Origin of the sequence: Streptomyces spirodelae, from assembly GCF_017676385.1 — a bacterium.
GTDB classification, from domain to species: domain Bacteria; phylum Actinomycetota; class Actinomycetes; order Streptomycetales; family Streptomycetaceae; genus Streptomyces; species Streptomyces spirodelae.
The window spans coordinates 285072-341540 of sequence record NZ_JAFFZN010000004.1 but is presented as its reverse complement, the minus strand read 5'-3'; the positions used below and the strand labels follow the sequence as shown (position 1 = coordinate 341540).

The 56469-nt window shown below is 70.2% G+C and carries 50 protein-coding genes and 5 pseudogenes (2 of these 55 running past the window's edge); 28 read left to right on the top strand and 27 right to left on the bottom strand.

Annotation, left to right across the window (positions count from 1 at the left end; translation table 11 throughout):
• The 5 genes in view from JW592_RS07390 to rocD are tightly spaced (at most 38 nt apart) and all read left to right on the top strand, a layout consistent with a single transcriptional unit that may run on beyond the window.
• Positions 1–1263 carry the 3' portion of an APC family permease gene (locus tag JW592_RS07390; RefSeq protein ID WP_307805316.1) on the top strand. It extends 222 nt beyond the left edge of the window, so the window shows 1263 of its 1485 coding nt (coding positions 223–1485); the start codon falls outside the window, past its left edge; the stop codon is at positions 1261–1263.
• A complete protein-coding gene (locus JW592_RS07385) occupies positions 1260–2567 on the top strand; it encodes a glutamine synthetase family protein (RefSeq protein WP_209264093.1) in 1308 nt (435 codons plus the stop codon). The genes JW592_RS07390 and JW592_RS07385 overlap by 4 nt, the downstream gene beginning before the upstream one ends.
• On the top strand, positions 2557–3705 hold the full coding sequence (locus JW592_RS07380) for an amidohydrolase family protein (RefSeq protein WP_209264092.1): 1149 nt from the start codon (positions 2557–2559) through the stop codon (positions 3703–3705). The genes JW592_RS07385 and JW592_RS07380 overlap by 11 nt, the downstream gene beginning before the upstream one ends.
• Positions 3702–4862 carry a M20 metallopeptidase family protein gene (locus tag JW592_RS07375; RefSeq protein WP_209264091.1) on the top strand — a complete coding sequence of 387 codons (1161 nt, stop codon included), beginning with the start codon at positions 3702–3704 and terminating at the stop codon, positions 4860–4862. Before JW592_RS07380 ends, JW592_RS07375 begins: the two co-directional genes overlap by 4 nt.
• 38 nt (positions 4863–4900) lie before the next feature.
• The gene (gene rocD / locus JW592_RS07370; protein ID WP_209264090.1) at positions 4901–6169 is read left to right on the top strand and encodes an ornithine--oxo-acid transaminase; all 1269 of its coding nucleotides are present in this window, start codon (positions 4901–4903) and stop codon (positions 6167–6169) included.
• 38 nt (positions 6170–6207) lie between these two features.
• Here rocD and JW592_RS07365 read toward each other — a convergent pair whose 3' ends face one another.
• The gene (locus JW592_RS07365) at positions 6208–6474 is read right to left on the bottom strand and encodes a YbhB/YbcL family Raf kinase inhibitor-like protein (protein WP_209264089.1); all 267 of its coding nucleotides are present in this window, start codon (positions 6472–6474) and stop codon (positions 6208–6210) included.
• A gap of 172 nt (positions 6475–6646) precedes the next feature.
• Here JW592_RS07365 and JW592_RS07360 point away from each other — a divergent pair, with 172 nt between their 5' ends.
• Entirely contained in the window at positions 6647–7300 is a 654-nt protein-coding gene (locus tag JW592_RS07360; protein WP_209264088.1) for a helix-turn-helix transcriptional regulator, read from the top strand.
• Between the two features lie 293 nt (positions 7301–7593).
• Here the strand turns inward: JW592_RS07360 and JW592_RS07355 are convergent, their stop codons facing one another.
• The 4 genes from JW592_RS07355 to JW592_RS07340 are packed head-to-tail and all read right to left on the bottom strand — an operon-like array spanning position 7594 to position 13152.
• Positions 7594–9978 (bottom strand): beta-xylosidase/alpha-l-arabinosidase, encoded by a 2385-nt coding sequence (locus tag JW592_RS07355; RefSeq protein WP_443742754.1) that lies wholly within the window; start codon positions 9976–9978, stop codon positions 7594–7596.
• Between the two features lie 50 nt (positions 9979–10028).
• Positions 10029–10859 carry a carbohydrate ABC transporter permease gene (locus JW592_RS07350; RefSeq protein ID WP_307805315.1) on the bottom strand — a complete coding sequence of 277 codons (831 nt, stop codon included), beginning with the start codon at positions 10857–10859 and terminating at the stop codon, positions 10029–10031.
• The gene (locus JW592_RS07345; protein WP_209264087.1) at positions 10856–11815 is read right to left on the bottom strand and encodes a carbohydrate ABC transporter permease; all 960 of its coding nucleotides are present in this window, start codon (positions 11813–11815) and stop codon (positions 10856–10858) included. Before JW592_RS07345 ends, JW592_RS07350 begins: the two co-directional genes overlap by 4 nt.
• Before the next feature lie 32 nt (positions 11816–11847).
• Positions 11848–13152 (bottom strand): ABC transporter substrate-binding protein, encoded by a 1305-nt coding sequence (locus tag JW592_RS07340; protein ID WP_209264086.1) that lies wholly within the window; start codon positions 13150–13152, stop codon positions 11848–11850.
• 139 nt (positions 13153–13291) lie between these two features.
• Between JW592_RS07340 and JW592_RS07335 the strand changes: the two genes are divergently transcribed.
• Positions 13292–14323 (top strand): LacI family DNA-binding transcriptional regulator, encoded by a 1032-nt coding sequence (locus JW592_RS07335; RefSeq protein WP_209264085.1) that lies wholly within the window; start codon positions 13292–13294, stop codon positions 14321–14323.
• 550 nt (positions 14324–14873) lie between these two features.
• Here JW592_RS07335 and nusG read toward each other — a convergent pair.
• Together nusG and JW592_RS07325 are read right to left on the bottom strand one after the other, a co-directional pair.
• Positions 14874–14999: pseudogene (nusG, locus tag JW592_RS33555) on the bottom strand (transcription termination/antitermination protein NusG); the annotation flags it as partial.
• Between the two features lie 1101 nt (positions 15000–16100).
• Positions 16101–16370: pseudogene (locus JW592_RS07325) on the bottom strand (LUD domain-containing protein); the annotation flags it as partial.
• Between the two features lie 920 nt (positions 16371–17290).
• On the opposite strand from JW592_RS07325, the pseudogene JW592_RS07320 reads away from it, so the two are divergent.
• Positions 17291–17650, top strand: a pseudogene (locus JW592_RS07320) (alcohol dehydrogenase catalytic domain-containing protein); the annotation flags it as partial.
• A 490-nt stretch (positions 17651–18140) separates the two neighbouring features.
• On the opposite strand, the gene JW592_RS07315 reads toward JW592_RS07320, so the two are convergent.
• Entirely contained in the window at positions 18141–18941 is an 801-nt protein-coding gene (locus tag JW592_RS07315) for an AraC family transcriptional regulator (RefSeq protein WP_209264082.1), read from the bottom strand.
• A gap of 170 nt (positions 18942–19111) precedes the next feature.
• On the opposite strand from JW592_RS07315, the gene JW592_RS07310 reads away from it, so the two are divergent.
• From JW592_RS07310 to JW592_RS07290, 5 genes are all read left to right on the top strand, one after another.
• The gene (locus JW592_RS07310; protein ID WP_209264081.1) at positions 19112–20554 is read left to right on the top strand and encodes an MFS transporter; all 1443 of its coding nucleotides are present in this window, start codon (positions 19112–19114) and stop codon (positions 20552–20554) included.
• A gap of 549 nt (positions 20555–21103) precedes the next feature.
• Complete coding sequence (locus JW592_RS32595; protein ID WP_229375296.1) at positions 21104–21619, top strand: hypothetical protein; 516 nt, start codon at positions 21104–21106, stop codon at positions 21617–21619.
• A 763-nt stretch (positions 21620–22382) separates the two neighbouring features.
• On the top strand, positions 22383–22856 hold the full coding sequence (locus tag JW592_RS07300) for a hypothetical protein (protein WP_209264080.1): 474 nt from the start codon (positions 22383–22385) through the stop codon (positions 22854–22856).
• Positions 22856–24187, top strand: coding sequence for a PP2C family protein-serine/threonine phosphatase (locus JW592_RS07295; RefSeq protein WP_209264079.1), 1332 nt, complete (start codon positions 22856–22858; stop codon positions 24185–24187). Before JW592_RS07300 ends, JW592_RS07295 begins: the two co-directional genes overlap by 1 nt.
• 187 nt (positions 24188–24374) lie before the next feature.
• Positions 24375–25373, top strand: a complete 999-nt coding sequence (locus JW592_RS07290; protein WP_209264078.1) for an MASE1 domain-containing protein — start codon at positions 24375–24377, stop codon at positions 25371–25373.
• A gap of 573 nt (positions 25374–25946) precedes the next feature.
• Here the strand turns inward: JW592_RS07290 and JW592_RS07285 are convergent.
• The 3 genes from JW592_RS07285 to JW592_RS07275 all read right to left on the bottom strand — a co-directional run bounded on the left by JW592_RS07285 (position 25947) and on the right by JW592_RS07275 (position 28375).
• A complete protein-coding gene (locus tag JW592_RS07285; protein ID WP_209264077.1) occupies positions 25947–26717 on the bottom strand; it encodes a hypothetical protein in 771 nt (256 codons plus the stop codon).
• 61 nt (positions 26718–26778) lie between these two features.
• A complete protein-coding gene (locus tag JW592_RS07280; RefSeq protein WP_209264076.1) occupies positions 26779–27423 on the bottom strand; it encodes a hypothetical protein in 645 nt (214 codons plus the stop codon).
• 28 nt (positions 27424–27451) lie between these two features.
• Complete coding sequence (locus JW592_RS07275; protein ID WP_209264075.1) at positions 27452–28375, bottom strand: NAD(P)/FAD-dependent oxidoreductase; 924 nt, start codon at positions 28373–28375, stop codon at positions 27452–27454.
• Positions 28376–28471: 96 nt separating this feature from the next.
• Between JW592_RS07275 and JW592_RS33155 the strand changes: the two genes are divergently transcribed.
• From JW592_RS33155 to JW592_RS07260, 3 genes are all read left to right on the top strand, one after another.
• Positions 28472–28822, top strand: coding sequence for an SAM-dependent methyltransferase (locus JW592_RS33155; RefSeq protein ID WP_209264074.1), 351 nt, complete (start codon positions 28472–28474; stop codon positions 28820–28822).
• A 373-nt stretch (positions 28823–29195) separates the two neighbouring features.
• The gene (locus JW592_RS07265) at positions 29196–29804 is read left to right on the top strand and encodes a TetR/AcrR family transcriptional regulator (protein WP_209264073.1); all 609 of its coding nucleotides are present in this window, start codon (positions 29196–29198) and stop codon (positions 29802–29804) included.
• 181 nt (positions 29805–29985) lie between these two features.
• Positions 29986–30183: a hypothetical protein gene (locus JW592_RS07260; protein WP_209264143.1), complete on the top strand. Its 198-nt coding sequence runs from the start codon at positions 29986–29988 to the stop codon at positions 30181–30183.
• 71 nt (positions 30184–30254) lie between these two features.
• On the opposite strand, the gene JW592_RS32585 is transcribed toward JW592_RS07260, so the two are convergent.
• A complete protein-coding gene (locus JW592_RS32585; protein WP_229375294.1) occupies positions 30255–30578 on the bottom strand; it encodes an agmatine deiminase family protein in 324 nt (107 codons plus the stop codon).
• 222 nt (positions 30579–30800) lie between these two features.
• Here JW592_RS32585 and JW592_RS07250 point away from each other — a divergent pair, with 222 nt between their 5' ends.
• Positions 30801–32108: an MFS transporter gene (locus tag JW592_RS07250; RefSeq protein ID WP_209264071.1), complete on the top strand. Its 1308-nt coding sequence runs from the start codon at positions 30801–30803 to the stop codon at positions 32106–32108.
• A gap of 450 nt (positions 32109–32558) precedes the next feature.
• Here JW592_RS07250 and JW592_RS07245 read toward each other — a convergent pair whose 3' ends face one another.
• Complete coding sequence (locus JW592_RS07245) at positions 32559–33989, bottom strand: FG-GAP repeat protein (protein ID WP_209264070.1); 1431 nt, start codon at positions 33987–33989, stop codon at positions 32559–32561.
• Between the two features lie 378 nt (positions 33990–34367).
• Positions 34368–34700: a glyoxalase superfamily protein gene (locus JW592_RS07240; RefSeq protein WP_209264069.1), complete on the bottom strand. Its 333-nt coding sequence runs from the start codon at positions 34698–34700 to the stop codon at positions 34368–34370.
• A 410-nt stretch (positions 34701–35110) separates the two neighbouring features.
• Between JW592_RS07240 and JW592_RS07235 the strand changes: the two genes are divergently transcribed.
• The 7 genes and pseudogenes from JW592_RS07235 (at position 35111) to JW592_RS07210 (ending at position 40642) form a co-directional block, all read left to right on the top strand.
• Entirely contained in the window at positions 35111–35527 is a 417-nt protein-coding gene (locus tag JW592_RS07235) for a hypothetical protein (RefSeq protein WP_209264068.1), read from the top strand.
• Between the two features lie 139 nt (positions 35528–35666).
• Positions 35667–35903, top strand: a pseudogene (locus JW592_RS07230) (winged helix-turn-helix domain-containing protein); the annotation flags it as partial.
• Between the two features lie 68 nt (positions 35904–35971).
• Complete coding sequence (locus tag JW592_RS07225) at positions 35972–37126, top strand: ATP-binding protein (protein WP_307805314.1); 1155 nt, start codon at positions 35972–35974, stop codon at positions 37124–37126.
• 126 nt (positions 37127–37252) lie between these two features.
• Entirely contained in the window at positions 37253–37591 is a 339-nt protein-coding gene (locus JW592_RS32580) for a hypothetical protein (protein WP_229375368.1), read from the top strand.
• Positions 37525–38097 (top strand): LCP family glycopolymer transferase, encoded by a 573-nt coding sequence (locus JW592_RS07220; RefSeq protein WP_229375292.1) that lies wholly within the window; start codon positions 37525–37527, stop codon positions 38095–38097. The genes JW592_RS32580 and JW592_RS07220 overlap by 67 nt, the downstream gene beginning before the upstream one ends.
• Entirely contained in the window at positions 38094–38396 is a 303-nt protein-coding gene (locus tag JW592_RS07215) for a hypothetical protein (protein WP_209264066.1), read from the top strand. Before JW592_RS07220 ends, JW592_RS07215 begins: the two co-directional genes overlap by 4 nt.
• Positions 38396–40642, top strand: coding sequence for a bifunctional polysaccharide deacetylase/glycosyltransferase family 2 protein (locus JW592_RS07210; protein ID WP_209264065.1), 2247 nt, complete (start codon positions 38396–38398; stop codon positions 40640–40642). Before JW592_RS07215 ends, JW592_RS07210 begins: the two co-directional genes overlap by 1 nt.
• Before the next feature lie 168 nt (positions 40643–40810).
• Here JW592_RS07210 and JW592_RS07205 read toward each other — a convergent pair whose 3' ends face one another.
• From JW592_RS07205 to JW592_RS07190, 4 genes are all read right to left on the bottom strand, one after another.
• Positions 40811–41881 carry a PP2C family protein-serine/threonine phosphatase gene (locus JW592_RS07205; RefSeq protein WP_229375352.1) on the bottom strand — a complete coding sequence of 357 codons (1071 nt, stop codon included), beginning with the start codon at positions 41879–41881 and terminating at the stop codon, positions 40811–40813.
• 247 nt (positions 41882–42128) lie between these two features.
• On the bottom strand, positions 42129–43442 hold the full coding sequence (locus JW592_RS07200; protein WP_209264063.1) for a lanthionine synthetase C family protein: 1314 nt from the start codon (positions 43440–43442) through the stop codon (positions 42129–42131).
• Positions 43439–46528: a lantibiotic dehydratase gene (locus tag JW592_RS07195; protein ID WP_209264062.1), complete on the bottom strand. Its 3090-nt coding sequence runs from the start codon at positions 46526–46528 to the stop codon at positions 43439–43441. Before JW592_RS07195 ends, JW592_RS07200 begins: the two co-directional genes overlap by 4 nt.
• Before the next feature lie 89 nt (positions 46529–46617).
• Positions 46618–46779 (bottom strand): class II lantibiotic LanA, encoded by a 162-nt coding sequence (locus JW592_RS07190; protein ID WP_209264061.1) that lies wholly within the window; start codon positions 46777–46779, stop codon positions 46618–46620.
• 874 nt (positions 46780–47653) lie between these two features.
• Here JW592_RS07190 and JW592_RS07185 point away from each other — a divergent pair.
• Positions 47654–48151 carry an SMI1/KNR4 family protein gene (locus JW592_RS07185; protein ID WP_209264060.1) on the top strand — a complete coding sequence of 166 codons (498 nt, stop codon included), beginning with the start codon at positions 47654–47656 and terminating at the stop codon, positions 48149–48151.
• Here the strand turns inward: JW592_RS07185 and JW592_RS07180 are convergent.
• From JW592_RS07180 to JW592_RS07165, 4 genes are all read right to left on the bottom strand, one after another.
• Positions 48114–48521, bottom strand: coding sequence for a hypothetical protein (locus tag JW592_RS07180; RefSeq protein ID WP_209264059.1), 408 nt, complete (start codon positions 48519–48521; stop codon positions 48114–48116). The two genes, JW592_RS07185 and JW592_RS07180, sit on opposite strands and share 38 nt — an antisense overlap.
• Positions 48522–48560: 39 nt before the next feature.
• A complete protein-coding gene (locus JW592_RS07175; RefSeq protein ID WP_307805313.1) occupies positions 48561–48959 on the bottom strand; it encodes a protease inhibitor I42 family protein in 399 nt (132 codons plus the stop codon).
• 82 nt (positions 48960–49041) lie between these two features.
• Entirely contained in the window at positions 49042–49440 is a 399-nt protein-coding gene (locus JW592_RS07170) for a cysteine peptidase family C39 domain-containing protein (protein ID WP_229375291.1), read from the bottom strand.
• Between the two features lie 686 nt (positions 49441–50126).
• Positions 50127–51530: an NAD(P)-binding domain-containing protein gene (locus tag JW592_RS07165; RefSeq protein WP_209264058.1), complete on the bottom strand. Its 1404-nt coding sequence runs from the start codon at positions 51528–51530 to the stop codon at positions 50127–50129.
• Positions 51531–51638: 108 nt separating this feature from the next.
• Here JW592_RS07165 and JW592_RS07160 point away from each other — a divergent pair, with 108 nt between their 5' ends.
• Positions 51639–52703 carry a flavin-containing monooxygenase gene (locus JW592_RS07160; RefSeq protein WP_209264057.1) on the top strand — a complete coding sequence of 355 codons (1065 nt, stop codon included), beginning with the start codon at positions 51639–51641 and terminating at the stop codon, positions 52701–52703.
• A 508-nt stretch (positions 52704–53211) separates the two neighbouring features.
• Here the strand turns inward: JW592_RS07160 and JW592_RS33680 are convergent.
• From JW592_RS33680 to JW592_RS07150, 3 genes and pseudogenes are all read right to left on the bottom strand, one after another.
• Positions 53212–53377 (bottom strand): annotated as a pseudogene (locus tag JW592_RS33680) (tetratricopeptide repeat protein); the annotation flags it as partial.
• A gap of 26 nt (positions 53378–53403) precedes the next feature.
• Complete coding sequence (locus JW592_RS07155; protein WP_209264056.1) at positions 53404–53898, bottom strand: DUF3237 domain-containing protein; 495 nt, start codon at positions 53896–53898, stop codon at positions 53404–53406.
• Complete coding sequence (locus tag JW592_RS07150) at positions 53895–54359, bottom strand: ester cyclase (protein WP_209264055.1); 465 nt, start codon at positions 54357–54359, stop codon at positions 53895–53897. The genes JW592_RS07155 and JW592_RS07150 overlap by 4 nt, the downstream gene beginning before the upstream one ends.
• Before the next feature lie 150 nt (positions 54360–54509).
• Between JW592_RS07150 and JW592_RS07145 the strand changes: the two genes are divergently transcribed.
• The gene (locus JW592_RS07145; protein ID WP_209264054.1) at positions 54510–55106 is read left to right on the top strand and encodes a TetR/AcrR family transcriptional regulator; all 597 of its coding nucleotides are present in this window, start codon (positions 54510–54512) and stop codon (positions 55104–55106) included.
• 99 nt (positions 55107–55205) lie between these two features.
• On the opposite strand, the gene JW592_RS07140 is transcribed toward JW592_RS07145, so the two are convergent.
• A complete protein-coding gene (locus tag JW592_RS07140) occupies positions 55206–55547 on the bottom strand; it encodes an STAS domain-containing protein (protein WP_209264053.1) in 342 nt (113 codons plus the stop codon).
• Positions 55548–55698: 151 nt separating this feature from the next.
• On the opposite strand from JW592_RS07140, the gene JW592_RS07135 reads away from it, so the two are divergent.
• Positions 55699–56004: an Rv3488 family transcriptional regulator gene (locus JW592_RS07135; RefSeq protein ID WP_209264052.1), complete on the top strand. Its 306-nt coding sequence runs from the start codon at positions 55699–55701 to the stop codon at positions 56002–56004.
• A gap of 288 nt (positions 56005–56292) precedes the next feature.
• On the opposite strand, the gene JW592_RS07130 is transcribed toward JW592_RS07135, so the two are convergent.
• Positions 56293–56469, bottom strand: partial view of an APC family permease gene (locus tag JW592_RS07130; protein ID WP_209264051.1) — the end only. Its footprint extends 1095 nt past the window's final position; only the last 177 of its 1272 coding nucleotides appear in the window; its start codon lies beyond the right edge, outside the window — the gene reads right to left on this strand; the stop codon is at positions 56293–56295.

Below are 56469 nucleotides of genomic sequence, written 5' to 3'. Positions count from 1 at the left end.
TCCGTCTACGCACTGGCCGGGGCCACCATCGGCCCCCGGGCCGGATTCTTCGGCGGCTTCGCCCTGCTGGGTACCTACCTCGCCTTCCTCGTGTGCACCCTCGCAGCGACGGGAGTGTTCGCCCACTCGTTCCTGCACGCCCTCGGTGTGACGTCCACCGGCCCCTGGATCGCCGTGGCGCTCATCGCCGGCGTCGGTGTCACCGTGCTCAACTCACGTGACACCCGGATCACCGCCCGCACCCTGCTGATCGTCGAGGGCATCGGCATCGTGGCCATGCTGCTGCTCGCAGCCGTCGTGCTCGGGCGCACCGGCACCGGGTCGGCCCCGCGCCACCAGTCGATCGACCTGTCGGTGTTCACACCCGGCGCGGCCAGCTACGGCGCCGTGATGACCGCGACCGTCTTCGCCTTCTTGTCCTGGGCCGGATTCGAGGCATGCGCGTCCCTGGGCGAGGAGACCGACAACCCCCGGCGCAACATCCCCCGTGCCCTGGCGGGCAGCGTGCTGCTCACCGGTGCCCTGTACGTGCTGATGATGTTCGTCCAGACCATCGGCTTCGGCACCGACGACAACGGCGTAAGCGCCTTCGCCGAGGCGGAATCGGCGCTGGTGACGCTCTCCGGAAGCTACATAGGGACCTGGTTCTCGCTCGTTGTCGCCTTCACCGCCGTGGCCTCCGCCTTCGCCGCCGCGCTGTCCTCGTCCGCCGCAGCCTCCCGCATGGTCCTCGCCCTGGCCCGCGACGGTTTCGGACCGGCGGCGCTGGCCAGGACCGACCCCGCCACCGGCGCACCCACCAGGGCCCTGTGGCTGTGCGGCGCCGTGGGAGGGGTATCGACCGTGGTCATGTACGGCCTGGGCACCTCCGCGTTCGACACCTACTACTGGTACGCGACCATCGGCGTGCTGTGCGTCCTGGTGGTCTACGCCCTCGCCGGAATCGGCGTGATGGTCTTCACCCTCTCCGGCCGCGGCAGCATCCCCAAACGCGAACTGCCCATCCCCCTCATCGGCTTGGGGTATCTCTGCTTCGTCCTCTACAAGCAGGTCGTGGGGCAGAGCGCGCCCTACACCTACTTCCCCTGGGTCGCCGGCGCCTGGTGCCTGACCGGTGTCGCCATCATCCTGCTCGCGCCCTCGCTCGCACGGCGCATCGGCACCCGCCTCACGAGTGAGCTGAACGGGACCGCCGGCGCCGAAGGGAAAGAAGAGGGACACGGCCCTGAGCCGATCGCTGACAACACAAAGGTGACTTCATGACCTCCCTCGCCGACGGCTCCACCACGGTCTTCGTCGCCACCTGCGACCTGGCCGGGCTGGTACGGGGCCGATCAGTACCCTCTGCCGCGCACGACGCGGTCCTGCGCAGCGGCACCGGCTGGGTCCCCGCGAACCTCGCGATCTCCTCGTTCGGGCCGATCGCCCCCGACAACGTCTTCGGCTCCCGGGGTGACCTCCGACTTGTCCCCGACGCCGCCACGGCGGTCGGCATACCGGCCGATGGCGCCGACCCCGGTATGCAGCTCTACCTCGCCGACCAGACCCTGCCGGACGGGCAGCCCTGGGCGTGCTGTCCGCGCACCTTCCTGCGCGACGCCCTGACAGAGCTGCGCGAACGCACCGGGCTTGAGGTCGTCGCGGCCTTCGAGCACGAATTCGTCCTCGGCGCACTGCCCGAGAGCGCCCCGTTCTCGCTGCGCCGCTTCCGGGACGCCGAGCCCTTCGGCACGGATCTGGTGCGGCTGCTGGAACACGTGGGGCTGGAGCCGGAGACCTGGATTCCGGAGTACGGCGACGGCCAGTTCGAGCTCACTCTGCGTCCCGCCGAAGCGCTGGTCGCGGCCGACCGCGCCGTCCTTCTCAAGGAGCTCGTCCGTGACCTGGCCCGGCGCAGAGGGCTGCCCGTCACCTTCGCCCCCCTCCTCGCCGGGGACGGGGTCGGAAACGGGGTGCACATCCATCTGAGTCTGCGCGACGCTTCCGGGCGCCCCGCCCTCTACGACCCGCAGCGCCCCGGACGGCTCTCCACCACCGGTGCCCGGTTCAGCGCCGGGGTACTGGCCCACGCCCCCGCCCTCGTGGGACTGACCGCACCCAGTCCGGTGTCGTTCCTGCGCCTGACGCCGCACCGCTGGAGCGTCGGCGGCGTGTACCTGGCCGAGCACAACCGCGAGGCGCTGCTGCGCATCTGCCCCACCACCGCACTGGGCGGCTCCGACCCCGGCGCCCAGTTCAACCTCGAATACCGGGCTGCCGACGCCACCGCCAACCCCTGGCTCGCTCTGGGAGCCCTGATCCGCGCCGGTCTGGCGGGCCTCACCGGCACCTACGACGAGCCCACCGTGTGGTCGGAGGAGACCGACGAATCCGAGCTCGCCCACCTCCCGCCCCTGCCCGCGAGCCTCGACGAGGCCCTGGACGAGCTGGAGAAGGATCAGACCGTCCGCTCCTGGTTCGACCCCCAGCTCCTGGCCACCCACCTGTCCGTCAAACGGTCCGAACTCGCCCAGCTCGACGGCCTGGACGACGCGGAGCGCATCCAGAGAGTACGGAATGTCTACTGACCTGCTCATCGACGAGATCGAACAGCTTCCTCTCGTCGACCATCACGTACACGGCGCCCTGCGTGACGAAGTCGACCGTGCCGCACTGGAGCAGCTGCTCACCGAGTCCGACCGTCCGGTCCCCACGTGGATGACGCAGTTCGACTCGCAGCTCGGCTTCGCAGTCCGCCGCTGGTGCGCTCCCGTTCTCGGCCTCGCACCGCACGCCGATCCCGGGGCCTATCTGGCCCGGCGCCGCGAACTCGGCACGGACGAGGTCAACCGCAGGCTGCTGCGGGCCTCCGGCGTCGGCCGCTACCTGCTGGAGACCGGCTACAAGGGGGAGGACATCCTCGACGTCCCCGGCATGGCCACCGTCTCCGGCCGTCGCGTCGATGAGGTGGTGCGCCTGGAGACCGTGCTGGAAGACGTGGTGCGGGCCGGCGTCACAGCCGCAGCGCTCCCCGACCGGTTCCGCGAGACTCTGGCCGCGCGCACGGCCACCGCTGTCGGTCTCAAGAGCATCATCGCCTACCGATACGGCTTCGACTTCGATCCCGGACGCCCTCATGACGTCGAGGTGGCCGCCGCCGCGGACACCTGGTTCGCCGCGTGCGAGGACACCGGCACCATCCGCGTCGACGATCCGGTCCTGCTGCGCTTCATCCTGTGGTGCGGTGTCGACCGCGGTCTGCCGATCCAGCTGCACGCCGGGTACGGTGACCCGGACGTCGAGCTCCATCGGTGCGACCCGCTGCTGCTCACCCGCTTCATCAAGAACGTGGAACCGCACGGCACCGACCTCTTGCTGCTGCACTGCTATCCCTTCCAGCGCAACGCGGGCTATCTCGCCCAGGTCTTCCCGCACGTCTACTTCGATGTCGGCCTCGGCGTCAACTACACCGGGGCGCGGTCCGACGCCGTCATCGCCGAGTCCCTGGAACTCGCCCCCTTCGCCAAGATCCTCTTCTCCTCGGACGCCTGGGGCCCGCCGGAACTGCACTACCTCGGAGCCCTGTTGTGGCGCCGCGGCATGGGCAGAGCCCTCACCAGGTGGACCGACAGCGGGGAATGGGACGTGGCGGACGCCCGCAGGGTGGTGCGCATGATCGGCCACGACAACGCCTGTCGCGTCTACGGGCTGGAGACCCCGGAATGAACGAACACCACCTCGCCGCGCTGTCCGCCGCGCTGGAGGAGGAACTGCCGGCCGCTGTGGAGTTGCGTCACCGCATCCACGCACGCCCCTGCCTGTCCGGTGCCGAAGCTCCCACCCGCGATCTCGTGCTCGCGGCACTGCCCGCAGGCTCCACCACCAAGGTCGCCGATACCGGGGCCGTCGTCCGGGTCGGCGGTCCTGGCCCGGCCGTCGCCGTACGCGGGGAGCTCGACGCGCTCGCCGTGCAGGAGTCAACGGGTGCACTCTGGACGTCCGAACACCCGGGCATCATGCACGCCTGCGGGCACGACGTGCACCTGGCCGCGCTCACCGCTCTCGCCCGCGCCGTCGAGCGCGTCGGTGGCCCGGCCCCGCTGCTGGCGGTACTGCAACCGAGGGAGGAGACCTACCCTTCCGGCGCCCAGAGCATCGTCGAAGACGGTGTCCTCGACCGCGAGCACTGCCGGGCCGTGATCGGGGCACACGTCCAGCCGCTGCTGTCGGCCGGCGCCGTCGCCTGCACTCCCGGGGGCGTCAACGCCTCGGCCGACGAGTTCACCATCGAAGTGCGGGGCCGCGGCGGCCACGCCGCCTATCCGCACCTCACCCGCGACCCCGTCGTCGCCCTGGCCCACATCGTCGTCGCCCTGCAGAGCCTGGTCAGCCGGGGCACCGACCCCATGTCACACGCCGTGCTCAGTGTCGGGACCCTCGCAGCCGGTACCGCCGCCAACGTCATTCCCGGCACCGCCGAAGCCCGCGGCACGCTGCGGGCGCTGGACGGCGGCGACCGCGAGACCCTGCACCGACGGCTGGCCCGGACCGCGGAGTTGGTGGCGCAGACCCAGGGTTGCACCGCGGAGGTGACCATCGACCACGGAGAGCCCGTACTCCACAACGACGAGGAGCTGGCAGCCGCGGCCCTGCCCGTGCTCGGCAGCCTCGGTCTGCGTGCCGCCGACAGCCTGCGGTCCGCCGGCTCGGACGACTTCTCCTTCTTCTGTGAACGCCTGCCCTCGCTGATGTTGTTCGTGGGGACGCACGGGGGCGCCGAACAGCTGCACTCACCCACCTTCCTGCCCGCCGACGCGCGGATACGGGACGTCGGCCGCGCCCTGCTCGCCGGCTACCTTGCCGCGGCCGAAGTGACCGTTTGACCCCTCCCCGACCCCTCATTCAGGACAAGGACTCCGTCATGGCCACCACCGGTACACACCCCCGCCCGCACATCCACCCCGCGCCCGGCGACACCACCGGGCATCACCTGTCCCTGGCCGAGACGGCCATCGCCCACAACTACCACCCCCTTCCGGTAGTGCTGGCTTCCGGCGAGGGCGCGTGGGTCAGCGATGTCGAAGGCCGCCGCTACCTGGACTGCCTCGCCGGATACTCGGCTCTCAACTTCGGCCACGGCCACCCCGGGCTGCTGGCCGCGGCCCGCGAGCAGCTGGAACGCCTCACCCTGACCAGCAGGGCCTTCCACAACGACCGGCTCGGCCCCTTCTGCCGGGACCTGGCCGACCTCGCGGGCATGGACACGGTCCTGCCAATGAACACAGGCGCCGAGGCCGTCGAAACCGCCATCAAGGTCGCCCGCAAATGGGGTGGCGAACGCAAGGGCGTCGCCCCGGACCGCGCCACCATCATCGTCGCCGACGGCAACTTCCACGGACGCACCACCACGATCGTCAGCTTCTCCTCCGACCCCGTCGCCCGCGACGGATTCGGCCCCTTCACGCCCGGCTTCCGCACGGTCCCCTACGGCGATGCCGCGGCCCTGGAAAGCGCCGTCGACGAGACCACCGTGGCCGTGCTGCTCGAACCCATTCAGGGCGAAGCCGGAGTACTCATCCCCCCGCCGGGCTACCTCCAGCGGGTCCGGGACATATGCGGTCGCGCGAACGTGCTCTTCATCGCCGACGAGATCCAGTCGGGACTGGGCCGGACCGGCACCACGTTCGCCTGCGAGGCAGAGGACGTCACCCCCGACATCTACGTGCTCGGCAAGGCTCTCGGTGGCGGAATCGTGCCCGTCTCCGCCGTCGTCTCCCGGGAAGACGTCCTCAGTGTGATCCGCCCCGGCAGCCACGGCTCCACCTTCGGCGGCAACCCCTTGGCCGCCGCAGTCGGGCACGCCGTCGTCGAACTGCTGCGCAGCGGCGAGTACCAGGCGCGCGCGGCCGAGCAGGGCAAGCAGCTGCGCGAACGGCTCGAAGCCCTGATCGGACATGGCGTCGTCGCCGTCCGGTCCCGCGGGCTGTGGGCCGGGATCGACATCGACCCCGCCCGCATGACCGGGCGCCAGGCATGCGAAGGACTTCTGGCCCGGTCCGTCCTCGCCAAGGACACCCACGGCTCCACCATCCGGCTCGCCCCACCCCTCACCGTCGACGCCGGTGAACTCGACTGGATGTGCATGCAGTTGGCCGAGGTGCTCACCGGCACTGGAGGGCAGGGTCAGTGACCTGAGCCGGCTGGCAAAGGGCGTCGGCCCATGGGGCCTCAGCGCTGGTAGAGGCCGACGATGTTGCCGCTCGCCAGCGCCGCGCCGTGCGCCGCACGGTGCACGTCCTCGGCTGAGGCGTTGTCGGGGACCCGTACGGGGTCGGGCAGCGCGTACAGCCGGAAGAAGCAGCCGGTGCGCCTCATCCCCCGCGGGCGGCTGCGGGCCCCCCAGCCGCTGGAGCCGAAGCCGTTGGTGAGAGGCGTGCCGCCCCGCGGCGTCTCGCCGGGCTCCACCGACCGCACGTCAGGGTCGATCCCGGTCACCCAATGCAAGCCTCAGAAAGGGGGCCGTCCCACTTTTGCGTGAGAACGGGTTCTGCGAACGAGTCCGGGTGCGGCGGGGGTCTGGCGGCCCGTGAATGATCTTGCTCGCGCAAAGGGTCGTTTGCGAGAGCCGCTCTGGACTGTTCGTCCAATGTGGACGTATGGTCCAGTCGTGGAGGACGCCGAAGAGAGCACAGATCACCGGGTCCGGCTGTGGGCGCCCGTGGGGCAGGCCGTCGCGCTCCTGCTCGGCCCGTATGCCGAGGTGGTGCTGCACGACCCGGAGACCGACCGGATCCTTGCGATCTGGAATCCGATGGGCTCCCGAAGTCCGGGGGATCCCTCGCTGCTGGGCGAGCTGGACGGACTGGACCCGTCGGCGCGGGATGTGTTCGGCCCGTACGGGAAGCTGCTCGCGGACGGCCGGCGGCTGTCGTCGGTCAGCGCGGTCCTGCGCGAGCCGGACGGGAAGGCCGCCGCGGTGCTGTGCGTCAACCTCGACCGCACGCCGCTGGAACAGGCCGCAGCTGTGCTGTCCGCGTTCGGTGCCCCCACGGTGCCCCGGCCGGAGCCGTTGTTCGAGCAGGACTGGAACGAGCGCGTTCAGCACATCGTCGGCGCGTACGTGCGCGAGTGCGGCCGCCCCGTCGAGCGGCTGACCCGCGTCGACCGCCTGGCCGTCCTGGCCCGCCTGGACGAGGCCAAGATCTTCGCCGTGCGCCGCGCCAACCCCGTCGTCGCCGCCGCCCTGCGCGTCTCCCGCTCCACCCTCTACAGCCTGCTGGCCGAACTCCGAGCATCCAGCACGAAGGACCACACCCCATGACCCGCCTGCCCGACTTCCGCCTGGAAACCTACTTCTTGCTGGGAGTTCACCGCACGTCACCACCTGACCGCCTCCGACGTGCAGACCATGACCCTCGGCGAGCTGCTCGCCCTAGGAGGTCGAGCGTCGCCAGCGCCAGTAGCGTCGCGGGGAGGACGACGGCGGTCGTCGGGGCGAGCGGAGCGAGGTCCGCCGGGACGGGGCGAGGTGGTGGAGCCGGTGTGGCGCCGCACGGATACCACCCGGCCAGCGGTGTGGCAGCCGAGCTGCCAAGAAGCGGGTCATGGGAACGGTCATGGCAGGGGCTGGTGCTCCACTCGGAACTCCGGGTGCAGCCGCCGCCTGTGGTCCACCGTGCGCGTCTCACCGGTGAGCCGAAGCCTGGCCGTCAGTCGCGGGTCGGTGCTGGAGGCGCTGAGCCGCAGGTGCAGTTCGCCCGGTTCGACGACGCGATGTCCGTCGCGGCCCGTGAACGACGCGAGGTCGGCCGGTACGGTCACCCGCACCCGCGCCGCCGCACCGGGCGCCAGCTCGAGACGTACGTAGCCGACGAGGCGCTGCTCTGGCTGGACGACCGAGGCGACGGGATCGTGCAGATAGAGCTGGACGATCTCGGTGCCGGTGCGTGTGCCGGTGTTGCGTACGGTGCAGGCCAGCGCGAACTCACCGTCCGTACCGGCCTCTTCCGCTGGCACGTCGAGCTGTGACCAGGCGAAGGTGGTGTAGGTCAGTCCGTGTCCGAAGCCGAAGGCCGGTGCCGGGTCGATGCTGGAGACGTCGCTGGTGTGGCCGAGCCGGGCTGCGAGATAGGTGGCGGGCTGCGCGTCGGGCAGCTTCGGCACGCTGATGGGCAGCCGTCCCGAGGGGGCGACCCGTCCGCTGAGGACGGAGGCAAGTGCCCGCGTTCCCTCCTCGCCGGGGAAGAAGGTCTGTACGACGGCGGCGGCCCGTGCAGCCGCGCTGCCCAGGGCATAGGGTCGGCCGGCCAGGAGTGTGACGATGACCGGTTTTCCTGTGTCCAGGAGTGTGTCGAGCAGTTCTTGCTGGGCCCCGGGCAAGGCCAGGGAACCGGCGTCGCAGCCCTCGCCGCTGGTGCCCCGGCCGAAGAGTCCCGCCCGGTCCCCCAACGCGGCGATCACCAGGTCGGCTCCGCGAGCCAGCTGTGCGGCATCAGCGAAGCCGTCCGTGTCGCGGCAGTCGACACTCGTGCCCGGCGCGCTGACGATCTCGCTGCCGGTGAACTCGGCCGCCAGGGCCTCGCGCACGGTCGGCAGGTCGATGCCGAGCGGTTTGTGCGGGTGCTGGGTGCCGACGTGGACGGGGAAGGAGTAGCAGCCGAGCACCGCTGTCGGCACGTCGGCGTTGGGTCCGATGAGCGCGATGCGGGCCGGCGCGGCATCCGCCGTGAGGGGCAGTGTGCCGTCGTTGTGGAGCAGGACGACGGCACGCTCTGCGACGCGGCGTGCCAGCGCGCGGTTGGCGGGGGTGTCGAGGTCCACGGTGCCACGCGGGTCCGCGTCGTCCGTGCCCGCGTCCGGCCTGTCCGAGTTCGCTTCGGCGGCTGCGGCCGTCCCGGCGAGCGCGGACGGCACCGGGTCCCAGTCCGCGTCGAGGAGGCCCAGCTGGGCTTTCTGAGTCAGGACCCGGCGCACGGCTCTGTCCACGAGGGCTTCGGGCACGACGCCGTCCCGGACAGCGCGGCGCAGCGGCTCACCGAATGCCTTCACAGTGGGGAGTTCCACATCGACCCCGGCCGTGAGTGCCCGCGCTGCGGCTTCGCCGAGGCTGCCCGCGACGCCGTGCAGCGTCCTGAGGAATGCGATCCCGAAGTAGTCGGCGACGACGGTCCCGTCGAACCCCCAGGTTTCGCGCAGCAGCCCGGTCAACAGACGTTCGTCGGCCGCCGAGGGGATGCCGTCGGTGTCGGTGTAGGCGTGCATCACCGACCGTGCACCGCTCTCGCGTACGGCCATCTCGAACGGTGGCAGGATGACGTCGGCGCGCTCGCGGGGCCCCATGGCGACGGGCGCGAGGTTGCGCCCCGCGCGGGAGGCGGAGTATCCGGCGAAGTGTTTGAGGGTGGCGACGATGCCCGCGGACTCCAGTCCGCGCACGTAGGAGGTGCCGATGGTGCCGACGAGGTAGGGGTCCTCGCCGATGGTCTCCTCGACGCGGCCCCAGCGGGCGTCGCGCACAACGTCGAGGACCGGGGCGAGACCCTGGTGGACGCCGACCGCACGCAGGTCACGGCCGATCGCCGCGGCCATGTCCTGGATCAGCGCGGGGTCGAAGGTGGCGCCCCAGGAGAGCGGTACGGGGTAGGCGGTCGCGCCCCAGGTGACGAAGCCGGCGAGGCATTCCTCGTGAGCCAGGGCCGGTATGCCGAACCGGTTCGCGTCGGCGATCCTGCGCTGGGCCCGTAGCAGCGCGAGGGCGCCCAGCGCGGCGTCGACGGGGGCTGTCCCGAAGGGCCGGGTCAGCTGTCCCAGCCCGTATGGCAGCAGGTCATCGAGCTGGACGGGGTCTTCCATGTCGTGCTGGTGCGGGGCGACTTCGGACCCTTCGTCGGTGGTGCCGACCCACACCCCGACGAGCTGGGCGGTTTTCTCCTCCAGTGTCATCTCGGCGAGCAGGGCGTCGGCCCGCTCCTGCGGAGTGCGGCCCTTGTCCCTCCACAGCGGGACATGGGACTCCTCGGGGCGTGCGGTCTCTACTGTCACGTGGCCGGTCACTTTCCTCCGACGCCCATCAGCCCTTGGACCAGGGCACGGCGGGCGAACAGATAGACGAGCAGGATGGGAAGCATGGACAGGACGACCGCGGCGAACAGCCCCGGGGTGTCTACTCCGTGTTCGGTCTGGAAGTCGTAGAGCCCCAGCGTGATCACCTTCGTCTCCGCCGACTGGGTGAGCACCAAGGGAAAGAGGAATCCGTTCCACGCCTGGAGCGCGGAGAAGACGACGATCGTCGACATGCCGCCGCGGGACAGTGGCAGCACCAGACGGAAGAAGATCCGGCGGGGTGAGGCGCCGTCCACGGTCATCGCCTCGTACAGATCAGGGGTGATGTCGCGCATCGTCCCGGTGAGGACCAGCGCGCACACGGGCATGGCGAAGGCGGCGGTCGGCAGGATGACGCCGACGAGGTTGTCGTAGAGCCCCGCCTTGCTGATGACGTAGAACATGGGCACGATCACGGCCTGCGACGGGATGGCGAGGCCGAGCAGGAAGATCCGGAAGACGGTGTTCGTCAGCCGGCTGCGGCTGCGGACGATGGCGTAGGAGAGCGGGGGCACCAGGAGCAGGACGATGCCCACTACGCACACGGTGACGATCAGAGTGTTCAGGAAGTACTGCCCGAAGCCGCTCTCGGTGTTGTCGAGGTTCTTGAGGTAGTTGTCGAGCGTGAAGCTGTCCGGCAGCGCCAGTGGACCGTTCTCGGCGTAGCCGGAGCGCGACTGGAATGTGGCGGTCAGCATCACGTACAGCGGCAGCCCGACCAGGAAGAGCCACACCAGGGACCCGAAGCCGGCGAGGTAGTTGGGACGGCGCTTGATCACAGGCCCTCCATCGTGCTGCGCATCTTGCCGTAGCCCGACAGGCGCACCATGATCAGCGAGATGAACGTGGCGACGAGGACCAGCAGCACACCGATCGCCGAGGCGGTTCCGTAGTCGAAGCTCTTGAATGCCTGCTGGTACATGTAGAAGGCGCTGATCGTGGTGTCGGTACCCGGGCCGCCCTGGGTGAGGATGAGAACGGTCTCGAAGGTCGTCAGGCCGCCCACCACCATAAGGATCATCGAGGTGATGATGCTGTTGCGCAGTTGAGGCAGCGTGATGTGGAAGAACTGCCGCACCGTGCCCGCGCCGTCGATCCGCGCCGCCTGGTAGAGCACCTGCGGCACGGCGCGCGCCGCGCCCTGGTAGATGAGCGTGTGCAGCGGGGTGAACTGCCAGGCACTGACGAAGACGAGGACGCCGATGGCGCTGCTTTGCACGCCGAACAGGTTGCCGTCGCCGAACAGCCAGGCCGCCTGCGCCGGCACCCCGAAGTTTGGGTCGAGTACGGCGCGCCACAGTACCGAGACGGCAGTGGCTGACAGCAGCAGCGGCACGAAGTAGATCGCCGACAGGACGGCCCTGTTGCGCTGGTGGCCTGCGGCCCAGACGCCGAGCAGGATGCTGAGCGGGGTCTGGATGGCGACCCCGAGCACCGTGAGCAGAACGCTGAGCCAGAGGCTCTTGAGCATGACGGGGTCGTCGAGCAGCTTCTTCCAGTTGTCGAGTCCGACGAACTCCGGTTCGCTCAGCCCGTCCCAGCTGCTGAGGGAGAGCGCGGCGACCAGGACGAGCGGGACGAGCGCGAACAGAGCGAAGAAGACGGCGGCGGGTGCCGCCCAGGCGGAACCCGGGCGGCTTGCCCCGGTGCCGGTGCCGGAGCGGCCTGGTGGCCGTCCGCCCGATGCTGCCTGGCGGCGTTGCGTGGCTGGTGGGGTGAGGCTGGTGGTCGTCATGGCGTGATCCAAGTCAGGGGGCCGACGCGCGGTCAGAAGGTGGGCAGGGCCTGCATCGCCTTGATGAAGCCGTCCTCGTCGAGCCCTCCGTTGAGGAACCGCTGTAGGGCCTGGTACATGGATGTCGTCGCCTTCTGCGGGTACGCCTGGTCCCAGGAGAGCTGGAAGGCCGGGGCCTTCTTGACCAGGTCGTACTGGAAGTGCGCGAAGTGGGGGCTGGCGGCGGTGTCCAGGAACTTCTCGGTGTTCGTTGTGGTGGGCAGGTTGCCGACACCCAGCTGTGCCTTGACGAACTTGTCCGAGTACTGGAGCTTCAGGAACTCCGCGACGGCCTCGGGGTGCTTCGTCTTCTTCAGGACGGAATAGAAGTTGTTGGTGTTCCCGACGAGGTTCCGGGGGTCGCCCTTACCGCCTTCGACGGTGGGGAAGGCGCTGTAGCCGAGGTTCTTCTCGGCGAATTCCGGATGTGAGTCCTGCTGGGTGGCGTACTCCCAGGAACCCATCAGTTCGAATGCCGCCTTGCCGTTGGCCAGGAGAGTGGGCGAGCCCTGGTCGGTGAACTTCACCGAGTCGTAGTTCGTGCCGAAGGCTCCGGCGTCGACCAGGTCCCGGAGCATGCCGAGGGCCTTCCTGCTCCCGGCGCCGGTCCAGGCGTCCTTGTCCCCGTCGAGGGCTTTCCGGAACAGCCCCGGTCCTGCCACTCGGTCGTAGAGGTACTCGAACCACATGAGGGTGGGCCACTTGTCCCCACCGCCCAGGGCGATCGGTGTGACACCTTCGGCCTTCAGTTTTCTGACGGCGGCCAGCAGGTCCTCCCAGGTCTCCGGCTGCCGGACGCCGGCGTCCTTGAGTACCTTCTTGTTACTGAAGAGCAGCACGGGCTGGGTGCCGCGCATGGGGATGCCGTACGCCTTGCCGTCCACCACGGCGCTGTTGAACACCGAGGGCAGGAACTTCTTCTTCAGGCCGGGGTCCTTGGCGATGAAGTCGTCCAGCGGCAGCAGCAGCCCCGCCTCGACGAACGGTTTGATGCTGCCGCCGCCCCAGTTGAAGAAGATGTCGGGTGCCTGCTTGCTGTTGATGATCGTCTGAAGCTTGGCCTGGTAGTCGGCGCCCGGGATGGTGTCCAGCACCGCCTTGACGTCCGAGGTCTTGTTGAAGTCGGCGATGAGCTGCTTCTCCACCTTGTTCGTGGCATCGCCGTAGACCAGGACGTGGATCTTGCCGTCATCCCCGCCCGCCGATCCGGTGCCTCCCCCGCACGCGGACAGGGAAAGCATCAGGGCCAGAGCTGCGCCACCGGCAGAGGACCTCGGGAACCGTGCGCGTCGCCTCATCGCATCGCCTCTCGAAAATATTTCGACGCTATCATCGAAACTTATTGCGTCGGGACGCTAGAGTGCGGCTCGCAGAGGGTCAACCCCCACTCACTCAGTTACCAACTCGTTATGCTGCGGCGGGAGATGAGCGTGGCTTATGCTCCTCCCCATGCGCGATGACGAGGAGTTGGGCCGCATCACCCTGGCCCAGGTGGCCGAGAAGGCCGGTGTCTCCATTTCGACAGTTTCGAAGGTGCTCAACGGGCGACAGGACGTCGCCACCCCTACACGGGTCAAGGTGGAGCGTCTGCTGGAGACCCATGCCTATCGGCGCACCACACGTGCGGCCCGGGAGGCACCTCTCATCGAACTCGTCTTCCACGAACTCGACAGCATCTGGGCCATGGAGCTGATCCGCGGCGTGGAGAACGCCGCCAAGGCCCACCAAGCCAGCGTGGTCCTCACCGAGAGCGGCACCCGGCACGCTCCCGGCCCCGAGTGGATCGAGGGGGTGCTGCAACGCAGGCCGCTCGGCGTGGTGCTCGTCTTCTCCGCGCTTCCGGCCGAGGTCAAGCAGCAGTTGCACTCTCGTGCCATCCCGTTCGTCATCATCGATCCGGCCGGGGACCCCGACCCCGACGTGCCCTCGGTCGGCTCCGCGAACTGGAGCGGAGGGGTCGCGGCGACACGGCACCTCATCGAATCCGGGCACCGCCGCATCGGCATCATCACCGGCCCCGACGACATGCTCTGCTCCCTGGCCCGCCTCGACGGATACCGCTCGGCGATGAGCATGGCGGGACTGGAGACCGACCCGGCCCTCGTCCGGTACGGGGACTTCCATGTCGAGGGCGGCTACGACCAGGCCATGAAGCTGCTCGCCCTCCCCGAGCGGCCGACCGCCGTCTTCGCAGGCAGCGATCTTCAGGCGCTGGGCACCCTGGAGGCCGCACGGGTCCGCGGCCTGCGCGTCCCGCACGATCTATCCGTGGTCGGCTACGACGACGTCCCCGTCGCCCGGTGGTCCAGCCCAGCGCTCACGACCGTGCACCAGCCGCTGCGGCAGATGGCCGAGGAGGCCGTCCATATGCTGCTGCGCCTGCGCGCACAGGAACCAGTGACCACCAGACTGGAACTGGCCACCAGCCTGATCGTCAGGAAGAGCACGGCGCCGCCTCCGCCCCAGTGAGCTCAGAAAGGTGAGAGGCTGTCACACCACGCGACACCACGCGCGCAGCCAACAGGAGTGTCCACCCGTTACGTTGACTTCATGCTCTGGCTGCAGGGCGCGGTGACACTCTCAGTGAGGCGATCTGCCCGGCCTTGGCGGGCTGAGGGGCACCGGCCCGGACGATCTCGCTGTGAGGCGGCCAGGATCCGCTTGCCCCTACAAGGCGCGCCGTCTCCCATGCGCCATCGCCGCAGTCACCACCCGGCATGGATCGGGATCGGTGTCAGTGCTGGGCCGACGCCCAGTCCTCTACCCACTCATTCACGCAGTTGACGCTCATGTCAGTGTCGTCGGCGATACGGATCACGACACCTGTGGGCTCCTCGGACTCCTCCCCTCCCGGCAGGTCGGACATCCTGTCGATCCGGACATGGCGGCCCCGGTCCCTGCCGGACGCAATGCGTCCCACCACGCCGAAACAGCGAGTGGCGCCCGCATGCTTCGCGATGATCTCGGAACGGTCAGGCACCGCCGTCACCTGGAGACGCTCCGCTGACCCGGAGAGGTACAGGTCCACCGGAACGCGGCGGCCGAACAGCTCAACCAGGGCCTTGGCCTGCGTGGAACCGATCGGCTCTGTGATCACTGCCTGCAGTGTCATGAAAGGGCCGTCAGTGACAGTGACGACGACTCCGCATCCGATGGATGGGCCGGGCACGAGCTCTCCTCTCCTCCCCCGCAACCGAGCATTGTGCGCCCGAGGCGGGTATCTGGGGGCCGGAGGGCCAGGGGAGCCGCCTGGGACACGCTGTGGTGCGGGCCCTTCGGGGATTGCTCCGGCCATTGTGAGCGCGGCCATCCAGTCTCCGACCCGGCACCCGAACACGCCACCACCGACCAGCGACTCCGGAGCACCTGGCAGGAACCGCACCTCGCCTTCCGCGTTCGTGGCACGTAGAGGGCGCACGTTGAAGGGCTGGTCCATGCCCGAGGCCGTCGCCGCGGCGGCCGAATGGCAGGCTACCGTGGCAGCGTGATCGATGTTGAGGTGGGCGTGCCGCGCCGTTGTGGCGCCTGATCCGGGCGATGCCGATCGGCGACGTTGCACGCCAGGACCGGACCGCCATCCTCACCGCGGTGGAGGAAGCCGGCGCCGACGCCGCCCGGCGCCTGCTGGAACTCGAACCGAACGAACTGGTCTCCGCCGCCATTGGGCTGGAGCCGCGCCCAGGTGCTCAAACGCGTCAAACACAGCGCACTACAGGGCATCGCTGCGTTCGGGCTGTTGCCCCTGGCGGCGGACGAGACGGTCCTCGACCGCTACCTGGCGTTGCGCGAATCCGCGAACAAAGGCGCCAAGCTGAGACCCGGGCTACCAGGAACTTCAGGCAGTCAGTTCAGACGGTCGGCCTCCCACGGCCGCTCCACCACACGGCCCGGCCTGGGAGAGCGAGTCAGTAGCACAACCGTGCGGCGACCATCTGCGGTGCCTCCACGGGATCCCGGCCACGACCCGGACCACGGGGACCTCGGCCCGGTGCGCGGATATCTCACCGCTCAGCCTCTGCTCGGACGGCGAGAGCACCGTCTCATCCGTCTCGGACAGGCGCCGCCCTGCCGCTCGGGTTCGATGGCCGGCCCGAAGCTGCCGTCGGTCTCCGGGGGCACGCTGACCTCGACGGGGCCGGCAAGCGGGCCCGGACTTGAGGCGGCGGGGCGCTCAGCCGGTCTCTGCTGCCGAGTCGCTGCGGGTTCCATCGTCACCCCGCTCGTGGGCTCCGCGGCAGCTGTTGACTCAGCGAAGGACAAGCACCTCCAGCGTGCGGGGGCCGTGCACGCCCGCCACCCGTTCAAGTTCGATGTCGCTGGTTACCGAGGGGCCGGAGACGAAAGTCAGTGGCCGCTGCGGGTCCAGCCAGGACAGCGCCTCCGGCAGCGAGGCAACCACCTGGTCGGCTCGCAACATGCACAGGCGGCGCTCCGGCACCAGCGTTGCCGCTCGACGGCCCTGACCGGGGCCACCGTCCAACACGGGAGTGCCGGTGACCGCGATCGCCACCGCCGCAGTGTAGGCGGACACCGCCGCCAACAACGCCGCAGCGGGCAGCAGCGCACCATCAGCACGGCCAGGCCGACCACACTGACCGACGGGTACCGGCGCCGCACCAGCACCAGCCCGACGCCGCCTGCTCCCAGGCACAGCGCAGTCACCCCGCCGGCCGCCGAGCCGGGGTCGAGCTCTGCCTCAGCCTTGCAGAGGAACGAGACGAGCACTCCAGCCGCAATCGCCTCGACCGCTGCCCGGCACAGATGCCGTCCCCCCGGCCCCCGGGCCCCGCGAAGACGCTCTGGTGGGGACGGCTCTCGGCGGATGACGGAGCGCTGGACACCATGACGTCGATTATCGGCTGCCCCGCCTCCGCTTTCCTGCTACCTGAGGTGGAGCACTCTTCTACCCGAAGGCAGAGCCGGGCCCGCCGCTGGGCAGAGTCGAGTGCCCAGCGGGCCGGCGCCGGTATGGACCGGACACACAGCCTCACTGTCGGGCGAGGGTTCAGCAGACGCTCTGCGCGCCCTTGGGCTTGTCCATCAGGAAGCCGGGCGGGGGCCGCATCCGCATAGTCGCCCATGAGTTTGACGATGACGTCCAGGAGCACGCTCTTGCCATCCTTGCCCTGGCCGTAGAGGAAGCCGAGGACCTGGGCGCCGACGCCGCCGCCCGACGGAAGCGCTGACACCTCAAGATCATTACATTCCCGAGCATGTCTGTGCCCGTCACAGCGTCACCCACCAGACGCGTGCAGGGCTCGACGCGCCACGAGTCGAACCGACACAGATCGTCGACTGATTGATTCTCACTGGTCTGGTCGCTGCCCCGGTCCTGCATAGGGTTCCAAGAAGACGGCACGGCGGCATTTGTGCACTCGATCTGTTGCCGCGCCGAGTGTTGTTCAGGACGTCCAGGAGAGAAGGAAGCACACCCCTATGCGCGCCCTTGTGGTGGATCACAGTGAGGCCGGACCCGTCCGGTTCGCCGACGTCGATGAGCCCGTACCGTCCGCCGGTGAGACGTTGGTTGAGATACGGCACATCGGTCTCAACTTCGGAGAGCTGAATTACGTGCACCAGTGGCCGGCCGGCGCTGTGCACGGTCGCGACGCGGCCGGCGTCGTGGTGCGCGCCGCATCCGATGGCTCCGGGCCGCCCGAAGGTACGCGCGTCGCAGTGGGAATGGCTCCGCACGCGTGGGCGGAGCGGGTGGCAGTCAGCCCTGCCTCGCTCGGCACCGTCCCCGAGGGCGTGGACCTGGCCGACGCCGCCGCGCTGGGGATCGCCGGAGTCACGAGGGGGCAAGCGTATCCTCCTCGATGACCTGCCCCTTGGGGGGTGGACGAAGGCCAGCTTGCCGAAGGTGGCCTCATCTTCGCAGCTTTGAGGTGTGGCGGTCGTGTACAGGCACTGGTAGGCCCCCCGGGGGGAGGCGCGGGCCTGTCGTGGACGATCGCCCACGGCTTCGATGCGAGACGGGCAGTACGGTGATCCTCGTCCACGATGGCCAGGCGGAAGCCGACCAATCGCTGCCCGAACGCCCCGGCCGACGCCCGTTCCCGGTGACTTCGGGCGGCGGGCGACCTCGTAGGCGATGGGGTCTTTCCCGAGCCTGGGACTACGATCACCTGGGTGCACGGACCGTCTGCGGGGATGCCGGGCGGGGTACAGCGGTGACGTCCTCGGCTCGACTGGTCCCACCGGCCATCCAGAGGTGCTCTCGCGCCGGAGGTGACCGACGGGGTGCAGGGCTCCCCCGTTCCCTCAGGTCCGCATCCCGCGGTGATCACTCATCGGCGACGCTCGGAGTGGACGCCTCGAACGAAGCGTCGCCGTTGAGGTAGCGTCCCGGGGAAGTGCCGACGGTTCGCCGGAACGCCGCGAGGAAGGCACTCGGTGTCGCGTATCCCACGGTATGTGCAACCCGGGAAACGGATCGGCCCTCAGCGAGGAGGGGAAGGGCGGCACGCAGCCGCGCATGGGTCCGCCAGCGGTCGAAGTTCATGCCGGTGTCATGGACGAACAGCCGGGTCAGGGTGCGTCGGCTCACCCCGACGGACCGTGCGTGTGCCGCAAGGCTCCGCGGGTCCGCGGGGTTGGTGAGCAGCGCGTCGGCCACTGCGCGTACGCGGTCGTCGGCGGGGTCCGGCACATCGATGGGCGTGGCCGGCAGCGGGCGCAGCAGATCCAGCACAACCGCCTCGGCCCGTAGCCGCGCGTCATCGGGAAGGTTCTCGCGGCTGAGGTAGGCGATCAGGTGGGCCAGCAGCCCGTCGATGCCAACCGGTGTGGGTTCTGTCCAGTCCTGGTCGCATCTATCCGGTTCGAAGTAGAGGCTGCACAGCACCGCTTCGCGGGTCGCGCCGGTCCGGTGGACGACCCCCGCAGGCAGCCACAGCGCCCGTGTGGGCGGCAGAACCCAGTAGGCGTCGTCGACAGCGACGCCGAGCACTCCGCGCCGCGCCCAGGCCAACTGGTGCTGCGGGTGGCTGTGCGGGATGAACCACTGCCCGGGCGCCAACGGAAAGGTTCCGACGATGATTGCGCCCACCCCGGCCGGGACAGCCCCAACGACGGCATCGGTCATGCTCCCAAGCCTATGTCCCCAATGCGCTACGACGTGGCCTCGTAGCGCATCGCGGTCAACACGGCCGGTGCATAGCGTCGTCCCATGCCGATCAGTCATCCGCGCCACGGGCGCTGCCACCGTTCCCACAGGCGTTCCCACAGGACGCTCACGAGGACAGGACGCTTGGCATGATGTCGGTATCAACCACGGCCACTGCCAAAGCCGTTGGGCACCGCAGGCCGGCCCTGGCAGTGCTGTGCCTCGTGCAGTTCATGCTCGTCCTCGACGACAACGTGGTGAGCGTCGCGCTCCCCAGCATGCGCAATGAGCTCGGCTTCAGCCCCACGGGCCTGGCCTGGGTCGTCAACGCCTATTTCCTCGCCTTCGGCGGGCTGTTGCTGCTGTTCGGCCGCATGGCCGACCTGCTGGGCCGCAGACGCGTCTTCCTGACCGGGGTGGCGCTGTTCGGTGCGGCGAGCCTCATCTGCGGGACCGCGCAGGAGCCCTGGCAGCTCGTGGCCGGGCGGTTCGTCCAGGGCGCGGGAGCGGCCATGGCCAGCCCGGCCGCGCTGGCACTGATCACACTCCTGTTTCCCGGCACCGAGGAGCGTGCCAAGGCGTTCGGCATCTGGGGAGGTGTCGCGGCTCTGGGCGGCACGCTGGGGCTGGTGATCTCCGGCGTGCTGACCGGCCTCGCGTCCTGGCGCTGGATCTTCCTGATCAATGTGCCGGTGGCCCTTGCGGCCGTTGCGCTGCTCCCGCGCCTTGTCCCCGAGAGCCGGGCCGTGCGCGCGGCACGTCTCGATGCACCAGGCGCGGTACTCGGCACCGGCGCTGTGGTGTCCCTGGTCTACGGACTGCTCCGGACCGGGGAATCAGGCTGGGGCGACACGGCGGCTGTCGGGCCCCTGGTTCTGGCCGTGTTCCTGGCCGTCGCCTTCGTCGCGGTCGAGGCACGCACCGCCGAGCCACTGGTGCCGGTCTCGTTCCTGTCCTTCCGCATCCGCGCCGTCGCCAATGGGGCGACCCTGCTGTTCTCCGCCGCCATGTACGCGATGGCCTTCCTGCTGATGGTGCACCTGCAGACCGTGCTGGGCTACCGCCCGCTCACGGCCGGCCTCGCCTACCTGCCCTACGGTGCCGGCATTCTTACGGGTATGTGGCTCTCCTCCCGGGCGGTGGTCAGGCTCGGCTTGCGCCCGGCCCTCGTCATGTCGTTCCTGATCAGCGTGGCCGGGCTGCTGCTGCTTTCCGGAGTGGCGCCGAGCGACGGCTACGCCTCCGGAGTGCTGCCCGGCATGCTCGTCACGAGCCTGGGATGCGGACTGGGTCTGCCCGCCCTGACCGTCGCCGCGCTCACGGGCACCACCGAGGAGAACGCCGGGCTCGGCTCGGCCGTCCTGAATTCCGTTCAACAAGTCGGCGGCGCAGTGGGGGTGGCGGTGCTTGTCGCTCTGGCCACGCACCGCAGCGACGCCCTGGCCGCGCAGGGCGCCCCCCTGCGCGCCGCGACGGAAGGCTTCTCACTCGCGCTCACCGTCGCTGCCGCCCTCCTCGCTCTCGGCGCTGTCCTCATAGCCACCCTGCTCGGGAAGAACCACCGCCCAGAAGCCGAACTCGACGCCGGATGAGCTCCGGCCCACCGTACGTAGCCCCGCACCTCACGGAGGGTGGTTCTGACCGTCCTCCAGCACGCGGCCGCCCAGATCAGCCGCGCCCTGGCCCACGCGATAGAGCCCGGCACCGAGCGAGCCCGTCACCAAGCGAGCCAGGGGGCCCCAGGAGCAGCACGCTGCTCTGTGGCACCACTGGCAGCCCGGGCCGACGGCGGTTCCATCGCAACCGACCTGGTCGATCAGCACCGCGCCTGGAACGACGCCGAATGGGCAGAACGTGAGGGCCGCCAATGCCCCAGCTCTCCTTCTGCGTCACGATCCCCCCTTTGCCGCTGTCTGCTCATCCTCGTCTGCGCCGTGACTGAGCCGCAGGCGAAGCACGGAAAGGGACAACACCGGTCGGGCAGGCGCATGCCAGTAGGACACCCCGAACTGGCCGGTTCCATCCGAACAACCGCCGCTCTCAGGCCGGTTGACCGAACTTCCCGCGCGGGAAGCCCCACCCCCCGAAGCAGCATACGCAACGAACTCGGTCGACTACCGAACGCAACGAGTGGGAGGAAAATGGCCCGCCAGCCCAACCCGGACCTCACCAACGCCCTGACGATGCTCCACACCGCCGTCGTGCACACGGACAAGAACTTCCGGGACGCACTCGACAAAAGCGTCGAGAAACTGGAGTCGGCCAACCGGGCTGCCCACGACAAGACGGCCAAGGAGGTCGTCGACGAGCTCAACCGGATGCGCACGAACTTCCGCGAGGTCTACAACAGGCTGAACTCCAACGGAGAGGCACTCAACACCACCGTCCAGGACGTCGTCACTCAGCTTCGCACCGAACTGCGGGAGGTCCGCGGCGTACTCGCCGACCTCAACCCGCCCACATCGCCTCGCTCACCCACCCGCACTCCCCCGCCTCGCCCTCCCAGGAGACACCCGATGCCGAGGACTCCCTCACCACCGCACCGGTCACCACCATCACTGACTCCGGCGAGCAGATGCCTGGACAGCGCCTGCCGCGGAGCCCCCGAGCGGAGTGACGATGGAGCCCGCAGCGACTTGGTAACAGAGACCGGCTGAGGTCCCGCTGCCCCAAGTCCGGTCCCCGCTTGCCGGCCCCGTCGAGGTCAGCGTGCCCGGGGAACCGACAGCGGTTTCGGGTCGGCCATCCTCCCCGAGCGGCAGGGCGGCGCCTGTCCGAGACGGATGAGACGGTGCTCTCGCCGTGTGAGCAGAGGGTGACCGGTGAGATATCCGCGCACCGGGCCGGGTCTGCGTAGTCCGGGTAGTCCGGGTCGTGTCCGGGATCCGGTGGAGGCACCGCAGATGGTCGCCGCACGGTTGTCCTGCCGACTCGTTCTCTCCGGCCGGGCCGTGTGGTGAGTGGCCGGTGGGAGGCCGACTGTCTGAGCTGACTGCCTGTGACGCGGGGCGGGGCGGGAGGCACGGCAGCCATCGCACCAGCAACGAGTCGAGGCCACCCTGCACGATGGTGGTGACGTGCCGCTTTCGATGTAATGGGCCGGCTGGGCTGTTGGGCCGCCGTACCCTGTGCGAGTTGATCCGGGGCGTATCAGGAGAGTGTGGGTGCACAGATCGTGTGAGTGGCTGCATGAGGGGATCCGCCGGAACGAGCGGCAGAGCCCGCGGAACCCGGGTGGGCCGTGGCCGAGGAACGCCGGGTGCCGCGGAACACGGTGACCAGAGGGATCGGGCCTCCGGTGCCGGTGAAGCGGACAGCGAAGCTCGCGCTGCGGGAGTGCGCGCTGCAGCCGTTGAAGGGCTCCCTGGAGGCGACGCTACGCGAGGCCCCGGTGCGGAGGAAGCTGCGGCACACCGCCGAGTGGGTGCTGCCGCAGCGGCCGGTGGCCGAGTACGGCCCGTACGTGCCTCGTACTCCGCGGTCCGGAACTATGTGCGCAAGCGGGGCCTGCGGGAGGCGATGGCGGGGCTACTGCTGCGCGCGGATGAGCAGGACATCGGGGTCGATCTGATGCCGACGGTGCGCTGCGACCGCAGGGTTACTGTCCGGGAGCGCTGCTACTCGGTGCCTGCCCGTTTCTTCGATGCGACGGTGCGGGTGAAGCCGGGGCCGAACGGGGTGTGGGTCGGCGGTGGGTGCTGTGCGATCGTCTGCCGTCCCATGCCGACCCGCTGCGCCCCCTATGCGGATCGAGGCACGGCTCTCGCACCGGCAGGTGCCGCTGCTGTGATGGTGGGCACGGCCACTGCAGCGAGGATCGGCTCCGCCACCACCGGTCCGGTGGCCAGCAAGGCCCGCAAGGCTGTCGAGTGCCGGGCGGCCGGGCGGTCGTGATGGCGGGCGACGAGGAGGACAAAGGTGTGAACCAGCCACGCCGTCCCGAGCTACTGGCCCGTCTGGACGCCGAACTGCTCCGGGTCGACGAGCAGCTGCGCGCCTTGGCCGCTGCCAAGGACCGGGTCGAGAGCCTGCTGAACGCGGTGGTGGCCATCACCCGGGAGCTGGAGCTGCCTGCGGTGCTGCACCGCATCGTGTCCACGGCCATGGATCTGGTCGGCGCCCGCTATGGGGCACTGGGCGTTCTCGACGAGTCCGGCGAGGACCTGAAGCAGTTCATCGCCGTCGGCCTGTCCGAGCAGGAACACGCGGCCCTCTCCCAGGTGGCGTTTCCCCGTGGCCTGGGCGTGCTCGGTCACCTGATCCACCACCCAGAACCCCTGCGGATCGATGACATCCCCTCCCACCCGGCCTCCGCCGGGTTCCCGCCCGGTCACCCGCACCTGCGCACCCTGCTCGGGGTAGCCGTCAGCGTCCGCGGCGAAATCTACGGCGACCTCTATCTCTCCGAGCGGCACGACGGACAACCCTTCGACGTCCACGACGAGAACATCGTCGCTGCCCTCGCCACCGCCGCCGGCATCGCGATCGAGAACGTCCGTCTCCTTGAACAGGTGCGTACCGGCTCCGAACAGTTCCAGCGGCGTTTGCTGCCGACGCTGCCCGACGTGCGGCCCTTCGACGCAGCCGCCGTCTACCAGCCCGCCGCAGCACCCCACCACCTGGGCGGCGACTGGTATGACGCCGTCCCGTTGCCCGACGGCGCGGTGGCAATCGTCATCGGCGACGTGGTCGGACACGACCTCAACGTCGCAGCCGCCATGGCTTCCACCCGCAACATGCTGCGCGCCTTGCTGTTCACCCTGCGCACTCCGCCCAGCGCGGTCCTCGCCCAGCTCGACCGTGTGCTGCAGGCCATCACGGACAGCCCCGTCACCACCGCCCTGCTGGCGCGTATCGAACCCGCCGGGCCCGCATGGAGGCTGCACTGGAGCACCGCGGGCCACATCCCGCCTCTGCTGATCACTCCCGACCGCCGAGCGGAATACCTTTCCGCCGACCCCGGACTGCCGCTGAGCGTCAACAGCGAGCAACACCGCCCCGACCACACCCGCCCCCTGCCCCCGGACGCCACCGTGGTCTTCTTCACCGACGGTCTCGTCGAACACCCGGACCACTCCATCGACGAGAGCCTGAACGAACTGGCCGAACTCGCCACCACGCACGCGGCCCTGCCCTTGAAGGACTTCGTGCAGACGCTCGCCGACCATCACCCCAGCGACGGGCACGACGACATGGCCATCCTCGCCCTGCGCACCCCGCACTGATGTATCGGACAGCCCGCAGCCACCCGGCTGAAGAGGAACCGTCAGGGCGCGACACCGCTCCCGAGCCGGTCACCTGAAGCAACCCGGCAGGCACATCTCGAAAGGTCACACAGATGAGCGTCAGTGTGGTGGACTCGGCGGGCGCAGTGGAGGAACGCCCTGGCAGAGTCGGCCGGAAGACGTGCCCATGAACGCCACTCACCGTGACAGGCTCCGGCGCGGTGGCATCACGGTCCTGCAGATCGGCGCCGTCGCCGCGCTGTATTACGCCTCGGGCAGGCTGGGACTGCTCCAGCAGCTCGTGCGCGGCCAGGTCACCCCTTTGTGGCCACCGACCGGCATCGCGCTGGCGGGCCTGCTCCTGATCGGCCCGCGGATCTGGCCAGGCATCGCACTGGGCGCCTTCCTGATCAATTTCTCACCCGGGCCATCGGTCCCCGCCGCCCTCGCGATCACCACGGGCAACACATTGGCGCCTCTCTGCTCCTACGCGCTCCTACACCGCGTCGGGTTCCGCACCCGGATCAGCCGCTTCCGAGACGCGCTCGCACTGGTATTCCTCGGCGGGTTCGCCGGGATGCTCATCAGCGCGACTGTGGGCAGTGGCACCCTGCGCCTCGCTCACGCCTTGCCCGCCGACGGTTTCTGGCCCACGTGGTGGGTCTGGTGGACCGGTGATGCGATGGGCGTCCTGGTGGTCGTCCCCCTGTTGCTCGTCCTCCGCTCGGCGCACTGGCCGAAGCACGCGCCACCCTCCCGGTGGGGAGAGGGAGCGCTGCTTGTTGCGACCACCATCGGCGTCGGCGTCCTGGAAACCAATCGGGTACCGCTGATCTTCCTGGCCTTCCCGCTGCTGATCTGGGCAGCCTTCCGCTTCCAGCTTGCCGCCGCCGCACCATGCGCGCTGGCCGTGTCCACCAGCGCGATCCTCGCCGCCACCCGCGGCTCAGGTCCGTTCACCGGCCACACCCTGCTGACCAACATGATCGTGCTGCAGGCGTTCAACGGCGCCGCTGCGATGACCGCGCTGCTGCTCGCCGCAGCCATCAGCGAACGTAACGAAACCCAACGGAAAATCGAGGAAACCTGCAGGCGGCTCGCAGAGATGACGGCACGGATCGTACCGGATCTCGGCGATCCGTCAGCACTTCCCGAAGGCTGGGGAGAGAAGCCGGAAGACCGCTGACCGCTCGGCCGTGCTGGACCGACCGCCCCCTCGCATACGGCCGATGGCGGCGATCCACGGTGCGTCACGTCGACGGGCCCTTGGCGACCCTATCCGGCGGGCCTGGTCCCGCAGCTGCTTCTGGTGCTCGCGAAGCTCCTGGTAGCCCGGGTCGGCTCGGACGGCGGCAGGACTGACTTCAGTGCCCTGCCCCCGCGGTGGACCCTCAGTGCCGGGTCGGCTCGGTCGAACCGCAACGCGAGCCGGCAGGCGCGGACCTCCGCCTCTGTCGGGTGTTCGGTGGCGATGCGCGCCTCGCAGTCCCATTCTCACGGTGGCCAGATCTCCGGCACGGTACTCAGTTCGCCTTTGCCGCCTGCGCGCGAACGCCGCCTCCAACTCCGCAGCACACACCGGCTTCACTAACCCCCTCCATGCCCAGCCCAACATGCGGGCCGGCTCTCGCGGGCGGATCTGCGGTGGCGGATGCGAGAGTACGTGCGTGGAGTGCTGGGCCGGGTGGAGCGGAAGAACGGCCGATCCCGGCCGAGCCAGGCGTACGGCGAAGTCAGGCCGCTCCGCTGAAGGCCCCGCTCAGCCATCCCCTTCGTTCCCCTCCTGGCGGTGCTCTACCTCCACGCCGAGCGCGGCCAGTCGGCCGACGATGTACGCGCCGAGTGACTCCCGGGCGGCTTTGAGGTGGAGCAGCATGGTCTCCGCCTGTGCGGCCAGGTCCTCGGGTAACGGGCACCCGGCCTCCACGCAATCAATAATGGTGTAGGTCGCAGACGACAGGGCCGCCCCGAGGGTAGTCACGTCGATCCCGTGATCGGTTGGTGACACGGCACGGCCCATCGAGCCGCGACCTATCAGCGTTCGGGCAGAGCGAGCGTGTGCGAACCAGAGGCCGTCGTGGAGTGCTTCGTCGAAAGCCTCGTTGACTGCATCCCTGGCAGCGTGCCATGCCTCGGAGAACGCCTCAGCGTCAACAGACCGGCCGCGCCTCAACTCGCCGAAAGTATCCAGAAGGAGAAGATGCCATGCGCGCGTGGTCGAACGCATGCGCATCAAGCGTTCCGTCACAGCCAATTGTCGGGCGCGTATCTCGGCAGCCCGCTCTCGCTCCGCAGCTGCCCGCCTGTCCTCTTCGGCCATTCGGAACTCGAACTGCTGTTGACGCCGCTGGAGATCCTCCTCACGACGCTGCTGCGCACGTTCCCACTCCTCCTGCTGCAGCAGCGTCTCCTGCCGCTCTGCCGCCTGCCGACGGTGCAGGAGCAATGGTCCAAACACTGCGCCGCCTGCACCAACGACGGCCCCACCGACTGCCCCGATCAGCCCGTACAGTGCTGCTGTGTCCGCCATGGCGCACATTCTGCTCGGAGGCGCTGACCACTGTGGCACGTGCCGCAGAACCCGGCCGGGTCTACGTTTCGCGCGTGCGGGGGTGGAGGCGGAAGAGGTAGGCGGTGGCCGGGTGGGTGTAGGCGGTGCCTCTGCCTGTGGCGTGGAGTTGTTCGCGGGTGGGGTGGGGCGGGCGTTGGGGCTGCAGGTAGCGGTCGAGGTCGTCGGTGGTGAGGCGGTAGTGGCCGGAGCGGTGGTGGAGGACGGCGGCGAGCCGGTAGCGGGGGTCGAGGTGGGCGAGGCCGGCGTCGGCGTGGCTGTTGTTGGCCAGGAGCCAGCCCCCTGGGCGCAGGCAGCGGGTGGCGTGTTCGGAGACGGGACCCGCATACAGGGAGATCACCAGATCCCACTCGGCCGCGGGCAGTTCCGCGAGGGTGCGGGTGTAGTCGCCGGGGACGAACGCGATGCGGGGTTGTTCCGGGTACTGCTTGTGCCGGGTGGCGAGGGTGGTGGCGTCGGGGCCCTGGAAGGCCGCGCGGGCGCGGGCGTCGGCGTCGAGGTAGGTGACATCGGGCCAGTGGTAGGAGGGGGCGAGGTCGAGGTAGCTGCCGGGGTAAAGGACGCGGCGGGCTCCGGTGTGTGCGGCGACGGCCTGGTAGAGGGGGGTGCGGTCACCGACGTGGCCGCCGATGCGGTCGATGTAGTCGGTGAAGTCCTGCTCGGGCACGGCGGGCTCCGGTGGGGTGTCGGGGCCCTCAGGCCAGGTGGGCGAAGTGGATGGCGTCGGCTGCGGCGCTTCCAGCGGTGACGGCGGGGACGACTCCCTGCTGCCAGGTCTGGCCGGTCAGGTCGCCGGCGGCGTAGAGGCCGGGGATGCTGGTCTGGCGGCCGTCGTCCACTGTGACGTAGCCGTCGCTCAGGGCCAGGCCGTGCTCCGCGGCCAGGCGCTCGACGAGCGGGACCTGGCGCTGCGGCTGGGGCCACAGCAGGGTCTGGCGTTCCAGGAGGGTGCCGTCGGCCAGCTCCACGGCGTGCAGGTCGCCGTCGGTGTGGTGCAGGCGGGTGATCTCGCCCTGGACGAGGTCACTGCCCTGCTCGCGCAGATTCCGGCGCAGGTCGTCGGCGCCGGGCAGTGCGGGCGGGGCGATGGCGATGGTGTCGCCGGTCCAGGCGCGGAAGGCGGTGGCGGCCATGCCGAGGTAGCGGGCGTCGTCGGCGACCAGGGCCCAGGTGCGCTCGGCGTTCTCCTCGCCGATGCAGAAGGGGCAGTGGATCACCGTGCGGCCCCAGCATGCGGCGAAGCCGTCCACGCCGTCGGGGTGCTGGTCGATGACGCCGGTGGCCAGGATGACGTTCCGGGCCCAGGCGGTGGTCCCGTCGTCCGTGCGAACGGTGAGGCCGTCGCCGGGCAGCGGGGTGATCTCGCTGACCGTGGCGTCGAGCCGCCGGGCCAGGCCGTAGCGGTCCAGCTCCTCCCAGGCGCGGGAGCGCAGTTCGTCGGGGGTGGCGCCCTCCAGGCCGATCAGGCCGTGCACACCGCGGGAAGCGGCGTTGCGGGGCGGGGCGGGGGACTCGATCACCAGGGAGCGGCATCGGTAGCGGGTCAGGGCCTGCGCGGCCGTCAGGCCGGCGGGCCCGCCACCGATGATCACGGTGTCGTACTGGGCGGTGGTGTCCATGAGATGCCTCCGAAGGGACTTGACGAAATCGAATGACCATCGGTCATACTACTGACCAATGGTCATTCGATCGATCTCATTCCCACTGGAGGAAATGTGACCCACACCACCGGCCACGCTTGCCACGCGCACGACAGCTCCCACACCCACGGGCCCGGGGCCGCCTCGTACCCGGACTTCGCGTGGGACGACTTCTATACCGGCGACGGCAGCGACACCGCCGACCCCGACCTGGCGCTCCTCGCCCCCGCCGACGACCTCCCCCCAGGCAGGGCCCTCGACCTGGGCTGCGGCGCCGGCGGCAACGCCCTCGCGCTCGCCGAACGCGGCTGGCGCGTCACCGGCGTGGACCTCGCGTCCCGCGCCATCGCCTCCACCCGCGCCAGCGCCTGCGCCCGCGACCTGGACGGCCGGGTGGATCTCGCCGTCGCCGACAGCCCCACCTGACAGCCCGAGACCACCTAAGACTTCGCCCTCAGCTCCTACGCGCTTCCGCCCCGCGGACCCGCTCGTACCGCGACCCTCGCGGTCCTGGCCAGCGCACTCGCCCCCGGCGGGATCCTGGCCCTGGGTGAATGGGACGAGGAAGCCTGCGACTGGGGTGCACCCGGTGACCTCGCCACTCTCGCCGAGCTGACCGAAGCCTTCACCGCACTCGGCCTGGACATCGTGCGCGCCGAACGGAAAGTCGTACCGCGCATCCAGCACCCCAGCGAGGACCACGCGGTCATCGTCATCGCACGCAAGCCGCATGACACCCTGGAGTCCGCCGACTGACCGACCACCGGTCAGTCAGTCACCCGACAACGAAGGAGGGACCGTGCCCGCGGACCAGTCCGCCCCTGCCCAGCCCACCGGCCGCTTCCAGCCCCCGGACGTCCGCCGCCGCCAGATCCTCGACGCCACGGCCGCCCTCCTCCTGGCCGACGGCTACGAGGCCCTGACCGTCAGCAAGGTCGCCGCCCGCGCCGGGGTCGCCAAGGGCACGGTCTACCTCTACTTCGACTCCAAACACGAACTCCTGGCCGCCCTCCAGGCCGAAATGTGGGACCGCATGCTCCAGCAGCCCGCCGCCCTCCTGGAACAGCCCGGCCTGACCTGGACCGAACGTCTCGACGGACTCGTCGCCGCCTGGATCGCTGCCGAACAGGATCACCACGAGCTCTACCACCAGCTCTTCCACGAACCCGGCGGCGCCACCGGCGAGGAACCCGCCACCGTCGCCCGCGACCTGCTCGTCACCCTCCTCACGGAAGGCCACACGGCGGGCGAGTTCGACGTACCCGACCCCCAACTCACCGCGGACTTCCTCACCCACGCCTACACCGGCCCCTGCCACCACACCCAGACCGGCACCGACATCACCGGAGCCGTCCAGGCCCTCTTCCGCCGCGTCGTTGCCGCCCGTCCGCCGAGCCAGCCTCACTGAAGCCGGATTCACTGCGGCAGAGCCCTACCGGCAGCGGGGTCTTCTGTGTCGCAGGTACCGTCATCAGCCGGTCCACTGCGACGCCGGCCTCCTCCGCCCTGACAAGCCGCGCACTGGAGGGGTGCGGCGACTACGCACACAAGGTGATGGACACAGTCCCTGATCTTGTGGCGCCTCACGTGTGGGTGAACGAAACCGAGTCGGCGAACCGCAGGCCCGGCTTCGGGAGGCCGAACCCCACCTCGAACACCTCGCGATCACACGGAAGACCGTCACCGGTCTCGCCGGCCGGCTTTCCGGCCGCCCTGCCGGAGTATCGCTGGTCGAGATCGACATCCCCAGCAGGGTCGACATCGGCCGGTTCACCAGGAAGCAGTAGTCGCCGGGGGGTCTGCGGCTGTGCCTCAACCTCACGGGAAGCGGGCAACACCTAACGAGCTGTTGCTCTCTTCAGGCCCTGGGCTGCTGTTGGGTGGCGCAGTGGATGCCGCCGCCGCCTTCGGCGACGGTGTGGATCTCCAGCTGGACGACCTCGCGGTCGGGGTAGAGGTCGCCGATGACGGCGGCGGCCTGCTGGTCGGCTTTGCGGTCGCCGAAGCGGGGGATGAGGACGGCGTCGTTGGCGATGTAGTAGTTGGCGTAGGAGCCGAGGAAGTCCTCCCCGCGGCGGCCGAGCCGGGTGGGGTCGGGTTCGGGGAGGTCAATGATCTCGAACCTTCTTCCACGAGCGTCGGTCGTGTTCTCCAGGACGCCGCGTGACTGGTCGTCAGTCAACCAATTGTGTCCCGGAAACGGCAACGGTCTTTGCCGGAAGCGGGCGACCGTCCCGATCCTCTCGGTGGAGGTGGTCCAAATGGACGCGACAAAGCATGCAGTGAGCGGATCGGCGGCACCGGCGCCGTGGGGCACCGTCATCGCCGGGGGCCGGGCGGACGGGCCGGTGGTCGTAGCCGCTGCCGCCGCAGGCGGCCGAGGTGACATCGGGGGTGTGCGCCGATGACCGCCACCCCCACCAGAACCTCCCGGAACAGTGCCGCCGGCAGGTTGCCTGTCGGCGTGTACCTGCTCGGGTTCAGCTTGTTCGCTATGGGGACTGCGGAGTTCCTGCTGGCGGGCGTACTGCCGAGGGTGGCAGCTGACTTCGACGTCACGCTCTCCTCGGCCGGATTTCTGATCACTGCCTTCGCGCTGGGGGTCGTACTCGGAGGGCCACCATGTGCCGTGCTCAGCCTGCACTGGCCCCGGCGCACCGCGCTGGTGGTGACCCAGGGTGCCTTCGCCGCCGGCATCGTGGTCGGACTGCTGGGCAACTACCAGGTCCTGCTGGTGACCAGGGTGATCTCGGGCGTGGCCTACGCGGGCTTCTTCGCTGTCGCATCGGTGACCGCGATCGGCCTGGTGACACCGGACCGGAACGCGCGCGCTTCCGGCGTCGTGGTCGCTGGGCTCAGTGTGGCCATGGTCGCGGGCGGCCCGGCAGGAACGCTGCTCAGTCACTTCACCCAATGGCGCGTCGGCTTCTGGGCCGTGGTGGCGCTGACGGTCGCCGGGATCGTTGGTTGCCTCCTCGGACTCCCCGCGGCCGATGCGGATGGCGACCGGCCCACCGCCCCGAGCGTGTCGCGCGAACTGGCTACGATGCGGAACCCGAAGCTCTGGGCAATCTACGCGATCACGATTCTGACCACTGCGGCGTACATGATCACTTACAACTATCTGGCAGCCATGCTGGCAGACATCACCGCCGTCCCCGAGATCCGTATCCCGGCGATCCTCGCCCTCTTCGGGGTCGGTGCGTTCATCGGTCTGTCCATCGGCGGCCGGGTCTCCGACAAGCACCCGCACGTCGCCCTCCTCACCGGCGCATCGGCGATCGTGGTCCTCTCCGCCGGAATGGTGGTCGCCATCCATCAGGTCTGGGCAGTGGTGCCCATGGTGTTCCTGATCGGTGTCGCCGCTTTCGTGCTGAACCCGGCCCTCTACGGACGTGTCTTCGCCCTCGCAGCCGACGCGCCGAGCCTCGCCGGCTCCACCAACGTGTCAGCGTTCCAACTGGGCATCAGCATCACCCCCGTCCTGGCAGCCGCCGCACTCACACAGGGGGCCGCGCTCACCTCGGTCTGCTTGATCGGGGCCGGCCTGGCCGCCGCCGCGGTGCCCCTCATCCTCCTCGACCGGGCATGGCAGGCCCGGTCGAGGAGGAGCGCGCCGGCTGCCACGGCTCCAGCCGCCGCCGGTGTGGCGGGCGGAAAGATCGCAGCGGTAGCCCGGCCGGATCCGGGCGGACGGTCGGCAGTGAACTGAGCCCGAAGCCGAGCCCGGCAGCCGGGTATCGTCGACCGGGCCGCCAAGGTGCTTGCCGAGCTTCCGCAGCGCCTTGCGTGTCTCCTCGGACGGTGCGCGCGTGTAGACCTGCATCGTGATGGCGATCTTGCCGTGCCGCAGGATCTGCATGTCGATGCGCGGGCGCACGTCGAGAGCGGCGAGGCGACCTGTGCCACTCGATGCTCAGCGGTCGCTTGCGCGCAGTCGTAGAAGGGGCGGGCGCGTCCAGGGCACACCGTTCCAGGCGGCGCTGCCCGCCGACTGTCGTGCCCGTTCTTGTGCTCAGGCGCCACGGTGGGCCTTGTCCCTCTGGACCGGCTGGGTACCGCCGCACCATGCTTCCCTGACACCAGGGGCCCGTCGCGGACGGCTGCCCGACCCTGCCGGGCTGTCGAGTTCGTGACCGCTCGCTCTGTCCTCGCGCGGCGCTCAGCGCGGGATGCCCAGGTCCGATCGCAAGAGCCGCCGGGTGGTCTCGGTGTTCAGGCCCTTGGCCGAACCAGGGAGCAGCCAAAAGTGCCTGGGGTCCTGCTTGGCGGTGGCCAGGACGTCGAGAGCCCCGTCGCCGTCCACATCGAGTAGCGGGGGCCGCGGACGAAAGCGTGGGCGCGCATGTGGCTTGTTCTCACCCGGGACACCGGCAGATTCCAGGTCGACGGACTGCAGCCGGGAGTCGCGGTCGGCGTGCGCCACATCGGGGAGCAGCACCACCGCGCCGTGGGCCTTGTTGGCGCCGCTCAGGCCCAGCACGAGGTCGGGTCTTCCGTCGCCGGTCACGTCTCCTACCGCCTCGCCGACCACATCGCCGCCGTTGAAGCCCTTGGGCGCATCGAGCCCGGGCACATCGCGGAAGGTGACACTCATGGAGGCACCCGTGCCGGGGCCCTCGCCGGAACTGCCGGTGATGCTCACCGTCAGTTCCTGCCGGGAGGAGTCGAAGCCGACATGGCATGTCTCATCCGTGCCGTCGTCCTCCACATCGCAGGCGAAGCCTTTCAGCGCGCGGTGGTCGGGATACTCGCGCAAGAGGTCCGCGCCTTTCCCGGTACCACGGAAGTGCAGCACGTCGTCGATCCGGGTCTCGTCGTCGCCCTCGTCCTCCGGGTCCGTCCAGCGGAACCACACCGTGAAGTCGCTGCGGCCGTCGCCGTTCCAGTCACCGGCGGTCGCCTTGTACGGCTCGCTGTTGTCGGCGTATTCGGCGTCGAGGGTCTGTGTGCGGGTGGGCTCACCGGCCCGGCTGAACGGGCCATAGTGAATGACCCCCACCGGCCCCGTCCCCGTGCCGAGCCAGAGGACGTCACCGCTACCGTCCCCGTCGAAGTCCCCTGCCGCACCCGGCCCCCAGCCCACGGAAGGCGGCGCGGGGTCGGCGGCGTATCCCGTGGCCAGCAGTCGAGGGCCGGTGACGCCACGCGCCCCGCCCCACAGCGCGTACTGACGTCCGTCGGCGAGCGTGGCCAGCAGATCGACGAATCCGTCCTGGTCGAGATCGGACCGGTGCAGCCGCTTGGCAGGCGACGGGCCGACTTCCACCTCCTCGGGCATGCGCACCGTGGCGCGGGTACGCGGGTCGGGCCCCGCGGCGGAGCCGTACACCACAGCGATGTGGGTGCCAGTCGCCACGGCCAGATCATCGCGGCCGTCGCCGTTGAAGTCACCGGTCCGGGGCCGGTCCGCGGAGGACCCGGCGGGGGGCCGGTCGGGTCCGCGCCGCAGGTCGCCTGGGGTCCCGGCCGGTTTCGGGGGCATCGACGGCGACGCAGCCGCCGACGGCCCCCCGCCGTCGGTGGGTTCCCCGCTGTCGGCGGTGCACGCACCGAGCAGCAGCGAGGCGATCACTGCACCCGCCGCGGCCATGGTCCTCCTGCTCACTGTCATCCCCCACTTGACGCCGACCGAGCGACGACCGTACACGGCGGTCCCCGATCAGAGGAACCGACGCATACGGCCGTGCACACAAGGCGCACCACCATGGCCGGGAGTGGGGGCTGTCTCGGTTGTTCGAGTTCCTGAGGTCGCACTGCCCCTTCCGGGCCCCCATGGCAGGCCGGATGTGCGCCGGAAGACGGCCCGCCCCCGGCCGATCCGCGCTTCACCCTCGCCGCCACGTCACCACCGACCCGCCGCCCCGGTGGATGATCCGCGGCAGGCGCTGCCCCTCGTTGTCACCGGTCTCACGGACGCGTACTCGCTCAGCCACCAGCACAGCTTTGCTGCCGCTCGCCCCGGCGAGTGTCATTCCGTCGGCGTGCCGATCCGAAGCCGGTTGCCGTCAGGGTCGCGCAGCTCAAGCTCACGGGCCCACGGAGCGTCCCTCACCTGCATTCCGAACTCGGAGGCGACGGCCTCCACATCGCGCATGCGGAGGTAGATCAACGTGTCAGGGGAGGCGTCGCCCTTGTGCTCCGACAAGAACAGCCGCACCCCGCCCCGGGCGATCTCGACGAACGCGGGAAGGCCCGGTTCGAAGCGGTGTTCCCACTGCTGGGCGAAGCCCAGCCGCTCGTACCACGCGACCGCCGCCGTAGCGTCCTCCACGCGAAGAATGGGGATGACTTCCTCGTCCATTGAGCCATCGTCGCAGACCGCCAGGGCGAACGTTCCCTGATGCTCGGCACCAGCCCACCACCCCCGCTGCATCCGCGCGCTCGCGCCGGTTCGCCGTCGCCCCGGCCCGCCGTCAGTCCGGGTGTGTGCTCCACCGGCAGGCCGTCGCCGCACCAGCGGACACTCAGACTCCTCAGCAGTGCCGCGTCAGCCGCTTGTGCACGGCCTTCCGCATAACTGCGGTCCCCGCCGGCGAACCCGTGTAACCGCCCCGAGCGAGGACCGAGATGTGGCTGATACATGGCCTCGGGGTGGGTGAGACAGGAGCGGCTTAGCGTGCGGGCAAGGGTGCTTTTCAGCGTCCGGACCGGGTCCGACCAGTTCCGGACTCGAAACGATCCGTGAAACAACGCTCTGCACAAGGAGAAGTCATGTCCACGCAGGCCAACTCTCACGCCGGGCGCTCTCGGCGCACCGGGCGGCGCATCGCCCTTGCCGTCGCGGCGACCGGTGTGGCAGGCGCCGCCCTCGCCCTCCCGGCCGGCACAGCGGTCGCCATGCCCACGGACTACGTCAAGGAGGTGAAGGTGGGCAACGGCGACACCCTCGTACTGGACGGCAACACCACAACGGTCGGCGTCGAGGATCCCGAGCACGGCGTCGCGGGCGTGATGTACCGCGAAAAGCCCGGCCCGGTGCAGAGCCAGATGGACCCGAACGGGACATACACGCTCACCTTCCCGAAGCCCGCGGCGCAGGCCGATGCCACACCCAAGATCATCTATAAGCACGACGGCAAGAAGGTGAAGACCATCAACTTCCCCCAGGCTCCGGATCACCGCGGCTGACCGCCCGGCCCTGGCAGCGGCTCCCGGACCACCCTCGGCCGGGGGCCGCCTCGCATGCGGCGGACAAGTGCGCGGCGTGCCCACCGACAAGCCCCGGTGGACGGGTGGGCGGCAGTGTGCCGGTCCCTCCGTCGTTGCGGTGCGGCGCGCCGGGCGGCTGGTGGCGCTCACCCCGACCGAGTTGCGGCTGCTGACCGAGTTCGCCGCCAATCCGGGCATCGTGCTGGAGCGGCAGACGCTGATGCGCAAGGTGTGGGACTACGAGTGGGACGGTGACCGGCGCGTCGTCGACATCCATGTGCAGCGTCTGCGCGCCAAGATCGGCGCGGACCGCATCGAGACCGTTCGCGGCTTCGGCTACAAGCTGCGGCGCTGACCGTGCGGGTGTCGTGGCGCTCCCTACGATGGCGGATCGCCCTGCTCGTGGCGGTCGCGGTCTGCGCCGTGACGGTCACTGTCGGTGTGGTCGTCCACCAGATCACCTACTCCCGCGAGGTGTCCGACGCACGCGCCGCAGCGCAGAGGCAGCTGGCGGACGCGGCCCGCACGTATGCCCGCAACGGCACCCTCGTCCGCGGCGCCTGTCTCGACTCGCCCCGCGTGCCCGCCGAGCTGCGGGAACTGACTCGCCGCGGCCGACAGGGAACCGACTTCGGCAGCGGGCCGGACGGTCCCGGCATGTGGGCCGCCCGGCCCGTGGGCGACCGGATGCTCTGCGTCCATCTCGGATTGCGCGAGGAGATCCGCAGCCTGCGGGAACTCGACATCACCATGGCCGTGGCCGGGCTGCTGGGGGTGGCCCTGGTCGTACCGCTGGGGGCCGTGAGCGCGGAGCGGCTGGCCCGGCGGCTCCGTTCGGCCGCGGACACCGCCCTGACCATCGCGGACGGTGACCTGGACGCCCGGATCAACGCCGCCCCGCGCCCGGGCGACGAGATCGCGGATATCTCCGCCGCTGTCGACTCCATGGCGGCGGCGCTCCAGCAGCGGCTGCACAGCGAGCAGCGCTTCACCGCGGATGTCGCGCACGAACTGCGCACCCCTCTGACGGGCCTGGTCACCTCCGCCGAACTACTGCCGCCGGGAAAGCCCACCGGCTTCGTCCAAGACCGGGTCCGAGCGCTGCATGTCCTCGTCGAAGACCTGCTGGAGGTCGCGCGGCTGGACGCCGGCGCCGAACAGGCCGATCTCGCCCCTTGTCCGCTGGGGGAGCTGATCCCCGCGTGTGTGGCACACACGGAGCACCGCGCAACGGTGTGCGTGACCCGGGACGCGACCGTCCGCACCGACCCGCGAAGGGTTGAGCGCATCCTCACCAACCTGGTGAGCAACGCGTACCGGCACGGGCGGCCCCCGGTGACCGTGACCGTGGACCAGGTCCGGGTGACCGTACGCGACCACGGTCCGGGCTTCCCCAAGTCACTGCTGGCCGAGGGACCACAGCGGTTCCGGACGGGTGCCCCCGAGCGGGGCCGGGGCCAGGGCCTGGGACTGACCATCGCAAAGGCACAGGCCCAGCTGATCGGCGCGGACCTGGTGTTGGACAACGCACCCGGCGGCGGTGCGCAGGCAACGCTCGTCCTGCCGGCACAGGACTGATACAGCGCCGCAACACAAGCGCGCGCTCAGCGATGCGGCAGCGCAGCCTGACGGAGAAATCGGCTCCCGATCATGGCGGAGTCCTCGCGAGTCACTCGCACCTCCGAACCGTCAAAGGGCCTCACCATGGGTACTGCCCGCGTGCGGAACAGCCGTTGCCCGACGGAGCGCCGGTACGGCATCCGCTTCGTGGCCTGGTCGGCCGTCACCGTCGTCCTGGCCGTCGGAGCCGTCGGCTGGCTGTTCTGTTCGCCGCTCTCAGGTACGCACGCATCCACCGATATCGACGCCGTCCTCGGCTCGGACCGGCCGCGCCGCACCGTGCCCGGGGCGCTCAACGTCCTCCTGCTCGGCTCGGACGCCCGGGGCGCGGGCGGGGCGGACGCTCGGATGTCGCGATGCTCGTGCACCTGGCCCGAGGGCGCGAGAGGGCCGTGGTCATCAGCATTCCGCGGGACACACTGATCGACCGGCCCTCCTGCCCACTGCGGGCCGGAGGCACAGCTCCGGCCCGCAGCGCAGCGATGTTCAACACGGCCTACGCGGTGGGCGGTCTGCCCTGCGCCGTGCGCACGGTCGAACGGCTCGGGAAGGTCCGCGTCGATCACGCCATCGACATCGACTTCGCAGGCTTCGAGGAGCTGGTTGACGCACTCGGAGGTGTCGAGTTCACCACCGACGAACGCCTCGAGAGCTCCGCCAGCGGCCTGAGCCTGGACGCGACTGGCACAGGACCGCCACCGACCGGGACGGCATGCTGGCGCCCGACGGCGTTCACCCCGCGCCGGCCGGCGGCCGGGCGTACGCGACCACGATCGCGGCGGCTCTGGCCACGCTCCGGGACCAGAACAGGACTTCTTAGCTTGCCCGCTCAGCAGGAGAGGGCACGTACTTCAACGCGGGGAGCGCGCGAACCATGCGTACAGATCACGGTGGCCCACCAGGCCACCTCACCAATGACCATGACATGACGGTCACGTTGCCAACCGCCCTCACCGGTGCGCCGCCCGACGACGGCCCGGGAGGGCAGCCGGTGTTCGTGGACAGCAGTGGCGGGCGCGGCCGTGTGCTGCGCACACTCGGCTGGATGCTGGTCGTGGCCGGCCTCGGCTACGCCGTGGTGCTCGGTGTCAGCCTGGCGGGCCGGGATGCGGACGCGCCCGGCCTGCTCACGCCCGGACGCGGAAAGACGTTGTCCGAACAGCCCGATTCCTCCAAGGACCCCGACCAGCCCGGAGGCGCAGCACAAACTGGAGGAACGGCCCGCTGATGCCGCGCACACCACACGCCCAGCACGCACGACCCCGCCCGCGACAGGGCGGCCGGGCGAACCGGGGCACCCGCCGTACGCGTCGTACGCGTCTTCCGCTGCGCTATCTACTGCCGACGCAACTGCTCATCGCCATTGTGGCGATGCTGCTGCTGCGCGGCTATGCGCACAGCGAATTCCTCGCCGACCATCGCGTCCGGCCCCCCGCTCCGGTCGACAAGGTGCCCGGGAGGATCCTGACGGGCGGCCCCGTCCTCGACTTGCGCGGCGGGCAGCCGATCAGTCACCGGATGCCCGACAAGACGCTGGTGCTGACCTTCGACGACGGGCCCGACCCGGAGTGGACGCCCAAGGTCCTCGACAAGCTGAAGGAGCACAGGGCGCACGGCGTCTTCTTCGTCACGGGCACCATGGCCTCGCGCTATCCGGACCTGGTCAAGCGGATGGTGGACGAGGGGCACGAGGTCGGCCTGCACACCTTCAACCACCCGGATCTCTCCTACCAGTCGAAGAGGCGCATCGACTGGGAGCTGGCGCAGAACCAGCTCGCGCTGCAGGGCGCAGCCGGGATCCGTACGTCGCTGTTCCGGCCGCCCTACTCTTCCAGCGCCGGAGCACTCGACAACAGGACGTGGCCCATCACCCGGTACATCGGCAAGCGCGGCTACATCACCGCCTTCTTCGACACCGACAGCCAGGACTGGAAGCGGCCCGGCGTCGAGGAGATCATCCGGCGCGCGACGCCGAAGGGCGACAACGGCGCCGTGGTCCTCATGCATGACTCGGGCGGCGACCGATCGCAGACCGTGCGGGCGTTGGACCGGTTCCTGCCGGACATGGCGGAGAAGGGCTATAAGTTCACCAACCTGACCGAGGCCCTGAAGGTGCCCGGCGCGCACGCGCCCGTCAGCGGCTTCGAACGCTGGAAGGGCGAGGCGTGGATTCTCGCGGTGGGCGGGTCGGAGAGGGCGATGGGCGTTCTCTCCCTCGCGCTCGTGGTCGTGGGCTCGCTGGTCGTCGCGCGCTTCGGACTGATGCTGCTGCTGTCCGCGTCGCACGCGCGCAAGGTCCGCAAGCGGAGCTTCGCCTGGGGCCGCTGTCCGGTCACGGAGCCGGTCAGCGTGCTGGTGCCCGCTTACAACGAGCGCGAGTGCATCGAGAACACCCTCCGGTCCCTGGTCGCGAGCGACCACCCTGTCGAGGTCATCGTCGTGGACGACGGTTCGAGCGATGGCACCGCCGACATCGTGGAGGCGCTGCGGCTGCCGGGCGTGCGGGTGGTGCGTCAAGCGAACGCGGGCAAGGCCGCCGCGCTCAACAAGGGAGTGCGGCACGCGTCGTACGAATTGATCGTGATGATGGACGGCGACACCGTCTTCGAGCCCTCGACGGTCCGGGAGCTGGTGCGGCCCTTCGCTGACCCGCGCGTCGGGGCCGTCGCCGGGAACGCCAAGGTGGGCAACCGCGACTCGCTGATCGGCGCGTGGCAGCACATCGAGTATGTGATGGGCTTCAATCTCGACCGCCGGATGTACGACGTACTCGGCTGTATGCCGACCATTCCTGGGGCCGTCGGTGCCTTCCGGCGCACCGCGCTGTGGCAGGCCGGCGGTATGAGCGACGAGACGCTCGCCGAGGACACCGACGTCACAATGGCGCTGCACAGGGCCGGCTGGAAGGTCGTCTACGCGGAGAACGCGCGCGCGTGGACCGAGACGCCGCAGAGCCTTCAGCAGCTCTGGTCGCAGCGCTATCGCTGGTCGTACGGGACGATGCAGGCCATCTGGAAGCACCGGAGTGCGCTCATCGAACGTGGCCCCTCCGGCCGCTTCGGACGCGTCGGGCTGCCGCTCGTCTCGCTGTTCATGGTCCTCGCGCCGCTGCTGGCCCCGCTGATCGACATCTTCCTGCTGTATGGGCTGGTGTTCGGGCCGACGGGGAAGACGCTGCTCGCGTGGGGCGGGATGCTGGCGGTGCAGGCCATGTGTGCGGCGTATGCGTTCCGACTGGACCGGGAGAGGATGACCCCGCTGATCTCGCTGCCGCTACAGCAGGTGCTCTACCGGCAGTTGATGTACGTGGTGCTGCTCCAGTCCTGGATCACGGCGCTGACGGGCGGACGGCTGCGCTGGCAGAAGCTGCGCAGAACGGGCGCGCTCGGCGCAGCACCGACCGCCACCGCGACGCCGGCCCCCGGTGCGGCGCGAGCCCCTGACGCTCCCGGCAATCGGGCCGGCGCGTGTTGAGCCAACACGCCCTGCGGGGCGGCCCCCGTACCGGGTGGTGCGCTCAGCACTCGTCGACGTACACCGCGAGCCCGCCGCGCGCGGTCTCCCTGTACCTGCCCTCCACGTCGGCGACGCCGGTGTCGCGCACGGTCTTGACGGCTTTGCCCAGGGAGACGTGGCGGCGGGTCAGGTTGCGGGGTTCCGACCTTGTCGGGGTGTGCGCTGGAGGGCGACGATGGCCGCGTCGTCGCCCAGACTGCCACCGCTGTGCGCGAGCAGGTCGTGCTTCAGCCGCCGCACCAGCGTCTCGGCGTCGTCCCCCGCCCATGCGGTAAGCCGCTCGACCAGCGGATAGAAAACCCCTGCTGCGTCCCGCGCCTCGACGACACCGTCCGTATACAGCAGAAGCAGGTCGTTGTCCCCGAGGGGGAAGGTGTCGGTCCGGTAGTCAGAGGGGGCGAGATCGCCCAGTCCCAGCGGGGTCTCCGGCTGGTCGGTACGGAGCGGCGTGACGTCTCGGCCCCGCACCAGCAGCGGCGGTGGGTGACCGCAGTTGACCAGCCGGACCACAGCCCGGTCGTCGGGGATCTCGACGACAGCGGCGGTGATGAAGTCCTCCTCGCTGGCGCGGTCGGCCTCGGCGAGTTCGGCCAGGTCCCGACTGACGCTCCGCTCCAGGTACCGGGTGAGCGGAGACAGCTCGGCGTGCTGGTGTGCCGCTTCCCGGAAGGCGCCCAGCAGCAGGGCCGCATCACTGACCGAGCTGAGTCCCTTCCCCCGCACATCACCGATGATCACCCGGGTTTGCCCACCAGTGCGTGCGGCCGCGAACAGATCACCGCCGACCTGCGCCTCCGCGTCGGCCGCCAGGTAGACCGAGGCAACGCGCAACGGCCCCAAACTTGGGGGCAGCGGTCGAAGCAGTACGCGCTGGACGGCCTCGGAGACCGAACGTACCTGGGTCATCTCCCGCTGCTGCCGCTCACGCAGGGTGACGAACACCGCGATGACCGCCGTGACAACGACCAGCGCCAGAAGCTGCATCTGATGGTTGACGGTCAGCCATCCGCGCCGAGTCACTCCGATCGCGAGCTGCGCTGCTGTGGCGACGGCTCCGACCAGCACCACGAGTCGAGGCCCGCCGATGGCGGCGGTGACCGCCGGCGCCGCGACCAGCAAAGGGCCGAGGTGGACGTGGGGCGGCGCCAGGATGTCCACCACTGTGACGACGGCGATCAGCCCGAGCGGCAGCGCCAGTAGCACCCAGCGTGGCTGCCACGGCCGGCCCTCAGCCCAATCACGTTCTCCTGGACGCACCACCATCCCTGTATAACCCGGACCCGATCCCAGTTTCCTGCCCCCACACCGGCAGCTCAGCACCCGCTGGGTGGGCAAGGCAGACGGAGTCTTCCGGTTCATGCCAGGCCGGTGTGCGCCCGGGGCGGCTCACCAGCGACTCGGGCTTCGTGCCCGGCCACCGGCCCACGACATCGGACTCACTCGTCTAGGCCAGCAGCAGGGCCATGTCCCAGTCGGTCGTGGTGCGGCCGTCCGCGTAGGCGTCGAGGGCGAGGGCCGTGCCCGCGGCGCCTTCCAGGAACGCGGGGACGTCGGTGCCCTGCGGAGCGCTCGTGAGGCCGGCCCGGAACCCGAATCGGTACTCGGGACGGAACCGGGCGAGAGTGCGGGCCGCCATGCCGTCGACGAGGTCGGTCAGACGCTTGTCGCCGATGGACTCGTTCAGCACGGCGAGCAAGTGCATCATCCCGCTCCACCCGTGGCACACGTTGGGGTCGTCGATGCCCCAGTCCTCCGGATCGGTTGCGAGGAACGGCAGCAGGGAGCGGTGGGCCAGTCCGAGCCACTCGGCGCGGTCGAGTGCGAGCCCCGCGAGCTGTACCGCGCGGGAGACCCCCGGGGCGCCGTAACACCAGGACGGCCGGTGGCGCGGCGGCGGGATGTCCGGACCGGCCACCCAGCGTTCGAGGGTCAGATGCGGAAGCCAGAACAGTCCGCCCTCGCTCTCGTACGCCCACTGCTGGAGGAGGGCCACGAGTCGCTCGATGGCCTCGCACTGCCCGTCGACGACCGCACCCTGCTGCCAGGCCAGCGAGAGCAGGGCGAGCGGCCCGGCCACGCCGTGCGAGAGCCCGAGGTTCAAGTGCCCGTCGGGCATCTCGACCTCCTGCCCCAGCTTGGGCGCCGCCCATGTCCACCAGCGGGGTACCTGATGGCCCCGGTGGGTGATCTCGCCGTGCGCCATGTGTGTCAGGTAGGTGAGGACGAGCCTCAGCTCCTCCTCGCACTGCTCCCGGCGCGCCAGCAGGTAGCGGCCGATGCCGCTCCATCCGCGGACCACCTCGAACTCGCCGTTGGTCGTCGCCGGGGTGTCACGGACTTCGGGGAGCGCACGGTGGACCAGGCGGCGCTGATGTTCGTCGAGCCGACCGAGAGCGGAGCGGTAGCCGCCCGTGGCACGGTGGGCGACGAGAACGGCGAAGGCGACGGCGCCCGGACCGGTGTAGATGCCTCCCGGGGCGTGGGCGGAGGCGGCCGTGGCCCGCATCGCCCGGACGAGGTAGGCGTGCGCTCGCGCGGCGTCATCGGGGCCGGGGGTGCCGCGTCCGGTGAACGCGAGGGACACTCCGGGGTAGCCGCTGGAGAGAGCCAGGTCCTGCCAGAGGGGCTCGCGCAGGGTGATGTGCGAGGCGTCGCCGGGGATGCGGGTGTCGGCAGCGGTGGCGTCCGGGTCGGCGAGCCGGTCGAAGACCTGCGCGGCGACGTCCCGGGCCTCGTCCGCGTGGCACGGGGCTGTCATCCGGTCACCTTCCCCTCCCGGGCGTGGGCCAGGCGGCCCTGGTGGTCACGGGCGACACCGCGCAGCACGGCGTAGCCGGTGTCCTCGCCGGTTCGATCGATGCCGAGCAGGCGGTTGTGCTGCATGTGCAGGAGCGCCATGACGGCTTCGGCGTGCTGTTCGGTACCGGGCCCCCGCCCCCCGTCGGACAGCAGCAGCGCGCCGTACTTTCCGGTCTCCGGCGTGGTGCTCCACAGGGCCGCGAGGGGGGCGCCCAGTACGGGGGCCGCGCTCTGGGCAGTACGTCCGGGGACGATCAGCGAGGTGGCCTGCTCCTGGTACTTCCGGTAGGCGGCGTGGGCGGGCCCCTTGGGCAGAGCGCGGCTGATCCAGGCCGACCAGTCCCAGTCTCCGAGCGACTCCAGCAGCAGCGCGTGGTTGACGGCCGCGAGCACGGGCGCCGGCAGGGCCGGCGCGCCCCGCGCCCGCATTCCGAGCTGGGCCAGTGCCGACTGGCTGTCCACACAGAACATGCGCTCCGCGTGGGCGAGGGCATCGGGCCCGCCGTAGCGGTCGGTTTCGGGCCGGTAGGTGTCGAGGACCGTGCCCTTGATCAACCCTGTCTCCTGCCAGTGCCGGCTCACCGCGGCGAGCCGGGGCAGTGTCGTGGTCCGCAGGGTTTCGGCCTCGCCGTGCAGACGGAGACGGATATGGGGCTCAGGATCGCGGTACCGGATGTAGTGCCAGCTGTGCAGGTGGTCTCCGACCTCGCGCACGAGCGTGGGAAGGCCGGTGTGCAGCAACTCGTCGTGCGTGTCCTCAGCTGCGTAGAACTTGGCGTAGAGCCACTCCTCACCCGGCAGATGCTGAACGGTGTGGTCCGTGGGCCGGTACGCGGTCACCGGGCGGCGCGGTCGGCGGGCGGCCTCCTGGTGCTCACCCGGCGTGGCGGACCGGGCCAGCGGAATGACGACTTCGGCGCTGTGCCCGCCGGACCAGCCCAGTTCGCGTCCGCCGTCTGTGAGGTCCTCCATGATCGCCAGCGAGCCGCCGCCGCGGACTTCCTGGCGGAACACCTCCCGGCGCCAGGGGTCCGTGAGGTTCACCCGGTACATACGGTCCCATCTGGCGAGGTTCACCTCGTCAGGTACGCGGTAGCGCTCCCGCCAGGCCGCGACCGCTTCCTCCCACCCGGACGAGTCCTCCGCCGCCGCGCGCAGGTGCCGGTCGGGCAGCCAGCGCCGGGGGAAGATCGTGACGCGGCCGTAGGTGATACGGGGGAGGAAGGGCAGTCCCTCCAGCCCGCACCAGTTCCAGCCCGTCCACGTTCTGGCCCTGCCGGTGGCGAGTTCCACCAGCAGCCGGGCGACCGGCGGCGCCTCCCGGTCGAGAGCCAGCATGTGCGGCACGACGGGCAGGACCTTGCGCCCGTCGTCCGGCAGTATGAGCCGTAGCCCGAAAGGCCCCGGCGTGACGAGGAGTTGCCGCCAGTCCAATGTGCCGGGCGCGTTCCGGTCCGCGTACACGCCCACCGGTATCGAGCGCGGCAGCAGGCGCGGAACCTGGGCCATGTTGAGCCCGCGCACCGTGTGCGGCCGGTACACCACCTGCGCCGGCACTGTCCCGGCATCGCCCAGACCGGCCAGAAGCGACGCCAGTTCACCTTCCATCCCGACGAGTTCGGCGAACCGTCCGACGGTCGCCCCGGCGACCCAGGAACCCGGGTACGCCGGGGACAGCAGCGTGAAGTCACCTCGGTCGATGGCCTGTTCGCTCTGGGCCAGCAGATGGAAGCACAGTTCCAGCGACCTCGGCGGGGGTACGGCCGCGTCGGCCGTCCGGCCGGCGGCCAGCCGGTCGACGAGGTCCGGGGTGAGCCTGACCTGGTCGTCGCCGCTCAGCAGTGCCTCTTGCACCAGGTCGTGTGTAAGGAGACGGCGTTCCTTGGGCAGCTGCTCCGGTTCCCGGTGCCCTGTGGACCCTCCGTCGGCGCGCTCGCCGTATCCGGCCGGGAAACCGATGCCCCGATGCCGGTCGACGAGTTGGCCCAGTGGGATCACGCCGCCGGTGCCATACGCCTCCAGGAACCGGTTCAGGTACGTCCGCATGTGGGCGTGGGTCTGCCAGTCCCCGGAGAGCTCCCACATGGCAGAGGCATAGCGGGCGGCCTCTTCGGTCACCACCCGCGAGATTCGCAGGTCGGCGTCCATGCGCAGGTCGACGTGGACGGGCGGTCTGGCTGCGGTGCCCTCCGGGTCGGTCAGCCGCATGAGCCTGCGCCACGCCGTGCGGCCCTCGCCGGGCGCTGTCGCGGCGTAGTCGTGCAACGCCGCGCGTAGGGCGCGGAGTTCCGCCGCTGCCCCCGGCACGGGGGCGATCGCCGCCGCGATGCGGTCGTACAGCGCGTCGTCCAGGTCCTGCGGCGTGATGGAGGTCAGCAGAACGCCGTACCGGACGAGTTGTGACAGGGCGGCGTCCACCTGGCCGGGGGTGAGGCGGGGGAAGGAGGCCGAGGCTTGCTCAAGGAGCGCGGCGTAGCCGACCGGCTGGGTCGCCCGCTCGCACACCCAGGTCACCAGGGCCGTGTTGCGGATGGAGACCTCGCTGCCGTTGTGGGGGACGACGAGCCGCTCGCCCCGCATTCGGCACAGGTCGCTCAGCACGACGTCGACACCGCGCCGTACCTCGGGCAGTTCGAGCCATTCGGTGACGCGCCGGGTCAGCCAGGCGGCGTCCAGTCGGACCTTCTTGCCGCCCGGACCGGACACTCTCACCCGTGTGGTGTCCGCCGCCCGCGCCGGTGCGACACCGGCGAAGAGCCCGAAGGGCGTCGGCCTGGTCTCGGCTCGCAGTGCGTACCGGGAGAGGGCGAGCGCCGTACGGCGCAGCCGCTTGGTCCCGAGGTCGGCCCCCGCGTCGAGCCGGTCGAGGGAGTCGCCGAGGCTGCCGCTGGCGACGTGCAACGCCTCGCGGAGCAGCGGGTCGGCAGCGGCTTCGCGCACCTGCGCGGCCGAGTCGCCAAGGGAACGGCCACCTGGTCCGGTGCGGGGGATCGCCGTGACGCGTACGAACAGGCACTCCCGCGGTGTGTAGTGATCATCCCGCACGTGTTCTGGCTCCCCCTCGAACCCGAGAAGTGGCACGACCCGCGTGGGACGGGGCGCCGGCCCCGCCCCACGCGGGCGCGATGGGACGCTTACGCGCAGCAGAGGTTGCAGGGCGACCCGTACGTGCTGGGCGAGGTGTAGCCACCGGACGCGAACGCGGGGCCCTCGCCCTCGGTCTCCGAGATCTGGATGTCGAGGTCCAACTCGGCGAGGTCGGTAGTGGTGTCTTCCAGCAGAAGGTTGGTGCTCATGAGACTCCTCCCGTTCAGTGGCTCCCCGACGTCGGCTGGACGTCGACGAAATGCGTGGTCCTGTTCGAACCAGACGGGAGCATATGCATGACGGGTGCCGAACTCCCCTTGTGCAGCGGCAAGTTGGCCGGAATTGGCGTTCGGCTTTCGTGGGAGGGGGGTCACCTCGCACGGCTCCACTGCCTGTGTGATGACCGGGTGCCCTGGCGTGGATCGTGTGCTTCACGCGTCTCCGGCCCTCGGCGAATTCGCGCCATGATCACACAGCGTCCGGAGGCGCGCCGACCCTCCGGGGAGAGCGGTCCAGCCGCGTCCCGGTCGAACGCACGGATGTCGGCCGGATCCGGGATCGACCTGGGGGAGGTCCGTGATCCGGCCGGGAGCGGGCCACTGCGCGGATGACGGCTGTCGGCACGCCACAGCCCGGAGCGTGGGCCCGCCCCGCCGAGGCGGAGTTCGGCCAACGCGACTGCGTACCGCGCTGAATCGGGGACAGCCCTTCCGCACGGGGTTGTCCCCTGGTCAAGAAGGCCCTTCAGGGCCTGGCCGATCCGGGTCAGCGGGCCAGGCCGCGTCATGTGCTGGTGCTCGCAGGCGATCGAGTGGACGGTCACGGTACCCCTCACGTAGGGACGCCAGTCGGCAGCCGTGGGCGGGTTCGCCCTCTTCGGGCGCCTGGGCGTCGGGCGGTGCCGTGTCGAGGAGGGCCACCACGCCGACCTCCTCGCCGCTGCACTGACGTTGGGGTACGAGTCGCTGGTCGCCCCCTGGACGTGCGGGGCTCATGCCATGATCCGGTCTCATGAGTGACCGTTCGCTTTCAACCGCCTGGCTGGCTTCGTGGGCAGGCAGGGTCTCCGTGGCCCTTACGGCAATGACAGGCGAGTTCGAGCGGCGGTACGGCTTTCCCCCTGGCACCAACGAGGTCCGGCCGGCCGACCGCGACGCTCAAGCCGCGGCTCGCGCGCTTGCCCAAGCGGCTCTCATACCGGCTGATCTGGCCACCTTCTACGACAGCATCGGTGACGTCACGTGGTCGGACGTAGGCAACGGCTACTTCCTCGATCCGGCAAGTGACGTCCTTCTGCGACTCCAGGAGTACGGTGCTGTCGACGTCGGTGCGGACCGGAAGGGCCCTGGTCTGGTCATCGGCTCGAACGGCGGCGGCCTGTGCTACGTCGCGAGCCCCGATGGGTCGGTTCACCGGACGCGGACGGCGTCGCTGGACGGACCCGAACTCGACAAGGTAGCCGATGACCTGCGGCAGTTCCTGGAACTGCTGGAGCAATCCCTGACGCGGTTCGTCACCGACGGCGAGGCAGGATCTCTCCAGATCAGCCGCGGGCCCGCGTCACCCGGCGGACCTCGATGACGGTGGCGACGGCGTGCAGCCAGCGTGCGGCGAGGTCGTCGACGACGATGCCGCCCGCGAGGTCGGCCGCGGCGCGCAGCCAGTCACGTACGGCGTCCGCGGCCTGGGGGCGCGGAAGGGGTTCGGGCAGTCCGGCGGAGCGGGCCAGGCCGCCGGCGCGGACGGTGCCGGCGAGGAAGGCCACCGAACGCGGATGGGTGCCGAGGCGGTCGAGGATCACCGCGGCACCCGCGACGCAGTCGCCGAAGAGGGCCGTGCGCCGGGGGCCGGGAGCGGTGGTGGTGAGGCCGTAGCGCAGCAGGAGGGAGATATCGAGCCGGGCCAGTTCGTCGTCGGTCCGGGCCGGGGGGTGCGGGGTCGGGTTCATCATCGGCCTCTGCTGTCTTGTCCCCTGTCGAGTCCGCCGAAGTCAGCTGACGGTTACGGTGTAGGTGACGCGCTCGGGTGCGGGCAAGGGCTGTGCCGTCGGGCCCTGGGTGCGGCCGTCAGGGGGGCACGTGGTGGTGGCCAGGCAGTGCGTCAGCACGATGCGGGTGCGGCCCTTCCCGGTGGCCTCGAAGGTGAAGGTGAGGTCGCTGCTGGAACCGGGAACCGGCTCGTCGCCGGAGTCCGACTCGATGTGCCGCCCACGGCTGCGGATGACCGCGCTGTCGGGCTTGGGGTCGGCCAGGAACCAGTGCTCCCGGGTGGAGGCGTTCTCATTGACGGTGAGCGTGAAGCGCTCCCCGACCTCGGCGGTGATGCTGGTGTCCCTGGTGGGGTGACGGGTCGGCTTGTCAGCGCCCGACCCGCAGCCGGCGACGAGCACGAGGGCAGCGGATACGGCGACGGCGACGCCACCCGTGCCGGCGCCGGTTCCGGCACGGGCACCTGCACCCGCAACGGCCGGACTAGTCCGGGAGGTAGACACTGTACGCATCATTGAGCCCCTTGCTTGCGGCCTTGTCCAGATGGCCGTTGATGAAGTCGTTCTCACTGACCCAGGTGGTCGTGCCCCAGGGGTTGTAGACCTGCAGCATTCCGCCCTCCTGCCCGATGATCACCATCGCGTGGGCACCATCCTCGCCCTTGACATCGACCGGAACCGGCTTCCCCTCTGCAACCGACTTCTCCACCGTGGTGAGGACCGCCCTGCGGTCGTCGGCACTGCCCAGGTCGCGGCGCTCGTAATCGTCGCCGGTGGCACCGCCGATGGTGGAGTCGGCGATGTGCTCCTGCCCCTCAAGGCTCGTGCCGCCCCAGTTGTCGCCGCCGTCGCCTGCTTCGTGCAGCCTGTGCTGCTCGTCCACGAGCCGCGGCCTCGTTGCCGCCGAGCGCGACCGGCATGTAGCACATCGCTGGGTCGACCGCCTTGCGCACCCTGCCCGTGTCGTCGCCCGACCGGTCGAGTTCACCGGCCTTGCCGGTCATGCCCGACTTGGACTTGACCTCGTAGCCACCCGACAACGTTCCACTCCCCCGTTTCCTTTCTCCCCGCCCCCTCCCAGCAGCGCTGCTCGGGAAGTGCGTTGCCCAGCATGCCGCTGGGGAGGCTAACACGCCCCACCTGCGGTTTCGTACGGATCACGTGTCCCGCACATCGCGCTCACACCGTCGGCGCGCCACGGCCACTTGGGCCGCCATGACCCCAGCAACCGTGACGGCGCAGCGCAGTTGGCAAATCAGCACGCTGCGGCAACCGCCGGCTGGCAGAAGGTGGCCGCCGTCGCAAGCCCGGCGAGCGACCAACCAGCGCTGAAAACTGAGAGGTTGGGGGCGGCAGCCACGATCAGCAGGCCGACCACGCCGACCACAGAGCCGGTGGTCATGACGGTGCGCGGGCCGCGGTGACCCGGGGGTTGGGGATGGGGAAGGCGTAGGGGACGATGCCCCGGCTCACGATCCGCGTGGCGCGGAGGGCGGGTAGGGCGGCAGCGGGGCCGCGGCCGGCCCCCGGTTCCGGTCGCGGCCCCGCTGCCGCGGGCATCGAGGTCGGTCACGATCCGCAGCAGCCGCCCGCCGGAGCCTCCGCTGCGGCAGCCGCGACCGGGGCGGGGGCGCCGAGCTGCACGAGCTGCGGCGCGGGCGCGCAGCAGCCGCCACCGTCGGCCTCAGCGGCGTCGGGAGTGTCGAAGAGGCCGGCGCCGCCGCAGACTCCGGTCTCGGGCAGGGTGAGTTCCACGCGGTCGGCGGAGTCGAGGTCGCCGGCGATCGCGGCGGCGACGGAGCGGACCTGCTCGTAGCCGGTCATCGCGAGGAAGGTCGGGGCGCGGCCGTAGGACTTCATGCCGACCAGGTACACACCCTGTTCGGGGTGGGAGAGTTCGCGGTGGCCGTGGGGGTAGACGGTGCCGCAGGAGTGCTGGTTGGGGTCGATCAGCGGCGCCAGTGCGACGGGCGCCTGGAGGCGCTCGTCGAGGCCGAGGCGCAGTTCGTCGAGGAAGGACAGGTCGGGGCGGAAGCCGGTCAGCACGATGACCTCGTCGATCGGGTCCAGGCGGCGGCCGTCCTCACCGGCCAGGATCAGGCGCCCGTCGTCCGTCCGCTCGATCGCCACGGTGCGGAAGCCGGTGACCGCGTCGGCGTTGCCCTCGTCGACGGCGGCCTTCGCCGCCAGACCCAGCGCGCCGCGCGCGGGGAGCTGGTCGGCTTCGCCTCCGCCGAAGGTGGAGCCGGAGATGCCCCGGCGCAGGATCCATACGCCCTTCGTTCCCGCTCCGTCCTCGGACTTGGCGAGGTCGGCGAGGTAGGCGAGAGCGGTGAAAGCCGAGGCGCCGGAGCCGATCACGGCGATGCGCTTGCCCGCGTACCGGGCCCGGACAGCGGGGACCTTCAAGTCCGGGACGCGATAGGTGATCCGGTCGGCGGCGGCGGTCTCGCCGAGCGCGGGCAGTCCGCTGCCGCCGGCCGGGCTGGGAGTGGCCCAGGTGCCGGAGGCGTCGATGACGGCGCGGGCGAAGAGGCGCTCCTCTCGGCCGTCGGCGTAGGCGACGTGCACGACGAACGGCTGCTGCTCGCGGTCGGCATCCACGATCCGGTCCCGGCCCGTCCGGGAGACGCCGGTGACGGTGGTGCCGGTGCGGACGCGGTCGCCGAGGACGTCGGCGAGCGGCTGCAGGTACAGCTCGGCCCAGCCGCCGCCGGAGGGGTAGGTGGCCGGGTCGGGCCGTGTCCAGCCGGTGGGAGCGAGGAGCTTTTCGGCGGCGAGGTCGACGAGCTCGCCCCAGGTGGAGAACAGGCGCACGTGCGCCCACTGGCGCACCGCGGCCCCGGCAGTGGGCCCGGCTTCCAGGACCAGGGGCTCGATGCCCTGGTCGATGAGGTGGGCGGCGGCGGCCAGACCGGTGGGTCCGGCCCCGATCACGACGACGGGCAGCTCGGTGGTGGCGGGCGCGTTCACGGCGACTCCTTGCGTGTTTCGACATCTGTCGATGGCTTGCGCGGTCCAGCATGGCACCTGTATTGATGGACGTCAACATAGACATTCATCGAAACCAGGGGATTGCTGATGGAGCACATCGACGTCGCCGTGATCGGCGGCGGCCAGTCCGGCCTCGCCACCGCCCATGCGCTGCTACGGCACGAGCTGAGGCCGGTCGTACTGCAGGCGAGCGACCGCGCGGCCGGGTCGTGGCCGCATTACTACGACAGCCTCACGCTGTTCTCGCCCGCCCGGTACAGCTCCCTGCCGGGCATGCCGTTCCCCGGCGCCGACCGTGACCGCTACCCGCACCGTGACGAGGTCGTCGCCTACCTCGCCGCCTACGCCGACCGCCTGGACGCCGAGATCCGCACGGGTTGCCGTGTCAGCGCGGTCAGCCGCACGGGCGGCGGCTTCGAGGTGGAACTGGAGGGCGGCGGCCGGCTGTCCGCGCGGGCCGTCGTCGCGGCCTCGGGGACGTTCGGGCACCCGCACCGGCCGGTACTGCCGGGCCTGGAGGAGTTCACCGGCCAGGTACTGCACACCGCCGAATACCGCAGCCCGGCCCCGTTCACCGGCGGCCGGGTGGTCGTGGTCGGGGCGGGCAACTCCGCGGTGCAGATCGCCGCCGAGCTCGCCGCCACCGCGCGTGTCACGCTCGCCACCCGCAGGCCGGTGAAGTTCGCGGCCCAGCGCATCCTCGGCCGCGACCTGCACTTCTGGACGGCCCGCACCGGCCTGGACACCGCACCCCTCGGCCGGTTCCTTGCGCGCCCGCCGGCGCAGCCGGTCCTCGACGACGGCCGCTACCGGGCCGCCCTGGCCGCAGATCGGCCGAAGCCGCGATCGCTGTTCACCGGCGCCGACGGAGCCGAACTCCTGTGGCCGGACGGACAGCGGGAGGAGGTCGACGCGATCGTGCTCGCCACCGGCTACCGCCCCGACCTGCCCTACCTCAACGACCTCGACGGCGCCCTGGACGTCGAGGGGAACCCGCAGCACCGCGAGGGTCTGGCGACCAACGTGCCGGGGCTGGCGTTCGTCGGGTTGGAATGGCAGCGCAGCCTGTCGTCGAACTCGCTGCGCGGGGTGGGCCGGGACGCGGAGCGTATTGCCCGGCGTCTGGCCGCCCACCTGGCGCGCCGGTGGTGACGGACCTCCCGCGCTAACCGCGCTGACCGAGCGCCCGATGACCGCCGAGAAGGGCGAGATGGCCGCGCGGTGGCACCAGGCGCTCGGTGCCCCGGTGCGGTTGCGGCTGTTTTCCGCCGTGGCTCGGAGAAGACGCGGGTGACCCCGGCCTCGACGAGGGAGTCCAGTTGCGCCTCGAGGGACTGCCGGGAGGTCGAGGCCCGGGCGTAGCCGAGGCGGGCATGCCCGACCAGCTCGGTGCCGACGCTCACGGGCCGGGGGCAGCGCGTTCCACGCCGCTCCCGGCTTGCGTACGCGGAGGTCGGTACGCTGAGCCCCTTGGCGAGTTGGGGTACGAGGCGGAAGCGTGCGGTGTGGTACTGGATGGCCACTTTGCGCTTGCCGGTGCGACACGGGGAGCCCGCAGGGGGGCGCAGGTGGACATCGGGCAGTCGGGCGATTACGCGCGCTCGAAGTCGTCGCTCACGATCCCGGAGCGCTTCATGAGGGCGTGGCAGAGCCGTGCGGCTCAGACGGTGGCGTCGAGGTCTTGGGTGTACGTTTCGATGGCCGGCCGGTACTGGCGCACGTGAGGGTCTTCGCTGGTGGTGGCGAGTAGCCTGAGCAGGATTTGCATGGCTTCGTGATGCTGGCCGGTTGAACAGGGCCATGGCGAGGAAGGTCTGCAAAGCGCCCCGGCCATCCCCGCCATGACGTCGCGTCACAGGACCTCGGAGACCTTGTAGGCGATGCCGTCTTCGACGAGGTATCCCGACCCGACGCAGACTGTGCCGTTGAGCCATGCGTAAGGCTCTGCCCCCGTCTCGAAAAGCGGGTTGGTCCGGAAGTAGTAGTGGGCTGGGTCGACCCGGTACCGCTCGTCGGGGTCGGCCAGGGCGTCGCGCACCTCGGGCGGGGTGACCCAGCGGCCGCCGTAGGTCATGTGCAGGAGGGCGCCGTCGTGGGTGCGCAGCGTCAGGCGTACGTCCAGGGACATCGCTCCGTCGGGGGCGAACAGCGCCCAGTCTCCCCCGCCGGGGAGGACGTGGCCGTTCAGCCTGGGGCCGTGGAACGTGCCGCCTGCCGCACCGAAGAGGACGCGCCGGCCGAATGGGCCGCTGCCGATGGGCAGGCGGGGGTTCAGGTCGACGACCATGTCGAAGAGGTGCGCTGTCCGGATCTCGCCGACATCCTTCACACGCGGGTCTGCCGTCATGCCGCGTCGCCTCCCGCGAGCGTGGGGAACAGCCTCTGTCGGACCGTGTCCGTCGAGACTCCCGACTGGGCGCACAGCGTCGCCAGGTCGAAGAAGAAGCGCTCCCCTGCGATCAGGTCGTCTTTGAAGGTGAACTGGATGAACACCGGTATCTCGGCACGCTCGCCGTTGGGAACAGCACCGAACCGGTCGCCCGTCATGGTCAGCCGCGCTGTACCCCAGCACACGAGCGTGTCGCCGTTGTTCGCGTGGCCGTGCAGGACGACGTCGTAGTCGGGGAACGAGGCGAAGAACCGCCGCAACGCCTTCTCGTTCTCGGCCAGGCCCCGAGACGTCGTACCGAAGGCCGGGGTCTCGAGGACCATGTCGGGGTGGAAGAGCCGCAGGGCGGCTGGAACGTCCTGTCGACTCTTGGCGACGGCGAGCGCGTGCGCCAGTTCGAGTCTGCGTTGCTCATGCATAGGCGACTCCTTCAACGTGCCTGCAAAGTAAACGTACGATCGGTCGTATGTTTTGGGCAAGCGCATGACAGGATGGAGCCGATGAACGAGCACCCAGGGAGCCGAGGGCGACAAGTGGCCGTGTCTTCAACGGAAGCAGCAGGCGCGACCGTGGCGGACCAGCGCCTCGTCCGCGGTGCCCGGTCCCGGCGCAAGATCACGCGCCACGGTGTCGACGTCGCCTCCCTGGAAGGGCTCAACGGGCTCAGCATCGGCCGTCTGGCCACCGACCTCGGGCTGAGCAAGAGCGGCATCCAGACGCTCTTCAAGACCAAGGAGAACCTGCAGCTCGCTGTCGCGGAGTTGGCGCGCGAAGAGTTCACCGAAGCGGTCATCAGGCCCGCACAGACCGCTCCGCCGGGCACCGCCCGGCTCCGCGCACTGACGGAACGCTGGATCTCCTACATCGAGGCCCCGTTGTTCGCCGGAGGCTGCTTCTGGGCGGCCTGCCTCCCCGACTTCGACAGCCGGCCGGGGAAGGTCCGCGACACCCTGCTGCTCCACCGCCGCACCTGGCTCGCTCTTCTCGCCGGCGAACTCGGCTGCGCCGTGAACACCGGCGAGATCGCCCAACTGGACGTGGACCTCACGAGCTTTCAGATCGACGCCGTGCTCAACGCCGCAAACACCGCATTGCGCCTGGGGGAAAGTGACGCGGTCTCAAAGGTTCGCTCCGTGGTCGACGGATTCCTTGCACCCCCGGACTAACAGGCGACCTCCGGGAGCGGACCGGGCGCGTCTGCAGGGCGTCTGACGCGACGTCGTCCTGGTCGAGCGCCGTGGTCCCGCTGTCAGCTGAGAGCGCTGTCAGCGCTCCTCGGTCACGGCGACCGTGTCGAGCCCGGCGTGGTGCAGCGTGCGCTGGACTGCGCGGCGGGCGCCACGGATCGTGAGTGTCGCGGGCACCGGCCGCAGCGTGGCTGCCCGCAGCAGCGCGTAGGCGCACGCCAGGTCGATGCGGGTGACCCGGCTCATGTCCACGAGCCACTCCTGGGCCTCCCGCAGCGGCGGGGCACTGAGACGTTCCTCCAGCTCGCGCAGGGCTTCGGCCCCGATCTCTCCGGCCAGGAGCAGCTCGGCCGGGCGGCCGACCGGCACAGAGACCTCCATGACCGGGCCCGGCGGAGTGGAGAAGGGTTCGGCTGACATGGCGACCTCCTCACAACCCTGATGTTTCCCTCTGCCTCCATGGTCGCCCAAGAGCCGGACGGTCCCGCCCAAGCAGAAGCGGGTTCCGTGCGTGGGAACGGCTAGGATCGGGAGCCGATATCGGTTTCGTCACTGCCGGAGGTGGGCCCGGGTGCGGGAGTTCCAGCGGGGCGCGGTGCGGCTGCACATCCTGCACCACGCGGCCGAGGAGGAAATCCACGGCGCGTGGATGACCGAGGAGCTGGCCTCCCACGGCTACCAGATCAGCCCCGGAACGCTGTATCCAACGCTGCACCGGCTGGAGGCCGACGGGTTGCTGACCTCCGAGCAGCGAGTCGTCGACGGCCGCACCCGGCGCGTCTACAAGGCCACCGAGGCCGGCAGGAAGGCCCTGGCGGAAGACCGGAAGGCTCTGGCGGAGCTGGCCCGCGAGGTCCTGGGCGACGACGCGCCCTGATCGTCCTTGTGGCACTGCCGCCTTGGCCGCGAGGGGCGGTGGACGCAGGTGAGCGGGCGTCGAGGGAGCAAGGCCCCGGCGCCGACGAGGAGCAGGAACAGGCTGCCACACAGCTGCGGGAAGTCGGTGCGCGATTCGTGGGACCAGCCGGACTTCCCCTCGAACAGCGGGGCGTCGCCCCACAGGATCGGCAGGCCACACACGATCTCGAAGACACCGTCCTGGGACGCGAGGAAGCCAGGTGCGGGGATGCCGGCCTTGTCGAACCGGCCGGTGCCCTGGCGGGGGTCAGCCCCGCGCGGTGAGGGCGCGGCGTACGGCGTAGACGGCGGCGCCCAGCGCGATGACCGCGGCTCCGGAGATGACCGAGGAGACGGGCAGGGCGAACGCCAGTACGAGGCAGCCGGCCAGACCGACGGCGGGGATCAGGCGGTTCGTGCGGCCCTCGTCGGGGGTGAGCGTCCA

Coding starts and splice junctions, on each gene's coding strand:
- JW592_RS07385 (WP_209264093.1), top strand. CDS start 1,260: ATGACCTCCCTCGCCGACGGCTCCACCACGGTCTTCGTCGCCACCTGC.
- JW592_RS07380 (WP_209264092.1), top strand. CDS start 2,557: ATGTCTACTGACCTGCTCATCGACGAGATCGAACAGCTTCCTCTCGTC.
- JW592_RS07375 (WP_209264091.1), top strand. CDS start 3,702: ATGAACGAACACCACCTCGCCGCGCTGTCCGCCGCGCTGGAGGAGGAA.
- rocD (WP_209264090.1), top strand. CDS start 4,901: ATGGCCACCACCGGTACACACCCCCGCCCGCACATCCACCCCGCGCCC.
- JW592_RS07345 (WP_209264087.1), bottom strand. CDS start 11,815: ATGACGACCACCAGCCTCACCCCACCAGCCACGCAACGCCGCCAGGCA.
- JW592_RS07340 (WP_209264086.1), bottom strand. CDS start 13,152: ATGAGGCGACGCGCACGGTTCCCGAGGTCCTCTGCCGGTGGCGCAGCT.
- JW592_RS07335 (WP_209264085.1), top strand. CDS start 13,292: ATGCTCCTCCCCATGCGCGATGACGAGGAGTTGGGCCGCATCACCCTG.
- JW592_RS07315 (WP_209264082.1), bottom strand. CDS start 18,941: ATGACCGATGCCGTCGTTGGGGCTGTCCCGGCCGGGGTGGGCGCAATC.
- JW592_RS07310 (WP_209264081.1), top strand. CDS start 19,112: ATGATGTCGGTATCAACCACGGCCACTGCCAAAGCCGTTGGGCACCGC.
- JW592_RS32595 (WP_229375296.1), top strand. CDS start 21,104: ATGGCCCGCCAGCCCAACCCGGACCTCACCAACGCCCTGACGATGCTC.
- JW592_RS07295 (WP_209264079.1), top strand. CDS start 22,856: ATGGCGGGCGACGAGGAGGACAAAGGTGTGAACCAGCCACGCCGTCCC.
- JW592_RS07290 (WP_209264078.1), top strand. CDS start 24,375: ATGAACGCCACTCACCGTGACAGGCTCCGGCGCGGTGGCATCACGGTC.
- JW592_RS07285 (WP_209264077.1), bottom strand. CDS start 26,717: ATGGCGGACACAGCAGCACTGTACGGGCTGATCGGGGCAGTCGGTGGG.
- JW592_RS07275 (WP_209264075.1), bottom strand. CDS start 28,375: ATGGACACCACCGCCCAGTACGACACCGTGATCATCGGTGGCGGGCCC.
- JW592_RS07250 (WP_209264071.1), top strand. CDS start 30,801: ATGACCGCCACCCCCACCAGAACCTCCCGGAACAGTGCCGCCGGCAGG.
- JW592_RS07245 (WP_209264070.1), bottom strand. CDS start 33,989: ATGGCCGCGGCGGGTGCAGTGATCGCCTCGCTGCTGCTCGGTGCGTGC.
- JW592_RS07240 (WP_209264069.1), bottom strand. CDS start 34,700: ATGGACGAGGAAGTCATCCCCATTCTTCGCGTGGAGGACGCTACGGCG.
- JW592_RS07235 (WP_209264068.1), top strand. CDS start 35,111: ATGTCCACGCAGGCCAACTCTCACGCCGGGCGCTCTCGGCGCACCGGG.
- JW592_RS32580 (WP_229375368.1), top strand. CDS start 37,253: ATGGGTACTGCCCGCGTGCGGAACAGCCGTTGCCCGACGGAGCGCCGG.
- JW592_RS07220 (WP_229375292.1), top strand. CDS start 37,525: ATGCTCGTGCACCTGGCCCGAGGGCGCGAGAGGGCCGTGGTCATCAGC.
- JW592_RS07215 (WP_209264066.1), top strand. CDS start 38,094: ATGACGGTCACGTTGCCAACCGCCCTCACCGGTGCGCCGCCCGACGAC.
- JW592_RS07210 (WP_209264065.1), top strand. CDS start 38,396: ATGCCGCGCACACCACACGCCCAGCACGCACGACCCCGCCCGCGACAG.
- JW592_RS07200 (WP_209264063.1), bottom strand. CDS start 43,442: ATGACAGCCCCGTGCCACGCGGACGAGGCCCGGGACGTCGCCGCGCAG.
- JW592_RS07190 (WP_209264061.1), bottom strand. CDS start 46,779: ATGAGCACCAACCTTCTGCTGGAAGACACCACTACCGACCTCGCCGAG.
- JW592_RS07185 (WP_209264060.1), top strand. CDS start 47,654: ATGACAGGCGAGTTCGAGCGGCGGTACGGCTTTCCCCCTGGCACCAAC.
- JW592_RS07180 (WP_209264059.1), bottom strand. CDS start 48,521: ATGATGAACCCGACCCCGCACCCCCCGGCCCGGACCGACGACGAACTG.
- JW592_RS07160 (WP_209264057.1), top strand. CDS start 51,639: ATGGAGCACATCGACGTCGCCGTGATCGGCGGCGGCCAGTCCGGCCTC.
- JW592_RS07155 (WP_209264056.1), bottom strand. CDS start 53,898: ATGACGGCAGACCCGCGTGTGAAGGATGTCGGCGAGATCCGGACAGCG.
- JW592_RS07150 (WP_209264055.1), bottom strand. CDS start 54,359: ATGCATGAGCAACGCAGACTCGAACTGGCGCACGCGCTCGCCGTCGCC.
- JW592_RS07140 (WP_209264053.1), bottom strand. CDS start 55,547: ATGTCAGCCGAACCCTTCTCCACTCCGCCGGGCCCGGTCATGGAGGTC.